A 55,788-nucleotide genomic window follows, 5' to 3' on the forward strand; every position below is an offset into this window, starting at 1 on the left:
GCCGCTGCACGGGGTATGAGAACATCCTCCGGGCGGTGAAAAAGACCATGTACAGGCGGCTGGGCAAGGAGCTGGGCTGACGCGGCGGCATCCGGGATGTCAATAAAACGGGAGGCGTCAGCCTCCCGTTTTCGCGTCTTCCATGCAGCAGCCGTCAAACTCGAATGTCCCAAATTCGGCGGTGTGGTGCCGCTGCTCGGCACTTCACAGCTCCTCGTCCAGGGTTCGGTAGAACCCAAAGGACGCCTCAAATCTCTCCCGGGCATAGCGGTCCACATCGGTCTGATACGCCCGGTATGCCGCCAGCAGCCGCTCCGCCTCCGGGGTCAGCACCGCGCCGCCGCCGTGTCGGCCGCCGGTGGTGGAGCGCAGCATCTTGCAGCCAAAGACCTCCTCGGCTGTGCGGATGATGCGCCATGCCTTGGAGTAGGCCATCTCCATGGACGAGGCCGCTGCCCGCAGGGAGCGGCGCTCCTGCACCCGCTCCAGGAGCGTGGCGATGCCGGGGCCGAAGCAGCGCTGGTTGTCGTCGGTATAGAGACGGATGGTCAGTTTCAGGTGCAGTTCCCTGTCCATGGGTTTTCCTCGCTTCCCTCTTTTTGATATTTCTGTTCTATCGTTAACAGACTTGAAGCGTATCAGACATACGGCTCCGCAGTGGGCCTTTGGCGCGCTGGTTTTCAACTTTGTTCACTATATCACACTTTCCGCAGTTTGCAAACCCGGCAAAGTATGATAAAATCAGTTCAGGAAAAATCTCCGTCCGATACGGAGAAAAAGCAGGAGGAAAGAGATATGGAAAAGATCCGGCTGGGCCGCACGGAGCTGTACGTCACCAAAACGGCCTTTGGCGCGCTGCCGATTCAGCGCATCTCCAAGGCCGACGCGGTGAAGCTGGTCCGCAGGGCCTACGACAGCGGCATCAACTACTTTGACACCGCCAACATGTACACCGACAGCGAGGAAAAACTGGGCGAGGCCCTCCACGATGTGCGGCAGAACGTGGTGATCTCCACCAAGACCGGCGCCGTGGACAAAAAGACGGCCCTGGCCCACATGGAGCAGAGCCTCCGCAGCCTGCGGACAGACTACATCGACCTCATCCAGTTCCACAATCCGGCAAAGCTCCCCGACATTGAAGACCCGGACGGCGCCTTTGCCGCAGCGCTGGAGATGCAGAAGAAGGGCTATGTCCGCCACATCGGCATTACCAACCACCGCCTGGGCGTGGCGCAGGAGGCCATTGTCTCCGGGAATTTTGAGACGCTGCAGTTTCCCTTCTGCTACCTGACCACGGAGAAGGAGCTGGACCTGGTGGCCCAGTGCAAGGCGGCGGACATGGGCTATATCGCCATGAAGGGCCTCTCCGGCGGCCTTTTGAACAACGCGGAGGCGTGCTACTGCTTCATGCGGCAGTTTGAAAACGTGGTGCCCATCTGGGGCATCCAGAGGGAGGAGGAGCTGGATGAGTGGCTGGAGCTGGCGGAGCGGAACCCGGAGATGACCCCGGAGCTCCAGGCGGTCATCGACCGGGACCGGAAGGAGCTGGCGGGAAACTTCTGCCGCAGCTGCGGCTACTGTCTGCCCTGCGCCGCCGGGATCGACATTCCCCAGGCCGCCCGGATGTCGGCGCTGCTGCGCCGCTCCCCCTACCGGCCCTATATGAGCGACGAGTGGCACGCCAAGATGCACAAGATCGAGGAGTGCGTCCACTGTGACGCCTGCAAGAGCCGCTGCCCCTACGGCCTGGACACCCCCGAGCTTTTGAAGATCATGCTGGCGGACTACGACCAGTTCTACGCCGAGCACCACAACGACTGAGGGGGGGATACCATGCTTTTCAAAAACGAGGACGTGAGCCTGGAGCTGCGGGTTATCAACTATGAGTTTCCCGCCGGCGGCGGCGACCCGGACAGCGACGACCGCAACTGGCTTGTCCTGCGCTGTACCTGGATCAACGAGGAGGGAACCATCGTCAAGGACTCCAACAGCTGCCTTCTAACCTACGAGCTGCGGGAGCTGGCCGCCGGATTGAAGGTGATGAACGCCGGCGTCAGGGACAGCTACGCCAGCGACTTCGTGGACCCCTACTTCGAGGTGGCGGCCCAGACGGAGGGAGAGGCGTTCCGGGTAGATGTGTCCTTCTACCTGCCCAACACCATGGACGGCGACGACACCGCCGAGGTGGAGGCCGTGATGACGAAGGCGGAGATGAAGGCCCTCATTGACGAGCTGGACAGCCTGTGCGAGAAATATCCGGACAGGGAGTAAATTTTGCCGAAAAACCGGGCGCAACCGCCAAAAGTTGCGTCCGGTTGGTTGATTTCAGAGACTTTTTCGGGGTATCCTGAATGAAAATCAGGAATGGAGGAACAATCCATGACCTATGGAGAACAGATCAAGCGGGGGAGAGAGGCGAAGGGACTGACCCAGGAGCAGCTGGCGGAATCGCTGGAGGTCAGCCGGCAGGCGGTGAGCAAGTGGGAGATGGACCTCTCCCGCCCCGCCCGCGGGAAGCTGGCGAGGCTGTCGGAGGCGCTGGAGATCCCGGAGGAGGCCTGGACGGCCATCGACGCTGAGATGGAGGCGGCGCGGCGCCCGAAAGACGCCGCCCGGCCCTGGAAGATCGCCGTTGCGGTATTGGCGGCGCTGTGCCTGGCGCTGGGGGGATTCCTGGCGGCGGGGTGGTGGGCGTATGCCAACATCCGTGTGCCCTCGGAGAGCACCCAGGCCCCTGTCCCGGCAGGGAGCTCCGGCGCTCTGGAGGAGGTTTTTCCGGACCTGCTGCCCCTGAGCGGCCATCGGGACTTCGATTTCGGCGATCAGCCTCTGGGGGAGTACGACCCCGCCTGCGTGTCCTTTTTGAACGACCCGCTGCGGCTGGAGGATGAGAGCCTTTGGCAGGGCAGACTGGAGGGCGGCGGCTGGCTCCAGGTGGTAAAGACCGATCCCCGCCACGAAAGGGGGGAGTCCGGCGATATGGTCACCTTTTATAACCTCTATCTGCTCCATGCCCTGGAGGCCGGAGACGGCCCGCTGGAGTGGAGCGTCCTGACGCGCCTTGTGGAGGAGAACGTCTATCTGGACACATTCGCCGCGGAGAGGTTTGCCAACGTCCTGGGCCATGACGGCTGGAAGCTCTCCATTACAGTGGGGGCCTCTGCCGGGGCGCTGAATTTCTACTTCTCCCAGCGTCCGGACGGCACGCCCTGCCTGCTGACCGTGGGCAATAACGCCCTGGAGGCGGACGTGGACGAGGACGGGGAGCTGGAGATCATCTCTGTGGACGATGTTCCCTTTTATGCGGAGATCATAGACACGGAGGAGGACCAGGAGGGGGCCATGGTCTACACACTGGACCCCTATAATGGCGGCTTTGCCAATGTGGGCCTCTCCTTTGCCCCGGAGAAGGGCGGCTTTGTGGCGGCGGACTCCCACAATGCGGTCCTGGCCCGCTATGTGCTTCGGGACCGCGGGCTGGAACGGGTGCCGCTGACGGACTTCACCGTCCTGGACTACCCGGACGCGGCAGGGACGCGGATCGAGTTCCAGACAGACGTGGAGGGCCTCTCCGACGGCCTGGACCCGGACGACGTGCTGTACGGCACCCAGTACCGCATTACCCACCGCCAGCAGGCGTATCTGGCCCTCCAGGAGCTGTATGAATTGACGGGCTTGAAGGTGGACTTCTGTTACTGTACCGCCAACGAGTACGGCGTGCTGTTCTCCCTGCTTCCGGAGGGGTTCAACCAGCGGAGCTTTTTCACCGCGGACTTCGGCGAGAACTACGGCGGCCGGGGGGTTCCCCAGTTCCGTATCGCCTGGCGGGAACTGGACAACGACTGGTCCCCCCTGTCCCTGGCGGAATCGGCTATGCCGGGGTCGTGGGTCCCGCCGGAGACAGTCCTCGGCTGGTACTATGACCGTTTGAGCATCTTCCGCACCGGCGAGGCGGCCGTGGAGACGGATGGGGACTTTTCGGAAGAACGGAAGCTGTACCTGGAGAACGGAGACCTCTTTGTGGGGACGCTTTGGGAGACAGACTGGGGCCCGGCTTTGGTGTGCCTCATCGGTCCCTACCCTGACGGTGAGATCAACCACTGAAAAAAGCGCGTCATTCCCCCAAGGGAATGACGCGCTGAACTGCTAAAAAGGCCTTTTTACAAGCTGACTGCAATTTTCGGAACGTTTTAAGACGCTGAAAACATTTTCCGTTTGCTCAAGACCAGATAGAGATACGGCGTAAAAAGGCCGGGAATCGCCAGTGGCACCGAAACCGTGTCAAAGATGCGGAATAGCAGCTGGTCCACCCAGGTCTTTCCATCTGCCAGGGCGTAGAGCCGGTAGATCCATATGGAATAGCCGTCCATGGCCTGGCTGAGCTGCTCCGCCGCCAGCAAAACGGCGTAGACGATAACCACAATGGTTGCGGAGGCAAAAATCTCCCGCCGGGTCAGTCCCCGGACAAAACGCCAGCCGGCCCACCAGAACAGCAGGAAGGAGAGCACGGCGATGATCTCCGTCACATAGCCGGTGGTGAGGACGAAGGTCCCGTCCGGACCGGGGCCTCGCGCGATCTGTATGCGTCCCCAGACAAGGCCCAGGAGGTACGAGAGCATTCGGCAGAAAATACCGACGCCGCTCAGGACCAGGGGGACCCGCCAGATGGGCCTCTTCCAGCTTTCCATCAGAGAACCTCCTTTTGAGCAATAGAGGGCAGACCCAAGGGTCTGCCCTCTATATGAAGCGATGGTGCGGTGCTTACAGGGTGTTGGCCTCGTCCACTACCTTCTTGATGGCGGCGGCGGCGTCGTCAGGCAGCACGTTGAAGCCGCCCTCGGCCTCTTTCAGGCCCTCCACATAGCTCAGGCGGTCCTGCATCCGGGCCTTCAGCTGAGCCACATAGTCCTTATCGGTCAGGTCGGGTACAAAGCCCTCCCACTCGAAGATCTCGATGTCCTCGAAGGGGCCCCACTTCTTGAACTGGGCCTTGCCCTCCACAACGGCCTCCAGGACGCCCAGGGTGTCCTCCTTCTGGACCTTCTTGCCCATGAAGTCGCCGGTGTTGATGATATAGCAGGCCACGTCCTTCTCCGCCACCAGTTTCTTGAACTTCTCATAGTCGTTCACCAGAGGATAGGTGCGGAAGGGGTTGGCGTAGGGCTCCACCACCAGGGCGTTGGGGTCCACGCCGGCCTTGAGCCGCTCGGCGCTGGAGCGCTTGGTGGCCAGGGTTGCGCCCATGACGGAGGCCAGGGAGGCGCCCTTCAGGCGGACAATGGGGGGAATGGTGGGGTCCTTCATGATCCAGAAAATGGCGTTGACGGGGGAGTCGATCTTGTCCACGCGGTTGGGGGACCACAGCTTGCTCTTGATGGCCCGGCCGTTGCCGTTGCGCACGTCCTCGGTGACCAGAACAATCTTGCCGTCCTCGTCCAGAGTGGCGGAGCAGTTCTGGGCAGTGAGCAGGTACTTGTTGTCCTCAGAGGGCACAGGATAGTCGGCGGTCTTGTCGAAGTAGGTGGGCTCCAGGGCAATGGAGGCGCAGGTGTCGGAGTTGATGATGAAGGCGTCGTCGTGGAGCACCTTGATGGAGGGGTACTTGCCGTCGTGCTTGGCGTGGGTCAGGGTGGACTTGCCGGAGCCGGACAGGCCGAACACCGCCGCCACGTACTTGCTGCCGTCGGACAGCGTGTACTCCTTCTGACCGCCGTGGCAGGAGGCGTAGCCGTTGCGGTTGGCGATGGCCCAGGCCAGGGTCAGGGTGCCCTTCTTGTGCTCACCGAAGTAGCGCATACCGAGAATGGCGGCGCAGTTGGTCTCGGTGTTGAAGTAGCAAAGGCACTTGGGATCGCAGATGTCCTCGCGGCCCGGCGCGCCGGTCCACTGGGGATCGGAGAAGATATAGATGTCGGCCTCCTTGCCGTCTCCCACGGGCTTGGACTTCTTGTACATCTTCACGTACTCGTCGGACTGATACTGGAAGTTCAGCATCCAGTTGTAGAGGAGGTTCTCCTCCCCCTCGGGAATCAGGAGGTGGGCCTTCACCATGAACTCGGGGTCCAGGCCGATGAAGACCTCGGCGTGATACATGGTTTTCCAGCGGGTGTCATAGATGGCGTCCATGACGATCTTATCCAGCTCGGTGGTGTTCACGCCGGGCTTGCCGGTGATCCGGCGGGCGGGGGCGTAGCGGCCGGTGATGGAGCCGTCGTTGAACAGCAGGACCTTGGCGTCCGGCTCCAGGCCGAACTCCTCGCCGCGGTAGACGGGCATGTCGGTGACCACGGTGCCGGGGGAGTTCTTGGCCATGTCATAGGCCTCCCGCAGGGAGTTGATCTTTACCACATTGTTGCCGTAGAACGGCGCTTCGATGATGGAGCGGGTCTTGGAAAAACCGACCTTTCCAGGCCCGATTTCAGTTCTGGGGTAGTAAGCTCTTGTGGACATAAAAAACTCCTCCTGTTGAATTGGTTTTCTATTCTGGAAAATGGCGCCGATTTGGCTATATCATACCGCACTCTTTTGAAAAATGCAAGGGCGAAAACGATTAAATGCGGGGTTTTTCCCGGAGCGCCTCCGCCAGGGCGGCGAAGTCTGAAAGCTTCAGCCGCTCTCCCCGCACGTCCGGCGGCAGGCCGCAGCGCTCGATGGCGGATTGGAGGGCCGGCTTGTCCCATCCCGGCAGGGCGGCGGAGAGGCTGTTGACCAGGGTTTTCCGCCGCAGCAGGAAGGCCCCCCGCAGGACCTTGAAGAAAAACGCCTCGTCGGAGACCTCCACGGCGGGACGGTCCCGCCGGACACACCGCAGCACGGCGGAGTCCACCTTCGGCGCGGGGAGAAATTTGTCCCGGGGCACCTCGAAAAGCGCCTCCACCTCCATGTAATATTGCAGAAATAGGGAGAAGGCGCCGCCCTCCGGAGAGCCTTGAGGGGCGGAGAGCCGCTGGGCAACCTCCTTCTGGATCAGCACCGTGACGGATTGGAAGCAGGGAGTTTCCGCCAGCTTCTGGAGGATGGAGGAGGTGATGTTGTAGGGCAGGTTGGCGCAGACGATGGGCGTCAGCCCCTGAAACTTCTCCGCCGCCAGGGCGGCCAGGTCCAGCCGCAGGGCGTCGCCCTGGAGGATCTCCACGTTGGAAAAGGAGGCCATGGTCTCCGCCAGCACCGGCAGGAGGGTCCTGTCCAGCTCAACGGAGACCACCTTCCCGGCCCGCCGGGCCAGCTCCGCCGTCAGGGGGCCGATACCGGGACCGATCTCCAGCACGCCGCAATTTTCATCCGCGCCGGAGGCCGCGGCGATGTCCGCCGGGATCTGAGGATCGATGAGGAAGTTTTGCCCCATGGACTTGGAGAAGCGGAAGCCGTGCCGCTCCAGCAGGGCGCGGATGGTGTCACGGTCACAGAGGTTCATAAAAACGCCGCCTTTCGGGAGATGTGGTTGTGCGCCTTGATTTTTTCGGAAAACGGCCCGCCGTAATTCCATGTTCAGATTGGCGGCATGCGGAGCCGCGCTGCGGGATATTCGCCTTCAATGGCGCGGTCATTTTTGCGGGGCATGTCTGATGAACAGGAAATCAGCGTTTTCCGGTCTTGATGAACGCGATCAGCTGCTCGGCATCGTCAAAGTCGTCGTAATCTCCAACGATTCCTTCGCGGTGATAGACGACGCCCCTGCCTTCATTTTCTTCAAGGCAGTCCAGCAGTCTGTCCATACCGTAACGCTTGACAAACAGTGTGAAAGCATATGGTTTTATCTTGCTTAATAACCCTTTTTTACAGTCCTTCTCGCAGGCGAAACAATGCGAAAGCCCTTTTTCGGCAGAGCATCTCCTGTTTTCACATTGGGTGATGCCGGGGCAGCTGTCTGAATGGCAGCCGCCGCATTCCGCATTTTCTGAGCACAGGCAGCAGGCAAGCCCGCAGCGGGCGATTCCCAATTCTCGTCTCATCATACCATCCCATTCTCTGTGCCGATTCCGGCTTATCGCTCCAATTCTACCACAGGATCGTGTTCGATTCAATCTGTCTTTTTGAAATCGCCAGAGCTTTCGGATAATGCTGTCATTTGGAAACAGAACCCCGCAAAGCCCGGTTGACCGAAATCCCATGGACTGGTATACTGGATACAAAAGTGCGGAACGGAGGCGGCAGATGATACGGGTATTTCAAACGGGAGACCTGGAGCGGGTGGCGGAGATCTGGCTGGAGGCCAACGCCCAGGCCCACAATTTCATCTCCAGGCAGTACTGGGAGGGACAGCTGGAGACGGTGAGGGCCCTGCTTCCCCGGGCGGAGCTCTATGTCTGGCAGGACGGGGACGGCGCGGTTCATGGGTTCATCGGTCTGAGCGGGGAGCATATCGAGGGGATTTTCGTCTGGCCGCCGGCCCAGTCCCGGGGCATTGGAAAGGCGCTGCTGGACCGGGCCAAGGCCGCCCATGGCCGCCTGAGTCTGAACGTGTACCGGAAAAATGACCGGGCCGCCGCCTTTTACCGCCGGGAGGGCTTCCGGGTGCGGGAAGAGGGCGTGGACGAAAACACCGGGGAGCCGGAGCGCCGGATGGTTTGGGAGGCGGACGGAATATGCTGAAAACAGTCTTTTTGGATCTGGACGACACCATTTTGGATTTTGCCCGGGCGGAGGCCGCGGCCCTGCGGCGGGCGCTGACGGAGGCGGATGTGCCGGTGGACGGCGCCGTTCTGGCCCGCTACCATGCCATCAACGCCGCCCAGTGGGAGCTGCTGGAGGAGGGGGCGCTGACCCGGGAGCAGGTGCTGCTGGGCAGGTTCGACATCCTCTTCGGAGAGCTGGGGCTGGTCCGGCCCGCCGGAGAGATCTGCCGGCGGTACGAGGAGTATCTGGGGGAGGGGCATTGGTTCATCCCCGGGGCGGAGGCCCTGCTGGAAGCCCTGGCGCCCCGGTACGACCTGTATCTGGCCTCCAACGGCACCGCCGAGGTGCAGTACCGGCGGCTGGAGAGCGCGGGGATCAGGCGGTATTTCCGTGGGATCTTCATTTCCCGAGAGCTGGGGGCGGACAAGCCCAGTTCGGTCTTTTTTGAGCGGTGCTTTGCCGCTGTCCCCGGCTTTTCCAGGGCGTGCGCCGTCATGGTGGGGGACAGCCTGACCTCCGACATCCGGGGCGGCAGAGACGCGGGGCTCCGCACCTGCTGGTTCAACCCCCACGGGAAGCCGACCCGGGCGGACATCGTCCCGGACTATGAGGTCTCCGCACTGGAGCAGCTCCCGGCCCTGCTGGAGACGCTGTAAGCCCTTTTTTCGGACGCTGCAAACGCGATGCCGCACGCCCCGGCGCACTTTTGTGCGCCGGGGCGTGTGCTTGCCGCCGGTTTTCAAACAGACTCTAGGGCCTCTGTGAGCAGGTCCCAGGGGCCGCGCGGTTCAAATCGGGGATTTCCAAAACCCGTGAAGAACGCTGAAAACCCGCGGCAGCACGCCGAAAGCCCTCTCAACACGCCGCCGCCCCGGAGACCGCGGTCTCCGGGGCGTTTTGTGCGCAGATCCATTCAATTTCCCGGCAGACCTCCGGCGGCCGGCGGCGCGCACCGCTCCCGCTGAGCGGCGATGGTCTCCAGCGTATCTCCCAGCTGGGTCAGGATCGCCGCCGTCAGTCCCAGGTCCGCATCGTTCAGCCGGGAGGCGATGGCCACCGCCAGGGTGTTGACGGAGGTGGTCAGGGCCAGGGGATCACAGCCGCTGTTATTCATAGTATCACCCATGACAGGATATGAGAGAACGGGCCGAAAGGTGCAGGGGACAGTCACGGCGTTCTCTTGTTCATAGGAAATACCGTCAGCTTCTCGTTTCCGTCCCACACCGCCAGAAAGACCTCCTCCTCGTTCTGATACCCCTGGCGGATGAGGGAGCGATGGACCCAGGCCTCCTCCTTTCCCGCCTGGCGGATGTTGTCCCGCAGCAGCTGCCCGTCCATGATAAAGGGCGTTTGCAGATTGGACTGTTTGGGGGACAGGTCCAGGTCCGTGGGCGTGGCGGGACGGTCCTTCTCCTTGGGCAGGAAGCTGACAGAGCCGTTGTGTTCCAGCACCGCCGTCTGGAGCTGGCTCAGGTCGAACCAGCCGCCGATGCGGCAGTAGGTCAAAAACTCGTTCAGGTCCAGCTTGGCCTTTTTCAGATTTTTTCGGTAGATAACGCCGTCCTCCAGCAGCACCAGGGGCTTTCCTGTGATCCAGGCCCGAAGCTTCAGGGATTTGCAGGTGATGATGGAGATCAGCACGGCCACCAGCCCGTAGACCACCATGGCGGTGAGGGGCTTGACCGGCTCCTCCAGCTCCGTGGCCAGTTCCGCCGCGATGGAGCCCACGGTGATGCCGGTGACGTAGTCGAACATGGTCATCTGGGACACCTGTTTGGTGCCCATCAGCTTGGTCAAAAGGAACATCACCACAATAGACAGCAGCGCCGTCAGCGCGGTGAGCCCCGCCTGGGGCAGGATCTCTGACATAAAAAAACCTCCCGTGGCATGTTTGGGATAGTGTGCCGCGGGAAGTGCCATTTTATTTCCAAATCAAAGATTTTCCCCGCGGCTTTTTGAGGCGGCGGACCGTACGCGCTTTTTCAGTGGAGCCGTTTGCGTAAGACAGACGTGCGGATTTGTGGGCGATTTTTCACCGTGCCGGCGGAGGGAAATGCCAGGGCAAATCAGAGCAGCTCCCCAAATACTGAGAAAAGTTCAGCAGTCCGGGAATTGCATGACTGCGTCGCTGTCCTCGATTCCTTTTTTCTCATTATCTTCGGGAACTGCTCCAAAAGAAGGTTATGCAGCCCGGGGCTGGAGCACGGACGGCGCCGTTCAAAGGCTCCCCGCCGAGGGAGAACGTGGGGGCTTTTCAAAATCAGAGGCGGGGGCCTTGCAGAAATGTGTACATTTCCGCAAGGCCCCCGCCTCTATCAGTTTATTATTGATGATAGCACAAAAGTTCCGAAATTTCAACACTTTGACGGAGAATTTTTCCTTCCGCACCCGCCTTGCGGAAATGTACACATTATTGCGGGCGTCCGTTTTTCAGATAGGACCGGGAGGTGTTGGAATCATGGGGCGAAAGAGCCTGCCCAGCCAGTCTGCGGTCCAGAACCGGGTCTTTTCCGGTCAGGCGGAGGCCGTGGGCGAGAAGAGCGGGGGCCACAGCCGAAAGAAGATCGACCTGACCGGCCAGCGGTACGGAAAGCTGACCGTGCTGGCGCCGGCGGAGAACGTGGGCAGCCGGACCGCATGGCTGTGCCGGTGCGACTGCGGGCAGGAGACAGTGGTCCGCACCAACCGTCTGCGCAGCGGACACACCGCCAGCTGCGGCTGTCTTGCCGCCGGCAGGGCGGAAGGGCTGCCGGGGCTGACCTATGTGGACGGCACCTGTGTGGAGATGCTGGCGGCCAAGACCGTCCGGAGGAACAACACCAGCGGCGTGCCCGGCGTGGACTGGCTGGCCGCCAAGCAGCGCTGGCGGGCCATGATCTGCTTTAAGGGAAAGCGGCACTATCTGGGCAGTTACGCCCGTTTTGAGGACGCCGTGAAGGCCCGGAAGCGGGCCGAGGAGGCGCTGCACGACGAATTTCTGCGGGAGTTCGGCAAGGGAACGGAGAAGGACGGATAGCGGGCGTGTGGAGGTGTTGGCTGTGGCGGAGGAGATTTTGACGCCGGAAGTCATTGAGGAATTTCTGACCAGCCAAAAGCGTCGGGGGATCGGCCCCGCGTCCCTGGAGGCATACCGGCGGAATTTGAAAAAGCTTTATGACTGCCTTCCGGAGGAGAAGCGGCTCACCCCGGAGACGGGCCGGATGTGGAAGGAGCGGATGGAGGCCCAGGGGGTCTCCCCCCGGAGCGTCAACAGCCGGCTGTCGACATTGAACAGCCTGTGCGACTTTTTGGGCCGCCGGGAGTTTCAAATCTACGACTTTCTGAAAGAGCAGGAGATTGTCCAGCCGGAGCTGACCAGGACGGAGTATCTCCGCCTGCTCCAGGCGGCGAAGACGCAGGAGAAAGAAAAGGTTTACCTGTTGGTCAAGGTGCTGGGCGGCGCGGGCCTGCGCATTCAGGAGCTGCCTCAGCTGACGGCGGAGGCGGTGCGGGCAGGCGCCGTGGAGTTGCGCTACCACAACGACCGCTGCCGCCGCGTCCTGCGCATTCCCGCAGAGCTCCAAAGAGAGCTGCTGGCTTACATCCGGCGGGAGGACATCGCTGACGGTCCCGTCTTTCGGACGGCGGCGGGCTCGCCGATTGCCCGGACTTACGCCGTGAAGCTGCTGCGGAGCGTCAGCGGCGCGGCGCATGTGGAGGCGGAGAAGGCCACGCCCCGGTGCCTTTGGAATATGTACTGCGCCACGCGGGAGACGATTCTCGGCAGCATCTCCGTTTTGGCGGACCAGGTCTATGACCGGATGCTGGAGCAGGAGCAGCGGACAACCGGCTGGAATACCTGACACGCGCTGTCCGGGGCTGTGGGGCGATGAGGACAGGGGCGCGTCTCCGCGTTGAAAGCCGGCTTTGCGGGCGGCATGTTGCGCCAAAGGAGGAGCGTTCTCTTCGCAGATTTTATGCAGGGGCCGGGCTCTGTCCCGGCCTGTCCGCCGGAAATCCGGCGTTTTCGGAAAAACGGGCGGGGACAGAGCCCCGCCTCTACAGAGCCGCATCCGAAACCAAAATCGCGAATGATTAGGCCATGTTTGAAAAGAGTCAAAAGGCCCAAACGGTGGATCTTGATCCGCCACTCTGCGTTAAATGTTCTTGCCGGGCGTCAGCCCGCCTGCAAAAATTTGCCTTGATTGGCGAAAACATCTCTCGCCGTTGGGCATTCCGCCTTTTTTCAAACAAGGCCTAAATGCGCGGCCGGATACTTCCCGCCAAAGGGTTTACCTTGACTTTCTCTGGAGGATATGGTATACTTTTCCCTGTTGAAAATCCGCGGTTCCAGCGGAACGGCGGGAAAATCGAGAAGATGGGAGAATCACCATGGAGAGAATCAAGACCCTTGAGACCCGCAGCCTGTGCGAGAGCGCCAAAAAGGGCGGCTGCGGCGAGTGCCAGACCTCCTGCCAGTCCGCCTGCAAGACCAGCTGCGGCGTGGCCAATCAGAAGTGTGAGAATCAGTGAATGCTGAGTGAAAAACGCCGCCAGGAGGCGGCGTTTTTCTTCGTCGGTCTGTGAGCGGGGATGGCCTTCGCGGAGGGCCGCCTCCCCTGGACAGTTTGGGAGGGGACGCCGGCCTGCAAAGTGGAATTGACTGCCGGCGGGACCATAGCGGTTTATTGTGGGGGCCGCCCCCTTTTTCTCCCCCTCCCGCGCTCCCATCTGATCTACATCTGACAGGAGGTCAACATGGTACATCAATATCAGCTGAACGGATACAGCATTGTTCTGGACACCTGCTCCGGGGCCATTCACGTGGTGGACGAGGTGGCCTATGACGTCATCGCCCTGTTTGAGACCCGCAGTCCCGACGAGATCACGGCGGAGCTGACGGAAAAGTACGCCGCCCGCCCGGACGTGACAGAGGCGGAGCTGCGGCAGTGCATCGCGGATGTCCAGGCGCTGAAGGATGCCGGCAAGCTCTTCACGCCGGACACCTTCGCTCCCCTGGCGGGTACCTTTAAGGAGCGTTCCGGGGACGTGGTGAAGGCCCTGTGCCTCCACGTGGCCCACACCTGCAACCTCAACTGTGCCTACTGCTTTGCCAGCCAGGGCAAATACAACGGGGACCGGGCCCTCATGAGCTTTGAGACCGGCAGGCGGGCCCTGGACTTCCTCATGGACCACTCGGGAAGCCGGCGCAATCTGGAGGTGGACTTCTTCGGCGGCGAGCCGCTGATGAACTGGGATGTGGTGAAGGAGCTGGTGGCCTACGCCCGGGGCGTGGAGGAGGAGCGGGGCAAGCACTTCCGCTTCACCCTGACCACCAACGGAGTGCTGATTGACGATGATGTGATCGAATTTGCCAACCGGGAGATGGACAACGTGGTCCTCTCTCTGGACGGGCGGCGGGAGATCCACGACGCCCTTCGGGTGGACTATGCCGGAAACGGCAGCTATGAGCGCATCGTGCCCAAATTCCAGAAGCTGGTGGAGGCCCGGGGCGGGAAGAACTACTACATCCGGGGCACCTTCACCCACCGGAATCCGGACTTCACCCGGGACATCTTTCACATGGCGGACGATTTGGGATTCACCGAGCTGAGCATGGAGCCGGTGGTCTGCGCCTCCGGCGAAAGCCCTGCCGGCAGGGACCCGGCGGCCCTGACGGCGGAGGATCTGGAGGTTGTGAAGGAGCAGTACGAGATTCTGGCAAAGGACATGCTCCGACGGAAAAAAGAGGGACGGCCTATTACCTTCTACCACTACATGCTGGACCTGGAAAACGGGCCCTGCGTCTATAAGCGGATCTCCGGCTGCGGCTCCGGCACGGAGTACATGGCCGTCACCCCCTGGGGGGACCTGTACCCCTGCCACCAGTTCGTGGGGGAGGAGTCCTGCAGGCTGGGGAACATCTGGGAGGGCGTGACGAATACGGCTTTGCGGGAGGAGTTCCGGGCCTGCAACGCCTACGCCCGCCCGGAGTGCGCGGACTGCTGGGCCCGGCTCTACTGCTCCGGCGGCTGTGCCGCCAACGCCTTCCACGCCTCCGGCTCCATCCGGGGAGTGTATGAGGCGGGATGCCAGTTGTTCCGCAAGCGCATTGAGTGCGCTATCATGATGAAGGCGGCGGAGGCGGACCTGTGATGGACACGCCGGTCTGGGACTTTGTGCAAAGCTACCGGCAGGCGGGGCCGCGCCGCTTTCACATGCCGGGCCACAAGGGGACCGGCCCTCTGGGGTGCGAGATGTGGGACATCACCGAGGTCCAGGGAGCGGATTCCCTCTATGAGGCCTCCGGAATCATCGCGGAGAGCGAGCGGAACGCCGCCGCCCTCTTCGGCTCCGGCGCCACGTTTTATTCCACTGGGGGCTCCAGTCAGTGCGTCGGGGCCATGCTGTACCTGTGCCTGACAAACCGGCCCGCCGGAGCGGCTCCGGCGGTGCTGGCGGCGCGGAACGTCCACAAGTCCTTTGTCCACGCCGCCGCCCTGCTGGATTTTGAGCCATTGTGGCTGTGGCCGGAGGGGGAGAGCAGGTCCCTGTGTGCCTGCCCCGTCACGGCGGAGGGGCTGGAGAAGACGCTGAACGCCCTGCCCGTCCCGCCCGCCGCCGTCTATGTCACCAGCCCGGACTACCTGGGAAACATGGCGGACATTCCGGCCCTGGCGGCGGTCTGCCACCGGCATGGAACGGTTCTGGCGGTGGACAACGCCCACGGTGCGTACCTGCGGTTTCTTGCCCCCTCCCTGCACCCGCTGGACCAGGGGGCGGACTTGGTCTGCGATTCCGCCCACAAAACACTACCGGTTCTCACCGGGGGGGCGTATCTGCACATTGGGCGGGCGGCCCCGGCGGCGTTCCGGGAAGGCGCCAGGGCCGCCCTGGCCCTTTTCGGATCCACCAGCCCCTCGTATTTGACCCTGGCGTCACTGGACTTGTGCAACCGGTATTTGGCGGAGGAGGGGCCGGAGCGCATCCGGGCCGCCGCCGGGAGGCTGTCCGCTCTGAGAGGAGACCTTGCCGGATGGGGCTGGGCCTCTGCGGGGACGGAGCCGCTCAAGCTCACCCTGGACGCCGCCGCCTGCGGCTGGACGGGTTTTCAGGCGGCGGAATATCTCCGCGCGGAGGGCGTGGAGCCGGAGTATGAGGATCGGGACTATGTGGTGCTGATGGCCTCCGGCTCTACGGGCGAGGAGGCGTTTGAGCGTGCGGCGGACGCCCTTCAAAGCGCTGTCTCAAGGCGGCCTGTTTCCCGTCCGGCCCTGCCCCCGGCCAGGGGGGAGCGGGCGCTGTCCGTTCGGGAGGCCCTGTTCGCCCCCCGGGAGGCCGTTGTGGCGGAGGAGAGCCTGGGACGGATCTGCGGCGCGCCCACAGTGAGCTGTCCCCCGGCGATTCCTGTCGCCGTGTCGGGGGAGCGTATCGGGCCTGAGGCCCTGGCGCTGTTCCGGCACTACGGGGTGGAGACCGTGGATGTGGTGAGGGAGGAACGCCTTTCCGTTTCCTGATGAAAAATGGTTTTTGTGTGGCGCGCCCCGGGGACTTTTCAGAAAAAGTCCCCGGGGCGTGTTTTTCGATTTATAGTCAGCACACTTGAAAAGAATCAGAATGATTCTATTCACCTGGCGGCAGTTTTACTGCTGCCAGGGACCGTGTAAACGGTCGAGTGTTTAGCCCGTCCGGCGGGTCAAAGACCCGCTGGTTGAAAATCCGCGATTTACGGATTTTCAAGCGTTTCAACTATATGGCAGCGTCTGGCGGAAAATTCATAAGGGGGCCTGAGCGCCGCTGCGGCAAGAGATCAAAAGAGAACATTGCCGAATTGACAGCCGCTTCATTATGCCGTTCATTGTTGCTTTGAGCCTGTCGGTGGGATTCCTTTTGTTCGATCTGCTGGTGTGGCACGTGATACGGCGCAGGAACAGAAAAGGGAAATCGGCATGCAGATGAAGACCGTAGCCGTCTCTCTGCTGCCCCTTCCGCTGATACGATGCGGCAGGAGGACCGTCAGACAAGGGGCGGGCGCAGGAAGCCGATGAGGGCCAGCAGGGCGAAGTGGGCGGGATAGAAGGCATACATGAAACGCTGGAAGCCCCGCCCGGCGTCCCCCTTCTCCCCATTATAGGCCAGGGAAACCAGCATTCCCAGGTAGTTGCCGCCCACGTTCAAAAGGCAGTTGCGGATGGGGCCGGCGGTGAAGTCCTCCAGCATCCACTGGACCAGCCCCCAGCGGGAGAGGATTACCGCCGGAATAAACCACAGCGCCCGCTGCCAGCGGGGGCGGTTTCGGGTCAGGTAGAAGGTGAAAATCAGCAGGATGTACCCCTTGCCGCCCTCCATGTGGAGGAGAAAGGCGAGAAGAGTGGCGGCGGCGCACACCGGCGCCCAGGCGAGGGGATGGCCCCGCTCCGCCAGACGCCGGTACACCGCCAGGGCCGCAAGGCCCAGGGCCAGGGTGAAGCAGATGTTCAGACCCACCTCCCGCCAGGCCCACGCCTCCGTCATGCCATACAGGCGGCGCTCCGCCAGATCAAAGAGGGCGTAGGGGACCTGGGCAGCGAGGGCTGTCAGCAGGATTCGCCTGAAATAGCCCTTCGCGTCATGGGTGCGGAGGAGGCCCTGGGCGATGCAGAAGAGGAAGATGGGCGCGGCCAGGCGGCCAATCAGCATCAGCCAGGATGTCAGGCCATCCAGAAGCCAGTCGGCTGCGGCGTCATGGCCGCTGGACCAGAGCCAGTCCGCCAGGGGGACGAACATCCGGTACAGGGGGAAGATGCGGACCACATGGTCGAAGACCATGCAGAGGACTGCGAGGATTTTCAGTTGCTTGTAATTCATGGGGAACCCTCCTTCTGTGAGGAGAATAGCACCCGATTCTTACAAATTACTCGACAAAAATCTTACAAAATTCTTACGATTTTTCCCGCTGGGATGGAGGTCTCAGCTCCGGTTCCCGGAGCTGGTGGTATCCTTCAAAAGCACGTCATGGGCCCCGCCCTCCACGATGGAGACGGAGCTCACCAGGGTCAGCTTGGCCTTCTCCCGCAGCTCCGGGATGGTCAGCGCGCCGCAGTTGCACATGGTGGAGCGCACCTTGGCCAGCGTGGTGGCCATGCCGTCGGACAGCGCTCCGGCGTAGGGGACGTAGGAGTCTACACCCTCCTCAAAGCTGAGCTTGGACGCGCCGCCCAGGTCGTAGCGCTGCCAGTTCCTGGCCCGGGCGCTGCCCTCGCCCCAGTACTCCTTCATGTAGCTGCCGCCGATGAGGATCTTGCTGGTGGGGCTCTCGTCGAACCGGGAGAAGTACCGGCCCAGCATGCAGAAGTCCGCTCCCATGGCAAGAGCCAGGGTGATGTGGTAGTCCTGGACAATGCCGCCGTCGGCGCAGATGGGGACGTAGATGCCGGTCTCTTCAAAGTATTTGTCCCGGGCCTCCGCCACGTCGATCACCGCCGTGGCCTGGCCCCGGCCGATGCCCTTGGTCTCCCGGGTGATGCAGATGGAGCCGCCGCCGATGCCGATCTTCACAAAGTCCGCCCCGGCCTGGGCCAGGAAGCGGAAGCCCTCGCCGTCCACCACGTTGCCCGCGCCCACCTTCACGGTGTCGCCGTAGCGGTCCCGAATCCATTTCAGCGTCCGGGCCTGCCACTCGCTGTAGCCCTCGGAGGAGTCGATGACCAGCACGTCCGCGCCGGCCTCCACCAGGGCGGGAACCCGCTGCTCGTAGTCCCGGGTGTTGATGCCCGCGCCCACCACGTAGCGCTTCTGGCTGTCCAGCAGCTCCAGGGGGTTGCCCTTGTGGGAGTCGTAGTCCTTGCGGAAGACGAAGCTCACCAGCCGCCGGTTTGCCGAGACGATGGGCAGGGCGTTGAGCTTGCGGTCCCAGATGATGTCGTTGGCCTCCTTGAGGCTGGTGCCCTCGGGGGCGTAAATGAGCTTATCAAAGGGGGTCATGAAGTCCGTCACCGGCGTGGAGGGGTCCATACGGCTGACGCGGTAGTCCCGGCTGGTGACTAGGCCCAGCAGCTTTCCCTCGGCCGTGCCGTCCTCCGTGACGGCCATGGTGGAGTGGCCGGTGCGCTCTTTTAGGGCAAGTACGTCCGCCAGGGTGTCGGCGGGGCGGAGGTTGGAGTCGCTGGAGACGAAGCCCGCCTTGTAGTTTTTCACCCGGCGGACCATCTCCGCCTGCTGTTCCACGGGCTGGGAGACATAGATGAAGGCAATGCCGCCCTCCCTGGCCAGGGCGATGCCCATCTTCTCGCCGGAGACAGCCTGCATCACGGCGGAGACCATGGGCACATTCATAGTCAGGGGGCACTCCTCCCCCTTTTTGAACTTTACCACCGGAGTTTTCAGAGAGACGTTGGCGGGGACGCACTCCGAGGAGGAGTAGCCGGGGACCAGCAGGTACTCGGAGAAGGTGCGGGAGGGCTCAGAGAAGAAATAGGCCATAGTACACCTCGTTCTTTCAATAAAATTCAAAGCGGTTTATGGGGATGGGGCTCTTCCGTGCAGGGGCCGCCCAGAGGGCGGCCCCTGCAGCCGATTAAGAGACAGCGCGGGGGTCCCGCAGACGGTGGGGAGATTTACAGGTCCAGCTGCAGATAGATGGTGGATGCCAGGGGGCTGTCGTTGTAGCGGGGAATGTCGTAAAACCCAAAGCGGCGGTAGAGACGGAGAGCGCTGCTCAGGGAGGGAAGCGTGTCCAGCAGAACGGCCCGGCAGCCCATGGCGCGGGCGTCCTCCAGCAGGCGGCGCAGCAGAGCCTCCCCGATCCGGCGGCCCCGGAAGGCGGGGCGGACGTAAAGACGTTTTAATTCACACCGTCGGCTGTCCAAGCTTCGCAGGGCGCCGCAGCCCGCCGCCGCGCCGTCCCACCGGGCCAGGTAGAGACGGCCCTCCGGCAGGCCGTACTTGCGCTCCGGGTGGGCGGTCTCCTGGTCGTAGTGCTGGAGGTCCAGGTACTGACGGAAGGCGGGCTCGTTTGCCAGCAGCAATTCCGTGTACTCCTGGAAGAGGGACCGGATTTCCTCCGGCTCCTCATAGGCGTATGTGAGTTCCAGGCACATGGCGGCGCCTCCTCACAGGCTGAAATAGCCCCTGGCGGCCTCGAAGAGGTTCAGGCCGTACTCCCCGGGGACGTTTTTGTACAGGTTCGGGCCGACGCGCTCGCTGTGGCCCATCTTGCCCAGAACCCGCCCGTCAGGGGAGGTGATGCCCTCCACAGCCCACGCGGAGCCGTTGGGGTTGTAGTCCGGGTCCATCGCAGGCAGGCCGGAGAGATCCGCGTACTGGGTGGCGATCTGGCCGTTTTCCGCCAGCGTTTGCAAAAGCTTTGGCGGGCACAGGAAGCGGCCCTCGCCGTGGGAGATGGGGACGCTGACCACATCGCCCACGTTTGCCCTGGTCAGCCAGGGGGAGCGGTTGGAGGCGATCCGGGTGCGGACGATTTTGGACTGGTGCCGTCCGATAACGTTATAGCTCAGGGTGGGACAGGTTTCGTCCGTGTCCCGGATCTCGCCGAAGGGGACCAGGCCCAGCTTGATGAGGGCCTGGAAGCCGTTGCAGATGCCCAGCATCAGGCCGTCCCGGTTCTGGAGCAGGTCGTGAATGGCGTCCGTCAGCCGGGGATTGCGCAGGAGGGAGACGATGAACTTGGCGGAGCCGTCGGGCTCGTCGCCGCCGGAGAAGCCGCCGGGCAGGAACACGATCTGAGTGCGGCGGATGGCTTCCTCCAGCTCCCGGGCGGAGGACAAAAGCGCCTCCGGCGTCACATTTCGGATGACCACGGTCTCCGCCTCCAGCCCCGCCCGGACCACGGCCCGGGCGCTGTCGTACTCGCAGTTGGTGCCGGGGAAGACGGGGATCAGAACCTTGGGCTTCGCCACGCCGACCTTGGGAGCCGCGCGCTGAAACGCCGGGGCCTCCAGCACCGGGGCCTCCAGCACCGGGGCTTCGCCTGCCGCCGGGGCCCGTGTGGGGTACACATCCGCCAGGGCGGCCTCGTTTAGTGATAACAGTTCGTCGATTGGGGCGGAATCATTACCAATTGTAATTACCGGCTCGGCGGTGGTCACACCGACGCGCCAGACGCTGATGCCATCAGCCACATCCTCGTCCACGGTCAGTTCCGCCAGAATCGCGCCGCCCCACGGCCCGGTGCTGTTCCAGTAGGCGCTTTCTCCCACCCGTTCAGCCGTAAAGCCGATGCGGTTACCGAAGGACATCTTCATCACGCCCTCGGCCAAGCTGTGCTCCACCGCCCAGGCGGCCTTCACTTTGCCCGCCTGGCACAAGGCGTGGAAGGCGTCCCAGGTATTTCCCCGTTCCTCCGCGGAGCCGTCCATAGAGCTGTCAAAGAGGTATACCGGATGCTCCGGTCCCTTGAACTCCGGGGAAATGACTTCGCCGGCCCTGATGGGGGCGATGGCGAAAGAAATCAGAGTAGGAGGTACGTCCATGTCCAGGAAGGACCCGGACATGGAGTCCTTGCCGCCAATCGCGGCCGTGCCGTAGTCCAACTGGGCGTCCAGCGCCCCCAGAAGGGCGGCGAAGGGTTTGCCCCAGCGGGCGGGGTCCTGGCGGAGCTTTTCAAAATACTCCTGCAGGGTCAGGTAGGCGGCTTTATAATCCGCGCCGGAGGCCGCCAGCTTTGCCAGGGAGACGGTCACGGCGTCGTAGGCTCCCCTGTAAGGGTTTGCGCTCATGGCCTCCGGGTCGCAGCCCCAGGCCATCACGCTGGCCTGTTCCGTCTCCTGTCCCGGCAGGACCGGGAGGAGGGCCGCCATGGACTGGGCGGGGGTGGTCTGGGTCTTGCCGCCGAAGGGCATGAGCACAGACCCCGCGCCGATGGAGCCGTCGAACCGCTCCACCAGCCCCCGGCGGCTGGCGCACTTCAGGCTGGCCGCCATTTCCCGCAGAGGGGAGGGTCCGCCGTCCGCCGCGAAACGTTCCCCCCTCGCGCCCACGCGGACACCGGCCCGCTTCACCGCGCCGTTGGAGTTCAGAAACTCCCGGCTCAAGCTGACAATGGTTTTCCCTTGCCAGCGCATGACCATGCGGGGCTCCGCCGTCACCACCGCCACGGGATAGGCCTCCAGATTCTCCCGCTCCGCGGCGGCGATGAACTTGTCCGCGTCCTGGGGGGCCACCACCACCGCCATGCGCTCCTGGCTCTCGGAGATGGCCAGCTCCGTGCCGTCCAGGCCGTCGTACTTCTTCCGTACGGCGTCCAGGTCGATCTCCAGCCCGTCGGCCAGCTCGCCGATGGCCACGGACACGCCGCCGGCGCCGAAGTCGTTGCACCGCTTGATGAGCCGGGTTACGTCTCCGTTCCGGAAGAGGCGCTGAATTTTCCGCTCCTCCGGGGCGTTGCCCTTCTGGACCTCACTGGCCATGGTCCGGAGGGACTTTTTGTTGTGGCTCTTGGAGGAGCCAGTGGCCCCGCCGATGCCGTCCCGGCCGGTGCGGCCTCCCAGAAGGATCACCACGTCCCCGGGCGCGGGCCGCTCCCGCCGCACGTTTGCCGCCGGGGCGGCGGCCACCACCGCGCCGCACTCCAGCCGCTTGGCGGTGTAGCCGGGGTGATAGAGCTCCGCCACGTGGCCGGTGGCAAGGCCAATCTGGTTGCCGTAGGAGGAGTAGCCCGCCGCCGCCGTCTGGCACAGCTTGCGCTGGGGGAGCTTGCCCTCCAGAGTCTCGGTGAAGGGGGTCCGGGGGTCCGCCGCGCCGGTGACGCGCATGGCCTGGTGGACGTAGGCCCGGCCGGAGAGGGGGTCCCGGATGCACCCGCCGATGCAGGTGGCGGCCCCGCCGAAGGGCTCGATCTCCGTGGGGTGGTTGTGGGTCTCGTTTTTGAACATCAAGAGCCAGTCCTGCTCCTCGCCGTCCACCACTGCGGGGACGTGAATGGAGCAGGCGTTGATCTCCTCGCTCTCGTCCAGCTCAGGCAGGAGGCCCCGTTTTCTCAGGACCTTCGTACCGATGGTGGCCATATCCATCAGCGTCTGGGGACGCTCTGCCGCCCGCTCCTCGCCGTAGACCTCCGCCCGGGCGGCCAGGTAGCGCTCATAGGCCGCCCTCACGGCTGGGTCGGCGATGTCGATCTCGTCCAGATGAGTGGAGAAGGTGGTGTGGCGGCAGTGGTCGGACCAGTAGGTGTCCACCACCCGCACCTCGGTGATGGTGGGGTCCCGTTTCTCAGTGTCCTGGAAGTAAGCCTGCAGGAATTTCAGGTCGTCCAGGTCCATGGCAAGGCTCAGTCGGTCCAGCAGGGCGGACAGAGCGTTTTCATCCATAGCGGCGAAGCCCTGAATGGTCTCCACGTGGTCCGGGATTTCATGTGTCCGGGCCAGGGTCTCCGGCTTCTCCAGCGCGGCCTCCCGGCATTCCACGGGGTTGATGAGGTAGCCCCGAATCTTTGCCAGCTGGTCCGCCGTCAGGTCTCCCGACAGCAGGTAGATTTTCGCACAGGCGATCAGGGGCCGCTCCCCGCCGGCCATCAGCTGGACGCACTGGGCGGCGGAGTCCGCCCGCTGGTCAAACTGCCCCGGCAGGGGCTCCACTGCCAGGACGGTCCAGTCCCCCCGGGGCAGGGATTCCGCGGTGTCGTCCACCTGAGGCTCGGAGAACACCGTGTCCGCGGCCCGGCGGAAGACGGCCTCGTCCAGGCCCTCCGCGTCGTAGCGGTTGATGAGCCGCAGGTCCTCCAGGGCGGCGACGCCCAGCGCCGTCCGTAGCTCGGTGAGGAGCCCCGCGGCCTCCTGCCGCAGGGCGGGTTTTTTCTCTACATAAATTCGCCGTACCATATTATCCCTCCAGGGCGGCCAGCGCCCGTTTTCCGATGTCAGTCCGCAGGTATCTGCCGGCGAATTTCACCGCTCCGGCGGCCTCGTAGGCGTCTTCCAGGGCCTCTTTCAGGGTGGAGGCCGACGCGGTGACGCCCAGCACCCGTCCGCCGCTGGTCACAAGCCTTCCGTCCTCTGTCAGCTTGTCCCCGGCGTGATAAAGGGTGACGTTGGGTGGAAGCCGCTCCGGCAGGGTGATGGGGATGCCCTTTTTATACTGCTCCGGGTAGCCGCCGGAGGCCAGAATGACACAGGCGGCGGCCCCGTCGGACCACTCCACGTTCAGGTCCCCCAGGGTCTCGTTTTCCACCGCCTGCATGATGGAGAGAAGGTCTGTCCTCAGCAGAGGCAGCACCACCTGGGTCTCCGGGTCGCCGAAGCGGCAGTTGTACTCGATGACCCGGGGCCCCTCCGGCGTCAGCATCAGTCCGAAGTAGAGACAGCCCTTGAAGGGGCAGCCCTCGGAGCGCATGGCGGCGAGCGTCGGCAGGAAGATGGTCTCCATGCACTCCGCCGCGATTTCCGGCGTGTAGCAGGGGTTGGGGGCCACGGTGCCCATGCCGCCGGTGTTGAGGCCGGTGTCGCCGTCCCCGGCGCGCTTGTGGTCCATGGAGGAAACCATGGGAGCGATGCTCCGGCCGTCGGTAAAGGCCAGGACGCTGACCTCCGGCCCGGTCAAAAATTCCTCAATGACGATCCGGCTGCCGGAGTCGCCGAAGGCCCCCTCCTCCATGATGGCCCGGACGGAGAGCTCCGCCTCCCGGAGGCTCTGGGGAATCAGCACACCCTTGCCCAGGGCCAGTCCGTCGGCCTTGACCACAATGGGGAAGGACACGCCGGGGCCGCGGAGGTAGTCCAGGGCCGCGCCGGGGTCGTCAAAGACCTCGTACCGGGCGGTGGGGATGCCGTACTTTTTCATCAGGTTCTTGGAAAATACCTTGCTGGCCTCGATGCGGGCGGCCTTGGCGTCCGGCCCGAAGCAGGGAATGCCGGCCTTGTGGAGCCGGTCCACGCACCCCAGGGCCAGGGGGTCGTCCGGAGCCACTACGGCGAAATCAACGGCGTGGGATATGGCGAAGTCCACGATTTTGTCAATGTCCTTGGCTCCGATCTCCGGCACACACACGGCGTCGGCGGCAATGCCGCCGTTGCCGGGCAGGGCGTAGATCGTTTCAACCGTGGAATTTTCCCGGAGTTTTTTGATGATCGCGTGCTCTCTTCCTCCGCCGCCTACAACGAGAAGGTTCATAAAAACATCCTTTCTCTCTCAACTCAGCGTTATAACGCTTCCCAATCAATACAGTCCGGACAGTCCTGGGTGTGAAAGAAGGCCAGGGCGCACTTCATGGCATCGTCTGCGGAGATGACCTGATAGGCGGCAGTTTCATACTGTCCGCCGCAAAAGCTCACAACACCGGCCGCCCCCTCGTCTCCCAGGGAGGCGGCCATGTCGCCGCCCTCCTCCGCGAACCAGTTCACCACGGCCTGCCTGCCGTCAGCGAGAATGGAGAGGCAGGGATACCCGCCCGCCTCCAGGGCGCACCAGATTTCACTGCCGGCCTCGGAAGCAAAGCAGGCTTTCAGGCAGGACTCGTATTCCTCAAAGGAAGGACAGGAATAGGAACCGGCGCTGCTGCTGATCTTCATAGAAAGCATCTCCTCAGTGGTGGAACAGCCGCATTCCCGTAAAGCACATGGTCATGCCGTACTTGTCGGCCGTCTCAATCACATTGTCATCCCGAATCGACCCGCCGGGCTGCACGATATACCGCACGCCGCTCCGCCGGGCCCGTTCCACGTTGTCTCCGAAGGGGAAGAAGGCGTCCGACCCGCAGGTGACACCGGTCATCTGTGCGAGCCACTCTTTTTTCTCCTCTGCCGTCAGGGGCTCGGGCCGCTCCCTGAACGTGGTCTGCCAGTTCCCCTCCGCCAGCAGCCACACGCTCTCCTCGTCCGAGAGGTAGCAGTCAATGGCGTTGTCCCGGTCCGGGCGGCGGATACCGCCGATGAAGGGCAGGGAGAGCACCTTGGGGTGCTGGCGCAGATACCAGCTGTCGGCCTTCGTGCCGGCCAGACGGGTGCAGTGGATGCGGCTCTGCTGGCCGGCTCCCACGCCGATGGCCTGCCCGTCCCGCACGTAGCACACGGAGTTGGACTGGGTGTATTTCAGCGTGATGAGGGCCACGATCATATCAATTTTCGCCGCCTGGGGCAGGTCGCGGTTTTGGGTGACAATATTGCCCAGGAGGCTCTCGTCAATTTTGTACTCGTTGCGCCCCTGCTGGAAGGTGACGCCGTACACGTCCTTGTACTCCACGGGGTCGGGCACATAGGCGGGGTCGATCTGCACCACGTTGTAATTGCCCTTCTTCTTGGTTTTCAGGATCTCCAGGGCCTCGGCGGTGTAGCCCGGGGCGATGATGCCGTCGGAGACCTCCGCCTTGAGGTAGGCGGCGGTGGCGGCGTCGCACACGTCGGACAGGGCCGCCCAGTCGCCGTAGGAGCACAGCCGGTCCGCCCCCCGAGCCCGGATGTAAGCGCAGGCGATGGGGGAGAGGTCTTTGTCCGTCTCCACAAAGTAAATTTTTCGCTCGGTCTCGCTTAGAGGCAGGCCCACAGCGGCCCCGGCTGGGGAGACGTGCTTGAAGCTGGCGGCGGCGGGGAGGCCTGTGGCCTCCTTCAATTCCCGGGCCAGCTGCCAGGAGTTCAGGGCGTCCAGAAAGTTGATGTAGCCCGGCCTGCCGTTGAGCACAGTGACAGGCAGATCACCGCCCTGGCGCATGAAGACGCGGGAGGGCTTCTGGTTGGGGTTGCAGCCGTATTTCAGTTCCAGTTCCGTCATAGTTCGCGCTCCTTATTGCAGGAACAGCTGTTCCGCATATGTTTTTAGGTTTTCTGCCGCCGGCTTTGAAATCTCCAGCAGGGCGGCCCGGTCTCCGCCGCCGTCCAGGTCCATGGAAAAGGACAGGTAGTCCAGGGCGATGACGGGACAGCGGTCCTCGTCGGGCATATTGGACAGGTCAAGGCAGTAAAGGGCGTCGCCGCCCTCCTCGTTCTCTCCCCAGCCCAGGGGAACGAGCCCCGCCTGAAACAGGGCGGGCTCGGCCAGAGTGCTCCGAAATACCGCCAGAGGGTCGTCGGGCCGTACGTCGAAGAAGCCGGGGGTGTTCAAAAAGTGGCAGTCCGTGGAGAGAAACGCCCGCAGCAGAGGCGGCAGGGATACGCCCCATTTCCGCTCCAGGGCGTCCAGGTCCTCTGCCCGGGTGGGGGCCGGGATCAGCTTCCACTGAAACCAGCCCCGCCCGTCGGTGAGGCCGGTGCGCATCTCCGGCGGGACGCCGGGGAGGAATGCCCCGGCGGACTGGGCCTGCTTTTCATAGGCCGTCTCATAACAGCGGCGGACAAAGGCGGCCTGTTCAGCCTGCGTCATGCCTTGCCCTCCTACGCCAGTCCCCGGCACACCAGCTCCGCCGCCTGGGGCAGGAGAATCCACTCCGCCTGCTCCATCACCCGGCGCTGCAGGGTCTCCGCCGTGTCCTCCGGCAGGACCTCCACCGCCTTTTGCAGCAGGATCCGCCCGCCGTCGGGGATCTCGTTCACCAGGTGCACCGTGGCCCCGGTGACCTTCACGCCCCGGGCCAAAGCCGCCTCGTGGACCCGGAGGCCGTACATCCCCTTCCCGCAGAAGGCGGGGATCAGGGAGGGGTGGACGTTCAAAATGCGGTCCGGCCAGCGGCTGACAAACTCCTCCGATAAAATGGAGAGGAAGCCCGCCAGGATGATGACGTCCACCCGGTAGGCCGCCAGCTTGATGTTCAGCGCCGTCTCAAAGGCGGACTGGCTCATGGCCTTTCGGGCCACCGCGGTGGCGGGAACGCCGTGGTTCCGGGCCCTCTCCAGGGCGTAGGCCCCCTCGTTGCTGGCGCACACCAGCACAATCTCCCCGTGGGGGATCTGCCCCGCCTCCTGGGCGTTCAGCAGGGCCTCCAGATTCGTTCCGCCGCCGGAGACCAGGACGGCGATTCTCGCCTTGCTCATACGCCGTCAAACGCCACGCCCCGGGGGTCCTTCGTCACGCTGCCGACGCAGACGGCGTCCCGCTCCCCCGCCGCCGCCAGCAGCTCCAGGGCCAGCTTCCCCTGTTCCAGGGGTACCGCCAGGACCATGCCGAGGCCCATGTTGAAGGTGTTGTACATGTCGTGGTCCGAGATGTTCCCCCGCTTTTGAATCAGGTCGAAAATGGGCTGCCTGGGAATGACGTTGGGCACAATCCGCACGCCCAGGCCCTTGGGCAGCATCCGGGGGAGGTTTTCAAAGAACCCGCCGCCGGTGATGTGGCTGGCTCCCCGGAGGTCAACGCCACCCTCCAGCAGGGCCTGCACGGCCTTGACGTAGATTTTGGTGGGAGCCAGAAGCGTCTCCCCCAAGGGCTTCCCGTCCAGCTCGTCCATGGGAGTGGTCAGATCGGCGTTTTCAATGTCGAAGACCTTCCGAACCAGGGAGAAGCCGTTGGAGTGGACGCCGGAGGAGGTGAGGCCGATGAGGGCGTCTCCCTCCTGAATCCTGCTGCCGTCGATGATTTTGGACTTGTCCACCACACCCACGGCGAAGCCTGCGATGTCGTAGTCCTCTGGGGCCATGACGCCGGGGTGCTCGGCGGTCTCGCCGCCGATGAGGGCGCAGCCGGAGCGGACGCAGCCCTCCGCCACGCCGGAGACGATGGAGGCCGCCTTCTCCGGCTCGTTTTTGCCGATGGCGATGTAGTCCAGGAAGAAGAGGGGCTTTGCCCCGCAGCAGATGATGTCGTTGACGCACATGGCCACGCAGTCGATGCCGATGGTGTCGTGCCTGTCCAGCAGCTGGGCCAGGCGCAGCTTGGTGCCCACGCCGTCGGTGCCGGAGACGAGAACGGGTTCCTTCATCCCGGCCAGGTCCGGGGCAAAGAGACCGCCGAAGCCTCCGATGCCGGAGACTACGCCGGGGATCATGGTCCGGGCCGCGTGCTGCTTCATCAGCTGCACGCCCTTGTACCCGGCCTCGATGTCCACGCCGGCGGCGGCGTAGGCGGCGGAATAGGAGTTTTCCATGGTAAACCTCCGTTTTGAATTTGGAAATATTTCATGCGGGGACCGCCGCTCCCGGCGGCCTCCGCGTCATTCCTTACCGGTCCAGCAGTAAGTGCAGATTTTCTCCCGGTCAATGCCGATGGACTCCAGCAGCCCCTCCAGGGACTGGTAGCCCAGGGTGTCGAAGCCCAGCTTCTCGCAGATGCGCTTGAGCAGGCACTGGCCCCGGCCGGTGGATGCGTCGGCGTACTCCTCCAAGTGCTCCTGGCCCTCGTCCCCCTCCAGCTCCTGAACGATGCGCCGGGCCAGCAGGTCCATGTCCGAGTTGCCCCGGGAGAAGTTCAGGTATTTGCAGCTGTACATGATGGGGGGGCAGGCGGAGCGCATGTGGACCTCTTTGGCCCCGGATTCGTAGAGGAACTCCACCGTCTCCCGCAGCTGGGTGCCCCGGACAATGGAGTCGTCCACGAATAAGAGGCGCTTGCCCTGGATCAGCTCCGGCACGGGGATCTGCTTCATCTTGGCCACCTGGTTGCGCACGTCCTGGTTGGCGGGCATGAAGGACCGGGGCCAGGTGGGGGTGTACTTCACGAAGGGGCGGGCGAACTCCATGCGGCTCTCGTTGGCGTAGCCGATGGCGTGGGGCACGCCGGAGTCCGGCACGCCGGCCACGTAGTCCACTGCCGGCAGGGTCCCCCGGCGGCGCTCCTCCCGGGCCATGATGGCGCCGTTGCGGCAGCGCATCACCTCCACGTTGACCCCCTCGTAGTTACTGTTGGGGTAGCCGTAGTAAGTCCAGAGGAAGGCGCAGATTTTCATCTTCTCGGCGGCGGGGGAGAGGGTCTCGTACCCGTCGGGGCGGATGCGGACGATCTCCCGGGGACCCAGCTCGTAGTCCACCTCGTAGCCGATCTTGTGGCAGGCGAAGGACTCAAAGGACACGCAGTGCCCCTGGTGGTTTTTGCCGATCAGCACCGGCAGCCGGCCCATCCGGTCCCGGGCGGCGATGATCTCGCCCTCCTCGGTGAGGATCAGCAGGGTGAGGGAGCCGTCGATCACCTCCTGGGCGTGGAGGATGCCAGAGACCAGGTCGTCCTTCTGGTTGATGAGGGCGGCGGCCAGCTCGGTGGAGTTGACCTTGCCGGAGCTCATCGCCATGAACTGGTGGCCGTGGTCGGAGAAACAGCGATCCACCAGGACCTCGGCGTTGTTGATGATGCCCACGGTGGTGATGGCGTACAGCCCCAGGTGGGACCGCACCAGCAGAGGCTGGGGGTCCGTGTCGCTGATGCAGCCGATGCCTCCGCACCCGTGGAACTCCGCCAGGTCCCGCTCGAACTTGGTGCGGAAGGGGGTGTTTTCGATGGAGTGGATCTGCCTCTGAAAGCCGTCCTTTGGGTCGAGGAGAATCATGCCGCCCCGGCGGGTGCCCAGGTGGGAGTGATAGTCCACGCCGAAAAAGATGTCCAGCGTCACGTCCCGCTGCGAGACGGCGCCGAAAAAGCCCCCCATCAGAGGGCCTCCGTCATGCGGCGCATGACCTCGGCGTATGCGTCCTCCACGCCGCCCAGATCCCGGCGGAAGCGGTCCTTGTCCAGCTTCTCGTGGGTCCTGCTGTCCCACAGGCGGCAGGTGTCGGGGCTGATCTCGTCCGCCAGGACGAGGCTGCCGTCGCTCAGGCGGCCGAACTCCAGCTTGAAGTCCACCAGCGTCACGCCGCAGGAGGACCAGAAGTCTTTGAGGAAGTCGTTGACGGCGAAGGCGTACTTTTTGATGGTCTCGATCTCCTCCGGCGCGGCCAGCTTCAGCGCCAGGGCGTGGTATGTATTGATTAGGGGGTCGTCCAGCTCGTCGCACTTGTAGGAGAACTCGATGGTGGGGGCGTCAAAGACGATGCCCTCCTCCACGCCGTAGCGCTTGGCGAAGGAGCCGGCGGAGATGTTGCGGATGATGACCTCCAGGGGCACAATGGAGACCTTCTTCACCACGGTCTCCCGCTCGCTCAGCTCCTCCACAAAATGGGTGGGGATGCCGGCCTTCTCCAGCTTTGCCATGAAGCGGTTGGTCATCTGGTTGTTGATGACGCCCTTGCCGGTGATGGTGCCCTTCTTGGCGCCGTTGAAGGCGGTGGCGTCGTCCTTGTAATCGACAATGACCAGATTGGGGTCTTCGGTGGCGAAGACCTTCTTGGCCTTGCCCTCGTAGAGCTGCTCCAGTTTCTGCATGGTAATAACCTCCGGTTTTGATTTTGGGATCGGGGATTTCCGCCGCCGTCAATTGCCCAGCTCCTCCTGGAGCTTGGCGTCCTTGGCGGCGATCTGGTCCGCCATGTCCGCCCGGGCGGCCTCCAGCCTTTCCGCCAGGGCCTCGTCGGAGACGGCCAGGATCTGGGCCGCCAGCACGGCGGCGTTTTTGGCGCCGTTGATGGCCACAGCGGCCACGGGGATGCCGCTTGGCATCTGCACGGTGGCCAAAAGCGCGTCCAGCCCGTCCATGGCGCCCCCCTTCATGGGGATGCCGATGACGGGCAGGACGGTGTTGGCGGCAAAAGCCCCCGCCAGATGGGCCGCCATGCCGGCGGCGCAGATGATGACGCCGAAGCCGCTCTTACGGGCGCCCCAGGCGAACTCCGCGGCGGCGGAGGGGGTGCGGTGGGCGCTGAGGATGTGGGCCTCAAAGGGGATCTCCAGCTCCCTGAGCTGGTCGCAGGCGCCCTTGACAACGGGCCAGTCGGAATCGGACCCCATAATGACCGCGACTTTTTTCTGCATAGACAAAACCTCCATATTTAATATGCGCAGGGCGGGTGTGAATGGTCCGCCTTTTTGTGAATACCGGATTTTCAATCAGGGAATCGGCAAAAGACCGGATCTTCCGCGGGGCGGGCGGCTGACAGCCGCCCCTGCGGGGAAGATCACAGCTTCTTCCGCATGACCGCGTGACGGAAGTAGCCGTCCACAAAGTACTCCATGGAGCAGAACACCGGGTTTCCGTCGATGTCGTAATCCACCTCGTCCATGTTCAGCAGGGGTGTCCCAACGGGGATCTGAAAAATTTCCGCCAGAGTTTCATCCGCGGCTACGGCACGGATGTCCGCCAGGTCCAAATAGGGGTACACGCCGCAGAACTCCTGGAGGAAGTGGAAGATGGGCTGTTTGAGGTCGCTCTCCGTGTACGCCGCCTGTACCAGGGACTTGTCCACCACATCCTCGCAGTAGATGGCGGGGACGCCGTCGGCGGTGCACAGCCGGGCCGCCCGCAGAACGGGAGCCCCCTGGGCAATGCGCAGCTGGGCGGCGGTTTTGGCGTCCGCCGCGCCCTCGGACACCCGGACGTAGGCGATGGCCGGCTGATGGCCGTTGCGGCGGATCATGTCCAGGAACTCCACCTCGATGTCCATGCGGGTGTGGACATTGAGCACATGGCGGTTGATGATGGTGCCCACGCCGTGGCGGCGGGTAATGTAGCCCTCCCGCTCCAGGGAGGCCAGGATGTCCCGCAACTGGGTGCGGCTGATGCCAAGGGTCTCTGCCAGCACGCTCTCCCGGGGCAGCCGCTCGCAGGCGGCGTAAAGCCCGTCCCGCATATCGGACAGCAGCTGGGTGCGGATGGTTCTGTTCTGGGTCGGCTGGGTGCTCATTCCGCTCACCTCGATGTCAGATTGAAAATAGGTAATACCCTCCGAAAAGGTCGTACCTATTGTATCGAATTTCCCGCCGCCCCGCAATAGACAAAACTGACAGTTTCCAGCCTCCTTTTTCCAAAAGAGTTGTCATGCCCCACCAGAGGCGGCGGCATTTTTGGTGGTTGTATTCCCGCACGGTTTGTGTTAAACTGTGAAAGATTATAATAGTATCATTATGTGCGGAGCCGTCTGCTCCGGATGGAAAGGATGAGTGACGGTGAAGATCGTTGTGCTGGCGGGGGGGCTCTCTGCGGAGCGGGCTGTCTCCCTGGTGACGGGCTGCGGCGTGTGCCGCGCCCTGCGGGAGAGGGGACACCGGGCCATTCTGGTGGATCTGTTTCTGGGCATGGAGGACGTGCCGGCGGATCCGGAGACGCTGTTTGACGCCCCGGACGGCCTGTGCCCCCAGGCGGAGATCAAGGCGCAGGCCCCGGATCTGGAGGCCGTCCGCCGGAGCAGGCGGGACCAGGGCCCCAGCCGCATCGGTCCCCATGTGATCGAGCTGTGCCAATTGGCGGACATCGTGTTTATCGGCCTCCACGGCGAGGACGGCGAGGACGGCCGGGTGCAGGCCATGCTGGACCTTTTGGGCGTGCCCTACACCGGCAGCGGATATTTGAGCTCCGGCATCGCCATGGACAAGGCCGCGGCCAAGCGGATGATGGAGCCTGCCGGGGTCCCCACCCCAAAGTGGCGTCTGCTGGAATACGCAGAGGAGGAGGCGGGGGAGCTGGCGGAGACTCTGCCCGTGCCCTGCGTCGTCAAGGCCACGGCCGGCGGGTCCTCCCTGGGGGTGTTCCTGCCGGAGGACCGGGAGGCGCTGCGAAAGGCGCTGCAGGAGGTACGGCGCTTCGGCGGCCGGGTGATGTGGGAGGAGCGGATTTTCGGCCGGGAACTGACTGTAGCCGTCCTGGGAGACCGGGCCCTCCCCCCCATTGAGATTCTGCCGGCGGAGAAGGACTTCGACTACGCCGCCAAGTATCAGGCCGGGGGCGCCCGGGAGCTGTGCCCCGCCCCGGTGACGGAGGAGGAGGCGAAGCTGGTCCAAAACCTTGCCCTGCGCCTGCATAGGGCCCTGGGCCTGGAGGTCTACTCCCGGGCGGACTTCATTTTGGACGGGGAGGGCCGGGCCTGGTGCCTGGAGGTGAACTCCCTGCCGGGCATGACCCCCGGCAGCCTGATCCCCAAGGCCGCCGCCGCTGTGGGGATGGATTACCCCGCGCTGTGCCAGGAGATCGTGCAGCGCTCCCACCACTTGAAGAGGAGAGGTTGAGCCTATGCAGCCCATGACCGTGCAGGAGATCGCCGCCGCCGCGGGAGGCGTGTGGCAGACCCCCCGGGCGGATGCGCCCGCCGTCTCCGCGGTGTCCACGGACAGCCGGAAGATCCAGCCCGGCTGCCTGTTTGTCCCCTGGGTGGGGGAGCGGTTTGACGGACACGACTACATCGACCAGGCCCTGGAGGGCGGCGCGGCGGGGTGCCTCTGCGCCCGATTGCCGGAGACGCTGCGCCCCGACAAGTTCTACATCCAAGTGCCGGATACCCGCCTTGCCCTGCGGGCCCTGGCCTCCGCTTACCGGGACCGGTTCCCCATCCCCTTTGTCCAGATCACCGGCAGCGTGGGGAAGACCACCACCAAGGAGATGATTTCCGCGGTGCTGGGGGCCCGTCTGCGGGTCTACAAGACGCCGGGGAACTTCAACAACGACATCGGCACGCCCCTGACGCTGCTGGGCCTTGCCCCGGAGCATCAGGCGGCGGTGATCGAGACGGGCATGAACCACTTCGGGGAGATCCGCTACCTGGGGGAGATGGTGCGGCCGGACATCGCCGTCATCAGCAACATCGGAGACGCCCACGTGGAGTTTCTGGGGAGCCGGGAGGGCATCCTCCAGGCCAAGTGCGAGATATTGGAGAACCTGAAGCCGGAGGGGCTGCTGGTCCTCAACGGGGACGACGCCCTGCTGGACACGGTCCAGACCCGCTTCCGCACCGTGCGCTGCGGGCAGTCGGAGCACTGCCAGGCCCGGATCACGGAGCTCATTGACCGCGGCGTGGAGGGCATCACCTGCACCGTGACCACGGAGAAGGATGTCTACCGCCTGTCCATCCCCGCTCCGGGGGAGCACATGGCCTACTCCGCCTCCATGGCGGTGGCCGTGGGCGAGGAGCTGGGATTGAGCCGGGGGGAGATCGTCCGGGGCGTGGGGGCCTACGAGCCCGCCGGGTCCCGCATGCGGGTGGTGCGCCTGCCGGACAGGCGGCTGATTCTGGACGACTGCTACAACGCCAATCCCCAGTCCGTCACGGCGGCGCTGGAGGTGCTGGCCAAGACCGAGTGCGGCCGCAAGGTGGCCGTGCTGGGGGATATGGGAGAGCTGGGCGGTCTGACGGATCAGGCCCACTACAACGTGGGCGCCCTGGCGGCCATGCTGGGGGTGGATTTTGTCGCCGCCATCGGCGAGAAGGCCGCCCGCATCGCCGACGGCGCCGCGGAGAGCGGCGGGTCCGTCCTGCATTTTTCAACGATGGAGGAAGCTGCCGCCGAGCTGAGAGAGCAGCTGGGACCGGATACCGCCATGCTGGTAAAGGCGTCCCACGCCATGCACTTTGAGAGGATCGTGGAGCAATTGAAAGAGGCTTATGATTGAGATACAGGTAAACGCCCTGGTCAAATCCTTTGAGGTGGGACACAACGTTTTGGACGGCCTCACCTTCCAGATCGACCAGGGGGAGCGGGTGGGTCTGCTGGGCAAAAACGGCGCGGGCAAGACCACGCTCTTTAAGATATTGACCGGGGAGCTGGACCACGACGAGGGCGCCGTCACCGTTGGCCAGGGCCGGCGGGTGGGGCTCATCTCCCAGATCCCTGTGTACCCGCCGGGCCACACCGTGGAGGACGTGCTCCGCTCCGCCTTCGCCCGGCTTACGAAGCTGGCGGAGGAGATGGAGACCCTGACAGAGCGGATGGCGGCGGGGGAGAGTGACCTGGCCCTGCTGCGGCGCTACGGGGCGCTGAGCGAGCGGTTCGAGGTGTTCGGCGGATACGACACCGATGTGGCCGTGAACAAGATCGCAAACGGCCTCTCCATCTCCCCGGAGATGCGGAGCCAGCTCTTCGACAGTCTCTCCGGCGGGGAGAAGACCCGGGTGAACCTGGGCCGCCTCATCCTGGAGGACACGGACATCCTGCTGCTGGACGAGCCCACCAACCACCTGGACCTCCATGCCACGGAGTGGCTGGAGGAGTATATCCGTTCCTTCCGGGGCACGGTGGTAGCCATCTCCCACGACCGGTACTTCCTTGACCGGGTGGTGACCCGGGTTATCGAGATTCAGGACGGGAAGGCGGAGTTTTACAGCGGGAATTACAGCTTCTACGCCGTGGAGAAGGAGCGACGCTACCAGGAGCGCATGAAGCAGTACCAGAAGGAGCAGGCCAAGATCCAGCAGTTGGAGAGGGCGGCGGAGCAGCTGCGCCTCTGGGCCTTCATGGGCATGGACAAGACCTACCGCCGGGCCGTCAACATCGAGCGGCGCATTGAGCGGATGCGCACCACATCAAAGCCCACCAAGGCCAAAAAGATGGACGCCCGCTTTACAGCTGCGGAGTTCCACGGCGACGAGGTGCTGAGCATCCGGAGCCTTGCCAAGTCCTACGGGGACAAGCGCCTCTTTGAGGGCATCACATTGAAGGTGGAGGGGGGTGAGCGCATTGCCCTCATCGGCGACAACGGCACCGGAAAGTCCACCCTCATTAAAATGATCGTAGGGGAGCTGTACCCCGATGACGGGCGCATCCGGACAGGTCCCCAGGTGAAGCTGGCCTACCTGCCCCAGATCATCCATTTCGACCATCCGGATTGGAATCTGGTGGAGACCATGATGGGGGCAAAGCGGGGCATCTCGGCCCAGTCCGCCCGGAACCGCCTGGCGGCCTATGACTTCCAGGGGGAGGATGTGTTCAAGCCGGTGTCCGTGCTCTCCGGCGGGGAGCAGAGCCGTCTGCGGCTTTGTATGCTGATGGACGACGAGATCAACCTTTTGATTCTGGACGAGCCCACCAACCACCTGGACATCGCCTCCCGGGAGTGGATCGAGGAGGCGGTGGAGGCCTACGACGGGACGCTGCTGTTTGTCAGCCACGACCGGTACTTCATCAACCGCTTCGCCACCCGGATCTGGGAGCTGGCGGAGGGGACGATTACAGATTATCCCATGGGCTTTGCCCAGTACCGCCAGGAGAAGGCCCGGGAGGCGGCGGAGCGGGCGGAACCCGTAAAGCCCGCGCCGGAGAAGAAGGCGGCGGAGCGCCCCGTCCGGGGCAACCGGGCCCAGCAGAACGCCAAGCGGCAGATGACCATCTGCGAGCGGGACATCGCCAAGGCGGAGGAGCGGATTGCCGCGCTGGAGCGGGAGATGGAGACCGCCGCCTGCGATTATGAGAGGCTGACGGAGCTGACGGCGGAGCAGGAGGCCGCCCAGGCGGAGCTGGACGCGCTGTATGAGAAGTGGGAGCGGCTCAGCGAAGAGGCCGGAGAGTAAAGTTAAAATGTTTCGGTCAAGCCTTTTCAAAGGCTTGCGGGGTCCAGGGGCAGAGCCCCTGGAAGCGTTGGGGCGAACCCGATGCCTCTCCCGGAGCGCCAAAATAGAAGAACCAACAAAAGGCTGTAAATAGAAAAAACATGAAGAAAAAACCACAATATATTTTCATCGCGGTCCTGGCCCTTCTGGGGCTGGTCCTGATTACCATTCCCAACGGAATGCGCTTCACCGGCTTCGTCTTCCTGGGCGCCGCCGCCCTCTGGGCCGCCGGCCTTCTCCTGTACCGCTGGAGGAAGAAGTCCCGCGGAGCCCTCTGGCTCTATCGGCTCTTCCTCGCCGGCACGGCCCTGATGCTGACCCTTCTGCTCTCCATTGAGGGCGTCGTGGTCTTTCACGGCGAGGCGGACAACTCCGCCGTCCCCGTGGACGCGGTCATCGTCCTGGGGGCCGGGGTCAACGGCGAGACGCCCTCGGCGGCGCTGTGGAGCCGCATCACGGCGGCGGCGGACTATCTGGAACAGCACCCGGATGTGCCGGTGGTGCTCTCCGGCGGCCAGGGCCCCGGGGAATATATCTCCGAGGCGGAGGCCATGCGCCGGGCACTGTGGACCAACAGCGAATCGTGGAACGAGCGGTATCTTCTGGAGGACCGCTCCACCAGCACGGCGGAGAACTTCAAGTACTCCAAGGAGCTTCTGGAGGAGTACGGCCTGGACACGGACACGGCGGTGATCGCTGTGGTGACCAACGACTTCCACTGCTTCCGCACGCACCTGATCGCCCAGAGGCAGGGGCTCCATATCGTGGACGTCCCGGCGGAGCTGCCCTGGTGGTGGCTGACGGCGAATTACTATGTCCGGGAAGCCTTCGCGGTGGTGAAGACGGCGCTTTTCGACAGATAGCCCTCCTTTTTTGCGGGACAGATTCTCCCTGCGGAGCAGGCATCCCTTTGGGGGAATGGCCTGTGCCGCTGCCGCTAAGATAAGACCAATTTCCAATAATGGGACCTCGAAATGTTCTTTGATTGCAGCAAAGCGGGTAGAATCCAAAACATTTCCGCACCCTACTATTTGGCGATTTCCTCAGCTGAATGACATTGCGCCCTGTACGGAGAATTTTCCCGGATGAGGAGACATTTTAGATTAGGAGAAAAAGCATGGCCTGGAACAACGTATTATGTATGTATTATTCCCGCACAGGCAATACCAAGCGAGCCATGGAGGAGATCGCCAAGGCCCTGAATGCGGAGCTGGCGGAGATTCAGGACGGCGTGGACCGCAGCGGCGCCAAGGGATGGCTGCGCAGCGGGCTGGACGCCGTGCGGCGCAGCAGTCCCAAGGTGAAGTTCAAGACCAAGTGGCCTTTGTCGGACTATCGGCTGGTGATCGTAGGCACACCGGTGTGGGCCGGGCGGTGCAGCGCCCCGGTGCGGGGATTTTTGAAGCAGAACGGCAGGGACATCCGCAACGCCTCCTATGTCGTCACCCGGGGCAGCGAGGACAAGAATGAGGAGGTCTTTCAGCAGATGGATCTCTACGCCCCCTGCGGTCACCGGACGGCGGTGTCCCTGCGCGTCGGGTCCGTGGGCTACGATTTCTGGCAGGAGGAGTTTCTCCGCCAGACCCAGGAGTTTTTGAAGGAGGGCCGGTGGCGGCCTGAGAATTGAGAGGAGAGGGGGGACGCCTGTGCTGGAAAAACTGAAAGGGCTGGCTTTGCGGTATGAGGACCTGGAGGCCCAGCTGGCGGACCCTGCCGTCTACGGCGACGCCGGGCGGCTCCGGGACGTGAACCGGGAGCTGAAGGAGCTGGCTCCCATCGCGGAGGTGTGGCGGGACTGGGAGGCCGCAGAGCGGCGGCGGGCCGACGCGGAGTCGTCCCTCCGGGACCCGGATCTCCGGGAGCTGGCCCAGGAGGAGTTGTCTGAGGCGAAGGCGGAGCAGCGGCGGCTGGAGGAGCGGTTCAAGGCGCTGCTGCTGCCCGGCGACCCCGACGGCGGCCGGGACGTGGTGCTGGAGCTGCGGGCCGGCGTCGGCGGCGAGGAGGCGGCCCTCTTCGCCGGGACGCTGCTGCGGATGTACACCCTGTACGCCCAGAGCCGGGGCTGGAAGCTGGACGTGGTCAGCATGAGTGAAACGGAGCTGGGAGGCGTGAAGGAGTGCAGCGTCCTCATCGAGGGGGCGGGGGCCTTCTCCCGGCTGAAATACGAGAGCGGCGTCCATCAGGTCAAGCGGGTGCCGGAGACGGAGTCCAGCGGGCGCATCCAGACCAGCACCGCCACGGTGGCGGTGCTCCGCTCGGCGGAGGAGGTGGATGTGGAGATCGACCCCAGAGATCTCCAGATCGACACCTACCGCTCCTCCGGCGCGGGGGGACAGCATGTGAACAAGACAGAGTCCGCCATCCGCCTCACCCACCTGCCCACGGGGCTGGTGGTGACCTGCCAGGACGAGCGTAGCCAGCATAAAAACAAGGACAAGGCCATGAAGGTCCTGCGGTCCCGGCTCTACGAGATGGAGCGGGAGCGGCAGGAGGCCGGCACGGCTATGGAGCGGCGCAGCCAGGTGGGCGGCGCGTGGCGAAGCGAGAAGATCCGGACGTACCAGTTTCTCCAGGGCCGGGTGACGGACCACCGGGTGGGCCTGACCCTGTACAAGCTGGACGCGGTGCTGAGCGGCGGGCTGGACGAGTTCATCGACGCCCTGGCGGCGGCGGATCAGGCCGAAAAGCTCAAAGGCGGTGGAGGATGATGCTGCGGAAGCTGGGGCTGGGAGCGCTCGGGGCCCTGACGGCGTGCCTGACCGTGCTGGAGGCCCTGCTGGCCTGGACCTGGCTGCGGGGGATGCGGTATGTGGCGGAATACGGCGCGGAGGAGAATCCGTACGCCGCCGAGGATATGGAGATTGCGGGGATCTGTGCCCTGATCCTTCTGCCGCTGTTTCTGGCGGCGCTGGCCTGGGCTGTTTGCCGGATCATTCTGTGGAGTAAAAAGCGGGCGGGAGCCCGATCAGAGAGATAGGGGCGAAGCGTATGCATACCTTATATTTTGACCTGCGGGACACCAAGGGACAGCAGAAGACCATTGAAGACAACATCTCCGCCGCCGCCCGGCTGCTGCGGGACGGGGCTCTGGTGGCCATTCCCACGGAGACGGTGTACGGCCTGGGAGCCAACGGCCTGGACGAGGCCGCCGTCCGGCGGATCTTTGAGGCCAAGGGGCGGCCCCAGGACAACCCTCTCATTCTCCATCTCACCGGGCCCCAGTGGCTGCCCCGGTACTGCCGGGACATCCCCCCCATGGCCTATGTGCTGGCCCGGAAGTTCTGGCCCGGCCCGCTGACCATCATCCTCAAGCGCGGCGAGCTGGTGCCGGACGTGACCACCGCGGGACTGGACACCGTGGCGGTCCGCTGTCCGAACCACCCGGTTACATTGGCTATTCTCCGGGAGGCGGGAGTGCCGGTGGCGGCTCCCAGCGCAAACCTCTCCGGCCGGCCCAGCTGCACCAGCGCACAGGATGTGCTGGAGGATATGGACGGCAGGATCGAGGGCGTGGTGGACGGCGGTCCCTGCGTGGTGGGGGTGGAGTCCACCATCCTGGACATGACCTGCGAGCCTCCCCGGCTGCTGCGCCCCGGCGGGCTGCCGGTGGAGGAGCTGGAGCGGCTCATCGGCCCCATCGCCGTGGACAGGGCCGTCACAGGAACAATGCCCGAGGGGGAGCGCCCCCGGGCTCCGGGCATGAAGTACCGCCATTACGCCCCCAAGGCCCCTGTCACGGTGGTCACCGGCGCGCCGGCCAAGTCCGCCCAGGAGATCAAGCGCCGGGTGGGCCCCACCTCCGGCGTGATCTGCTTTGACGAGTATGCCCGCATGTTCCCGGACCAGGTGGTCCACCCCATCGGCCCGGTAGACGACAAGCTGATCCAGGCCCAGCGGGTATTTGAGGCCCTGCGGGCCTTTGACGCCACCAAGGTGACAGAGATCTACACCCAGTGTCCCGACGGCCAGGGCCTGGGTCTGGCGGTGGGGAACCGGCTGAAAAAGGCGGCGGGCTTCCGCGAGGTGGAGGCCGACAGCGAGAAGATCGTCTTAGGTCTCACCGGCGGCACCGGCGCGGGCAAGAGCAGCGCCTTGGCGGTGCTGCGGGAACTGGGCGCCGTGGTGCTGGACTGCGACAAGGTCTACCACAAGATGCTGGCCGGGGACGAGGAGATGCAAAAGGCCATCTCCAAGGCATTTCCCGGCGTGTTCCGGCCGGACGGCACCCTGAACCGGCAGAAGCTGGGCCAGGAGGTCTTCATGAAAAAAGAGCAGCTGGAAAAGCTCAACGCCATCGTCTACCACTTTCTGGTGCCGGAGATCCAGCGGCGGCTGGACGAGGCGGGGGACAGCATCTGCGCCATTGACGCCATCAATTTGCTGGAGAGCGGGCTGGACATCGTCTGCGACCGGACCATTGCCATTACTTCCCCCACGGAGCTGCGGGTGCGGCGGATCATGGCCCGGGACAAGATCACAGAGCAGTACGCCCGGATGCGGATCACCGCCCAGAAGCCGGACGAGTACTACCGCAGTAAGTGCAGCTGCGAGCTGAACAACGACGCCGACACTGCGGAGGAGTTCCAGCGGATCGCCCGGCGGTTTTTCAGCCGGATGATCCGGGCCGTCCGGGAGGAGAAGCAGAATAAAAAGATCTGAGGACCTGCCCCGGCTGAGAATAGACCTGCCGGCGGACCGGGAAAATAAGAACCATCATACCAAAAGGAGTGCCGAACATGGATAACAAAGAATTCAAAGAGCTGAAAAAGCGGCTCCTGTCCACCAAAAAGAACGGCTATGACCGCCCCCTGGACGAGGCGGCCATGGAGGCCTACTGCGAGGGATACAAGGCCTTTCTGGACGTGAGCAAGACGGAGCGGCTCTGCGCCGCGGAGGTGGTCCGCCTGGCGGAGGAGCAGGGCTACCGGCCCTATGTCCGGGGCATGGCGCTAAAGGCCGGGGACAAGGTGTATCTTGGCAACCGGGGCAAGGCGGTGCTTCTGGCCCGCATCGGAGAGCGGTCTTTGGCGGAGGGCGTGCAGATCGCCGCCGCCCACATCGATTCCCCCCGGCTGGATTTGAAGCCCAATCCCCTGTATGAGGAGGCGGAGCTGGCCTATTTCAAGACCCACTACTACGGCGGTATCCGCAAGTACCAGTGGGTGACCATTCCCCTGGAGCTCCACGGCGTGGCGGCCCTGCGGGACGGGACCAATGTGCAGGTGAACATCGGCGGCGATTCCGGTGATCCCCGGCTGGTGATTACAGACCTGCTGCCCCACCTGGGAGCGGAGCAGGCCAAGAAGCCCCTGGCCACCGCCATTCCCGCCGAGACGCTGAACCTGCTGCTGGGCAGCCGTCCCATCGGCGGCGAGGAGGACAGCGGCCGTGTAAAGCTGGCGGTGATGAAGCTGCTGAACGAAAAGTACGGCATCACAGAGGACGACTTCACCTCCGCAGAGCTGGAGGCCGTTCCGGCGGGGAACGCCTGCGACATCGGCCTGGACCGCAGCATGATCGGCGCCTACGGCCACGACGACCGGGTCTGCGCCTACGCCGCGCTCAAGGCTCTGCTGGACCTAGAGAAGACCCCGGGCCGCACCGCCGTGTGCGTGCTGGCGGACAAGGAGGAGATCGGCTCCGACGGCGTGACGGGGATGCAGTCCGCCGCCTTCGACACCTTTATGGAGGATCTGTGCGAATCCCAGGGCGTGCCGGTGCGGGCCTGCTTTGAGAAGTCCTTCTGCCTCAGCGCCGACGTCACGGCGGCCTACGACCCGGACTACGCCGACGTGTATGAAAAGCGCAACGCCGCCTACCTCAACTACGGCGTAGGTCTTTGCAAGTACACCGGGGCCCGGGGCAAGTCCGGCGCCTCCGACGCCGACGCCGAGACCGTGGCCTACGTCCGCCGGATTTTTGACGACGCGGGCGTTGCATGGCAGATCGCGGAGCTGGGCAAGGTGGACGCTGGCGGCGGCGGCACCGTGGCCATGTATATGGCCAACCGGAACATCACCACCCTGGACGCCGGCGTGCCGGTGCTGAGCATGCACGCCCCCTTTGAGACGGTGGCGAAGCTGGACTGCTGGGAGACCTACCGGGGAATGAAGGCTCTGTACGAGGCTGAGAAGTGAGATCTGAGAACTGATAAACGCCGCGGGCCCAATGGCCCGCGGCGTTCACTTCGCGTTCAGGGGTTATTTGCAAGAGCGAATGCACAGTTTGTAAGGTCGATATTGATTTTCGCCGTACCGCTGCCGTCTGTGAAGCTGTAAGTGGAACTGCCGTTGCGGCACACAGGCCAGCCGCGCGGAAAGGCGACAGCGCTGGAAGTAAACGCTGCGCTGACAGAGAAATCCGTCGCGCCGTTCATCGCCAATGAGCCTGAGCCGGAATTCCCGGTATAATTTACGGTTTTGGTAAAGTTTGCCGGGAGTTTTACGGACAGCGCGCCCGCATGATTTGCTGCGTTGATGTTGGCGTTGACCTGCGGCAGACTTAACCCGCCCTTTTCCAAACGCCAGTAATGAGAGCGTAGTCCTGATTTGGAATGCGGACGGTCACACGGTTGTCCCAGCCCGATGTGACGCCCGGTTTGGCGGCCACCTTGATTTCAAAGGTCGAGCCGTTTGCGGCGGCGGTCACGGTGTATGCGTCTTTGTCATAGTCATAGTCATAGCCGTACTGTCCGTCGGCGGCCAGCTGAACGTCCACATTGGCGTTTTCGGCGGTAATTTTCAAATTGCCCGGCGTCTGTACCGCTTCAAGAATGAATTTGCCGGAGGCGGCGACGGTCACGGTTTTATCTGGATGAGAGCCGTTGGAGCCGGTTATGGCGCTTCCCGCTGTTGTAAAGCTGCCGCGGCCGAAATGGTTGACAATTCTGGAGCCGCCGGTTTTTGTGACGGTACCGTTCAGCGTAAAGGCTTCCTCGGCAGGCAGTCCCAAAACCACCGTCCCGGAGGCGCTGCTGACAAAGAGGTCTCCGCTGAGGTAGCTGAGAGTGATTGCCATGTGTGTGGATTGGCCGCTGTTTTTGATGCTTCCGCTGACGGCGCTGTTGGAAACCGTAATTTTTCCGCTGAAATCAACATCCAATGCGGCTGAGGTATCCGTAATAATAAGTGTTCCGGCGCGGGGACAAGAGGCCTTGATCGTTTTTGCGGCCACATGGCCCACCCGGATCTGTCCCAGGGCGCAGGAGAGATCGTACGCGGCGCCGCCTGTCATGCGATACAGGCTGATCGAACCGCCGCCGCTGTGTACAGATACGGTTCCGGCATAGCTTTCCGGCAGCAGCAAAACCGTATGCGAATTGCAGGCGTGGCCGCTTGGACGGCTTCCCTGTGTGAAGTTCAGCTTGCCGCCGCTCAGCGCCGCCGCCGCGTAATAGCCGGCGTTGTCCTCGGTCAAATACTCATTTAAGGTGATTTTGCCGTCAGCCGCCGGCTCAATGGTGATAAACTCGCCTTTGGCGTAGTTCAGTTCAATTTTCGTCACGTCCGACGCGGACCACGAACGACTGCTCATGAGCGGCGGTCTGTCTGCCGCTTCGGCGGAGGGCTCCTCTGCGATGCCCTCCAAACCGGCCTGCGCCGCAGAGGCTGACGCCATCATAAATACCATGCAGCAAACAACTGCAATTACCCTTGTCAGCACTTACATCGTCATCGCCCTATTTGATTTGATTGCCCGCTTTGCCGCACCTATTATAGACCTTTCCCTGACGGAATGCAAGTCCCCTGGAGAGGGTCTGCCCTGTCTCCGACTCCTGGCAATCTGCCCACTGTAAGCGGACATTTTGGGAGAACTTTCCCCGTTTCCCACAAAGGAGTTTTGCCGGTTTTGGTTGCTTTGACGGGGAAAGTGTGATACGATAGACAGGATAAACGGACAAATGACCGTAGGAGGCGGACGGAATGGGCAAGACCATCAAATACTACATCGTGGCCGCGGACGCGCTGCCGGAGATTTTTGTCAAGGTGGCGGAGGCCAAGCGGATGATGCAGGCCGGAGAGGCGGACACTGTGGGCGAGGCCACCCGCCTGGCGGGCATCAGCCGCAGCGCGTTCTACAAGTACAAGGACGCGGTGCGGCCCTTCAACGACATGAAGTCGGAGCACATCATCACCTTCCAGGCCATGCTGAAGGACGCCACCGGCGTGCTCTCCCGGGTGCTGGCGGTGTTCGCCGCCTCGGGAGCCAATATCCTCACCATCAACCAGAGCATCCCAACCAACGGCTGCGCCGCCGTGACCATCTCCGCCGAGACCAGCGAGATGGCGGAGACGTTGGAGCAGCTGGTGGCGGACGCGGGGAATCTGGACGGCGTGGTGAAGTTTGAGATTCTGGCGGGCTGAGATTCTGGCGGGCATAAGAAGCGGATTCTGCCGGAGGCTGACTGGATGGGAATCCGTCCGGCGCAAAGCGGTCCCGCATATTCCCGCGGGGCTGCCGGGCGCTGTCTCTTCGGCGCAGTGCCCAAAGGAAAAATTACCGGGAATACCCTTGTATCTCAAGGGATTTTAGCGCGGCATAGCGGGAGAATATCCGCCGGTTGGGCATTTGCCATTTTTCAAACATGGCCTAATTTGTGGAAAGAGGGAGAACATGATACAGATTGCGATTCTGGGCTTTGGCACCGTGGGCACGGGCGTCGCCAAAGTGATTACGGAGAACGCCCGGCAGATTGAGCGCAAGCTGGGGGAGCCCCTCCAGGTGAAGTCCATCCTGGTGCGGCATTTTATGGACGGTCCCTTCCGCCAGCTGATGACGGATAATTTTCAAACCATTGAGGAGGACGGGGACATCCGGGTGGTGGTGGAGGCCATCGGCGGCGTGGAGGCGGCCTATGACTACACAAAGCGGGCGCTGAACGCCGGCAAGCACGTGGTCACCGCCAACAAGCAGCTGGTGGCGGAGCGGGGCTGCGAGCTGCTGGCCCTGGCGAAGAGAAAGAATGTCAGTTACCTCTTTGAGGCCAGCGTGGGCGGCGGCATCCCCATCCTGCACCCTTTGACCCAGTGCATGGCCGCCAACCGCATCGACGAGGTGTACGGCATCTTGAACGGCACCACCAACTATATCCTCACCCGCATGGTCCGCTCCGGGGCCTCCTTCTCCGAGGCCCTGGGCGAGGCCCAGGCCAAGGGCTATGCCGAGGCGGACCCCACCGCCGACGTGGAGGGCATCGACGCCGGGCGGAAGATCTGCATCCTGGCGGATCTGGCCTTTGGCAGGCAGGTGGACCCGGAGAATGTGCCCATGGAGGGGATCTCCAAAATCTCCCTGCGGGATGTAAAGGTGGCCCGGCGTGCGGGTTACCGGGTGAAGCTCCTGGGCCGGGCGGTACGGGTGCCCGGCGGCGGGCGCACCGCCTATGTGGCCCCCCACCTGATCCCGGAGGAGAATCCCCTGGCCGGGGTGGAGGACGTATTCAACGCCGTGGTGCTCCGGGGCAACGCCACCGGAGAGGTCATGTTCTACGGCCGGGGGGCCGGGGAAATGCCCACCGCCTCCGCCTGCGTGGCGGACGTGATGGAAGCGCTCCAGTCCAGCCCCCGCCGGGAGGAGATCGGCTGGTCGCCGGAGGGCGATGGCTTTACGGACCCGCTGGAGCTCCGGGGCCGGCACTACTTCCGCGTGGAGGGCAGTCTCTCCGGCGCGGCCGCGGCCTTCGGCCAGGTGGAGGTCCTCAGCGAGGACGGCGAGACCGCCTTTTTGACGGACGCCATGACCGGCCGGGAGGCCCTGGAGCGGTCCGGCGGCCTGGAGGTGCTGTCCCATATGCGGGTGCTGGAGTGACTGCCAGAAACCGGGCCGGACGCGTATAATAGAACAGGCGGGGCGTCATCCGCGCCCCGCGTACATCCCCAATTTGAGGTAAAGAAGGAAACGCGAGTATGAGTTTAATTGTGCAGAAATTCGGCGGCAGCTCCGTCCGGGACGCCCAGCGGCTGCGGAACGTGGCGGGCATCATTGCGGAGACGTATCTGGAGGGCAACGACGTGATCGTGGTCCTCTCCGCCCAGGGGGATACCACCGACGATCTGATTGCCAAGGCGGAGGAGATCAACCCCCGGGCCTCCAAGCGGGAGATGGATATGCTGCTCTCCACCGGAGAGCAGATCTCCGTGGCCCTGTGCGCCATGGCGCTGGAGAGCATGGGCCTTCCCTGCGTATCCCTGACGGCGTGGCAGGTGGGCATCCAGTCCACCACCGTCCATGCCGACGCCCGCATCAAGAAGATTGACCCCGAGCGCATCCAGTCGGAGCTGGACCAGCACCGGATTGTGATTGTCACCGGCTTCCAGGGCGTGGACCGCAACGGCGACGTCACCACCCTGGGCCGGGGCGGGTCCGACACCAGCGCCGTGGCTCTGGCGGCGGCCTTCCGGGCGGATTTGTGCCAGATCTACACCGACGTGGACGGCGTGTACACCACAGACCCGCGGGTGGTCCCCAACGCCAGGAAGCTGGCGGAGATCACCTACGACGAGATGCTGGAGCTGGCCAGCCAGGGCGCCCAGGTGCTCCACAACCGCAGCGTGGAGCTGGCCAAGAAGTTCAGAGTGAATTTGGAAGTGTTGTCGAGCCTGGAGCGCAAGCCCGGCACAAAAGTTAAGGAGGTCGCAAAAGTGGAGAAAACCAACATCGCCGGCGTGGCGAAGGACACCAGCATCGCCCGCATTGCCCTGATCGGCCTGGAGCACAACCCCGGCGTCGCCTTCCAGGTGTTTGATCTTCTGAGCAAGCATAACATCAACGTGGACGTGATTCTCCAGTCCATCGGCCGGGAGGAGACCAAGGACATCACCTTCACCCTCCACCGCAAGGACCTGGAGGAGGCGGAGGAGGTGCTCAACGAGCACAAGGCCGCGCTGCGGTTTGACCACATTGAGACGGATGCCGGCATCGGCAAGGTGTCCATCGTGGGCGTGGGCCTCATCAGCAACTGCGGCGTGGCCGCGAAGATGTTTGAAGCCCTCTACGAGGCGGGGATCAACATTCAGATGATTAACACCTCGGAGATCCGGGTGTCCGTCCTTCTGGATGAGGAGGATGTGAACCGGGCTGTAAAGGCGGTTCACGCCAAGTTCTTCGACGAGATTTGATTCATACGGCCCGCCCTCGGTGAACGGAACGGGGGAGCTGATTCCCTCAGAATCCGCCCTGAGAGGATGCCCCGTCTCCGCGCCCGCGGCGGGCCGGCCCATTTTTCCACCGGTGTGGAGATTACAAAGGAGGACAATCTATGAACGCCATCGTCACTGTCGTCGGCCGGGACCGCGTGGGCATCATCGCCGCCATCTGCAGCCGTCTGGCAGACCATAACGTCAACATTCTGGACATCTCCCAGACCATCCTGCAGGGCTCCTTCACCATGGTCATGGCCGTGGACCTCGGCGCCGCCGCCGCGCCCTTCGGCGAGCTCTCCGCCTCCCTGGCGGAGTTGGGAAAAGAGATGGGTCTTTCCATCCGCATCCAGCGGGAGGAGATCTTCAACGCCATGCATACTGTTTAAGGAGGAGAGGCCATGCTCAGTCAAAAGGAGATCCTCTCCACCATTGAAATGATCGACCAGCAGCATCTGGATATCCGCACCGTCACCATGGGAATCTCCCTGCTCTCCTGCTGCGACCCGGACCCGGTACGGGCCTGTGATAAGATTTACGGGAAAATCTGCCGCTGCGCCGAGAAGCTGGTCCGGACCGGGCAGGACATTGAGGAGGAGTTCGGCATCCCCATTGTCAACAAGCGCATCTCCGTCACCCCCATGGCCCTGGTGGCAGGGGCGTCGGAGACGGAGGACTATGTTCCCTTCGCCCTGGCCCTGGACCGGGCCGCCAAGACCTGCGGCGTGGACTTCATCGGCGGCTACTCCGCCCTGGTGCAGAAGGGCTTCACCGAGGCAGACCGGAGGCTGATCCGCTCCATCCCCGAGGCCCTGGCCCGGACGGAGCTGGTGTGTGCCTCCGTCAACGTGGGCTCCACCCGGGCGGGGATCAATATGGACGCCGTGGCCCTCATGGGCCGGATCGTGAAGGACACCGCCGCCGCCACCGCGGACCGGGACGGCCTGGGCTGCGCGAAGCTGGTGGTGTTCTGCAACGCCGTGGAGGACAACCCCTTCATGGCCGGGGCCTTCCACGGCGCGGGGGAGGCGGAGAAGGTCATCAATGTGGGCGTCTCCGGCCCCGGCGTCGTATACCATGCCCTCCAGGCGGTTAGGGGCAAGCCCTTCGACGTGGTGGCGGAGACGGTGAAGAAGACCGCCTTCCGGGTCACCCGCATGGGCCAGCTGGTGGCCCAGGAGGCCAGCCGCCGGCTGGACACCCCCTTCGGCATCGTGGATCTGAGCCTGGCGCCCACCCCCGCCATCGGGGACAGCGTGGCCCGGATTCTGGAGGAGATGGGCCTGGAGACCTGCGGCACCCACGGCACCACGGCGGCGCTGGCACTGCTGAACGACGCGGTGAAAAAGGGCGGCGTCATGGCGTCCTCCAGCGTGGGGGGTCTCTCCGGGGCATTCATCCCCGTCAGCGAGGACGAGGGCATGATCGCCGCCGCCCGGGGCGGGACGCTGTGCCTGGATAAGCTGGAGGCCATGACCTGTGTGTGCTCCGTGGGGCTGGATATGATTGCCGTCCCCGGGGATACCCCGGCGGAGACTGTGGCGGCCATCATCGCCGACGAGGCGGCCATCGGCATGGTGAACAACAAGACCACCGCCGTGCGGCTGCTGGTGACCCCCGGCAAGACGGTGGGGGACACCATCGAGATGGGGGGCCTGCTGGGCAGCGCGCCGGTGATGCCGGTACACCGGGAGTCCAGCGCGGACTTCATCGCCCGGGGCGGGCGGATTCCCGCGCCGCTGCACAGCCTGAAAAACTGAGCGATAAAAGTTTAGGGCCGCCCTTTTCAAAGGGCGGTGGGGGTGCGGGGGCAAAGCCCCTGTGGGTTTGGGTGAAGCCCAGCAGCGCTCTTTTCGTCTGCGCTTACAATAAAAAGAAATTTTGCCCGGATTGTACAACAGGGCCCGGGAGGCATTGCCTCCCGGGCCCTTGCTGCTTTATTTTGCGGCTTCCGCGTTTTTCACGCTGATGTGCTCCGCCATGTAGATCAAAACGTCTTTGTCCAGCGGGGCCAGAAGGCGGAAGGTGATAGCGGTAGCCATACTCACAACCTGTAAATGCCGGAACTTCTCCCGCCTGGATTGCTTTTGTCATTTCGGCGAAATACTCTCCGCCATACGGATCATCGTGTCCCGATCAAAGGGGGCCTCCAGGCAGAAGTGGATCTCCGTCTCCGGGTCCGTCCAGAGAAGGGGCCCCAGCTGATCCGCGGAGGTGCTGACCGCGGTCACCGTCCCGCTGACGGAGGCGGTGTTGCTCCGGGCATCGAGATCCCCCGGCCAGTATTGGGCCTGGACGCCGTTGACCTTCACGCTCTCCGGCTGTGTGCTCCTGGGGCCAAACAGCGCCTCCCGGGAGTAGGTCCAGTAGAACATGTCGGTGCTCGTGGGCGGGCCCTGGGTCTTCTTGGCCCAGGTCTCCTCCACGATGGCGGGCATGGTCAGGCCGCCCTCCGTGTCCAGAGTGAACCCCTCCGGTATCCAGCCAAACGTTAGGGCGGGGAGGGGGTCGTCCTTCACATCCCTCACGCTCTCCGCGATCCTCTCGCAGGTGGCCTGGTCCTGGGTGCCCTGGAGCCAGAAGAGGTTTCCGGCGGCATCCTCCCAGACGAGGATGTTGCAGGTGCCGTCGTCATAGATCTGGTAGAAGTCTGCGGGACGGCCCTGGACTCTTGCATCACACCGCAGCACCGCGGTATCGAGTCCGACCCCGAAATTAGAGCCCCGGGAACGGTTGGTAGGACGGTAGCAGGTGAACGTGATCTTGCTTCCGGACGTCTCGTCTTTCACATAGCTCCAGGTGACGGAATCGTTGCGTACGCCCCCTCTTCCAACGCCGGCGCCCAGAAGCAGATAGCCCTCCGGCAGCCAGGTGGGCCGAAGCGTGGGGGGAGCGTCGTAGTCCCGCACCTCCTTGGGGCTGGGCCGGGTGTAGTGGATACCGCCGTCTTCCCCGCCCAGCTCCCGCCGCCACTGGCGGCCGGAGACGGTCTCCGCCGTGGACGCCGGTTCTGCCGTTTTCCCCGCCGGCTGGCCGCCCAGGAGGATGGTCTTTGTGGCGGAGTCGTAGCCAATCTCCACCCCCAGCAGCTCACTGACGGCCCGGATGGGCAGGTAGTTGGTCTTGCCGCCCGCAGCATCGGTGAAGAGGATGGTGCCGGGGACCTTCTGCCCATTGGCGGCGGTGATGTCCGCTCCGGCGGCATTCTTCGTTTCCCCGTCCAGAGCGACATTGGCGAAGTTGTAGCTCACCTTGCCGCCGGCCGCCAGGGCCGTGGCGCTCAGGGCCAGCAGCAGTACTGCCGTGAGAAAGCCCGCGGAAAAAGATGTGATTCGTTTTTTCATAGCGCTCTTCCTTTCTGTTCTGGCGGGAAAGTCCTCCCGCCTCGTTCTGTCAGGTAAACGGAGGGGGAGGGCGGAGTGTTCCGTTTTTACAAATGTTCAGGGGGATTTTCTTGTCACGCTCTCCGCCGTCCGGAGGAGTTCCTCTTTTTCCGCGATCCCGCTGATGCGAAAGGCGGTGTTGGTCTCCGGATCCTCCCAGGTAAGAACAGCGGCTTCCTCAGTGTCCCAATTCATAAACGAATTGGGATCATCGGAGCATTCCTCCGCGACCCTGGCGTCCCACTCCTCTCTGGAGAAGATGCTGGGCCAGAACAGCCCTGGCAGGCCGTTGACGGTGACCTCCTCCGGCATCCGGCCGGGCGGCACTCTGAAGGGACAGATGGGATCGTTTACATAATAGAGCTCCAATAGGGTGTGGTTCCTGACCCAGTACCACGTTCCCACGCCGCTGGAAAATAGAGCCGCTGGATCTGTGTATCCCTCCAGCGCCCAGCCGACCTCATATTCCGCCGGAGTTCCGGTCCAGGGCGCCGCGCTCTCCGCGGCCTGTTCCAACAGGGCGCTGCCGTCCGGGGCGGAGACATACAGCAGAGTTCCATCCGCCGCCTCCCAGACCAGCTCATCGGAAAACGCTCCCTCGTAGCGGTCCGCGGGGCGGCCCTGGACCTCGGTCCGGCCCTTGAGGGTAAGGCTCGAGTCTGAGGTAGTAAAGAACATGCCCCAGGAGTCGGAACTGATGTAATCAAATGAGAGTACCTCGGACCAGCCATCGTCTTCGGTTATATAGAAAAATCAGTGCCCGCCGTTTTCGTCGATGTGGGGGCCCTCCATGGTCCAGCCCTCCGGCAGTCCACTGATCCGCCAGGGGAGCGTGAGAGCGGTCTCATTGGGATCGCTGGGAGAGTATTGAATTTCTACGGATTGACTGTTCCGAGTGATCTGCCGCAGCCATGTGTTCACCGCCGCCCGCACCGTGGGGCTGGCCGCCATCAGCGCCCCGAAGGCCAGCGTGCAGGCCAGCAGCACACAGGCCGCGGTGCGGCCCACCCGCTTCCACACGGGCTGTGCCCGCCGCCTCATCCAGGTCCGGGGGTTGGCCAGAAGACGCTTCCGCCCCCGGCGGTATTTGGGCGAGAAGTCCGGATTCCAGCCGGGGAGATTGTCCAGCTCCGACGTGTACTCAATCAGGTTGGCCTCCATCAGCCCCTGGCGGAGAAGATCATCAAACGCTTGCATAGTGGTATCCCTCCTTCTCTAGGCGCTCTTTCAGCATGTTCCGGCCCCGCAGAACCCGGCTGGCCACCGTGGACTTGTTCATTCCCAGCAGCTGGGCGATCTCCCGGCTGCTCCAACCCTCCACCAGCTTCAGCTCCAGAATCCGCCGGTAGTCCTCCGGCAGGGAGCGGATCAGGGAGACCAGATAGGCGTACTCGTCCTCCCGCTCCTCCCGGGCGGGCGGGTCCCAGTCCTCGGGAAAGGCCACGGTCCTCCGCTCCGTCCGCAGAATGTCCAGGGCGCAGTTCTTGGCGGCGGTGACGGCGTATCCCTCGGTCTCGTCCCAGGGCAGGGCGGACACCCGCTCCCAGCGGCGCAGCAGCTGGAACCAGGTCTGCTGGGCGGCGTCCTCCGCCCTGGACTGGTCCCCCAGCACCCGCAGGGCCACCGCGTATACTGTTTTCTCGTATGCCTCGTAGAGCCGGATGAACCGCCGCTGGTCCGCCTCCGTCTCCAATATGGCAAGGCAGGCTGCAAGCATGGAAGCGCTCCTCCTCTGTGCCGGCGTTTCCGCTGTTTCTGCTCAGTAAACGGTGGAGAAGGGCAATAGTATTCCAATATTTCAAGAAAATTTTTTCTTTTTTCATCATGCCACAGACCGGTTCCCGGCGCAAAATACGGCCCCAACGGGGCTGATTGACCTCCGGCGCGGGGAAAATGCCGGTCTGCTCCCTTCTTTTCGACAAATTTTGACAAAAATCAACACTTTTCTCTTGAAAAATCTGAAAACTTTTTGTAAACTTATGTAATAAAACACAAGGCCGTCGGCGCGCGTCCCGCGGCAGCGCGGAACAGGGGGGGGGGTGAATCGCCCCCTGTTTTGCCGTGCGTTGCCCGTTCCTCCGCCGGCTGGAGAGACCGCGCGGCGCTCATATTTGTGATGGAGAGGATGTTTGATTTGGCATTCAACACCGCCTCGTTTTTGTTCTTCCTGTTTCCGCCGCTGTTCTTGCTGTATGTCCTCGTTCCGGGGCGGCGGGGGAAGAACGCCTTCCTGCTCATCGCCAGCCTGATCTTCTACGCCGCGGGACAGTGGCAGGGCCTGCCCTTTCTGCTCTTGACCGCCGTGCTGAGCTGGGGGGCGGGGGCGCTGATTCCCCGGGTGCGGGCCAGGCGGGCCCTGCTGGCCCTGGTGCTGGCCCTGGAGCTCTCCATGCTGGGCGTGTTCAAGTATCTGAATTTCCTCACCGGCATCGTAAACGGCCTGACGGGGCTCTCTCTGCCGGAGGCGGACCTCCTCCTGCCGGTGGGCATCTCCTTCTTTACGTTCAAAGCCATAGCCTACGCCGTCGACGTCTGCCGCAACGAGTACGCCGCCGCCCGCCGGTTCTCCGACGTGCTGCTCTACATCTCCTTTTTCCCCCAGGTCACCTCCGGACCCATCTCCCGCTTTGCCGCCTTCTCCGCCCAGCTGGAGGAGCGGACGCCCCTCAGCGCCGCCCAGTCGGCCCGTGGCCTGCGGCGGTTCACCGTGGGCTTTGCCAAAAAGACCCTGATCGCGGGTCTGGCCGCCCCGCTGGCGGATGCCGCCTTCTCCCTGGGAGCGGGGCTGGACTGCCGCTTGGCCTGGCTGGGGGCCGCCGCCTACACCATTCAGATCTACTTCGACTTCTCCGGGTACAGCGACATGGCCATCGGCCTGGGACAGATGCTGGGCTTTCACACGCCGGAGAACTTCCAGTACCCCTACGTCTCCGCCTCCATCACCGAGTTCTGGCGCAGGTGGCACATCTCGCTGTCCTCCTGGTTCCGGGACTACCTGTACATCCCCCTGGGGGGCGGCCGGTGGGGCACGGCCCGGAAGTGCCTGAACAAGGCGGTGGTGTTTTTGCTCTGCGGCCTCTGGCACGGGGCCAGCTGGACCTTCGTCCTCTGGGGGGCGTGGCACGGCCTCCTCTCCGCCGTGGAGAGCGCCCTGCCCCTGCGGCGGTGGCAGCGGCACTGGCCGGTGCGGCTGCTGGGCCATGTCTATACGCTGCTGGCGGTATCCTTAGGCTTTGTGATGTTCCGGGCCGCCACGGTGGGCGAGGCCGTTACGGTGTTCCGGGCCATGTTTACCGGCGGCGTGACTGCCGCCTCCACCCTGGCCCTGGAGCGGATCAGCCCCGCGGCGTGGTGCGCCCTGGCGGCGGGAGGGGTGTGCAGCACGCCCCTGGGTTCCTGGCTGTGGCAGAAGCTCTCCGGCAGGACCTGGGCCGCGGCCTTGTCGTACCTGGCGGCGGCGGGGCTGTTCGCACTGTGCCTGCTGGCCATGGCGGGCGGCGGGTTCCAGCCCTTCATCTACTTCCAGTTTTGAGGTGGCGTCATGGGAAAGAAAGCTGCGTGCGCCCTGTTCACGGCGCTGATCCTGCTGGCCTGTCTGGTGCCCTCGGCGGGGATGCTCCTGCCCCGGGAGGAGAGCGCCGGCGGCAACGAGACCCTGGCGGCCCTGCCCGGCCTCTATGACCGGCAGGGCAGGTTGAACACCCAGTACCTCTCCCAGCTCCAGCGCTACGCCGAGGACAACCACTGCCTGCGCCAGAGGATGATTACCCTCTGGTCGGAGCTGAATGTCCGGTATCTGGGCGCCTCCATCGCGGAGGATGTGGTATTGGGGAAGGACGGCTGGCTCTACTTCGGCGACACTCTGCCGGATTACGCCGGGACGGCCCCCATGACGGACCGGGAGATCTTCTCCGCTGCCCGGAATCTGGCGCTGATTCAGGAGTACTGCGGGAGCCGGGGGGCGGAGTTCCTCTTCACCGTCGCTCCCAATAAAAATTCCCTCTACCCGGAGCATATGCCCGAAATCACCCCGGCTGCCGGCACCGGAAACGCAGAGCGTCTGGCGGCGGAGCTGGAGCGGCAGGGCGTGAACTATCTGGACCTCTTCGCCCTTTTCCGGAGGCGGGAAGAGACGCTGTACTTCGCCTCGGACTCCCACTGGAACGCCCGGGGCGCGGCCCTGGCGGCGGACGCGGTGAACGGCGCGCTGGGACGGTCCTCCCGGTACTTTGAGGGGGCCTTTGAACCGGCGTCCCACAGGGGGGACCTCTATGATATGCTCTATCCGGCCGGGACGGCGGAGGAGGGCGACTTCGCCTGCCCGGACCTTCGCTTCACCTACGACGCCCCCATCCGCTCGGCGGAGAATCTCACCATCATGACCTCCGGCCAGGGGGAGGGGTCTTTGCTGATGTTCCGGGACTCCTTTGGGAACAACCTCTACCCTTATCTGGCGGACAGCTTTGCCTCCGCCCTATTCTC

54 protein-coding genes (2 of these 54 only partly in view) are annotated in these 55,788 nt (G+C 63.7%); 27 read left to right on the forward strand and 27 right to left on the reverse strand.

From position 1 onward, the window contains the following. On the forward strand, positions 1 to 80 hold the 3' end of the coding sequence (xdhC, locus tag C816_RS04615; protein ID WP_016321257.1) for a xanthine dehydrogenase subunit XdhC. Its footprint begins 424 nt before the window's first position; only the last 80 of its 504 coding nucleotides appear in the window; its start codon lies off the left edge, out of view; its stop codon occupies positions 78 to 80. Positions 81 to 204: 124 nt separating this feature from the next. Here xdhC and C816_RS04620 read toward each other — a convergent pair whose 3' ends face one another. After that, positions 205 to 576, reverse strand: coding sequence for a winged helix-turn-helix domain-containing protein (locus tag C816_RS04620; protein WP_016321258.1), 372 nt, complete (start codon positions 574 to 576; stop codon positions 205 to 207). Positions 577 to 795: 219 nt separating this feature from the next. Between C816_RS04620 and C816_RS04625 the strand changes: the two genes are divergently transcribed. The 3 genes from C816_RS04625 to C816_RS04635 all read left to right on the forward strand — a co-directional run bounded on the left by C816_RS04625 (position 796) and on the right by C816_RS04635 (position 4,104). Then, positions 796 to 1,821 carry an aldo/keto reductase gene (locus tag C816_RS04625; RefSeq protein WP_016321259.1) on the forward strand — a complete coding sequence of 342 codons (1,026 nt, stop codon included), beginning with the start codon at positions 796 to 798 and terminating at the stop codon, positions 1,819 to 1,821. Between the two features lie 12 nt (positions 1,822 to 1,833). Continuing rightward, positions 1,834 to 2,271: a WapI family immunity protein gene (locus tag C816_RS04630; RefSeq protein ID WP_016321260.1), complete on the forward strand. Its 438-nt coding sequence runs from the start codon at positions 1,834 to 1,836 to the stop codon at positions 2,269 to 2,271. A gap of 108 nt (positions 2,272 to 2,379) precedes the next feature. Continuing rightward, positions 2,380 to 4,104, forward strand: a complete 1,725-nt coding sequence (locus tag C816_RS04635; RefSeq protein WP_016321261.1) for a helix-turn-helix domain-containing protein — start codon at positions 2,380 to 2,382, stop codon at positions 4,102 to 4,104. A gap of 86 nt (positions 4,105 to 4,190) precedes the next feature. On the opposite strand, the gene C816_RS04640 is transcribed toward C816_RS04635, so the two are convergent. From C816_RS04640 to C816_RS22420, 4 genes are all read right to left on the reverse strand, one after another. Beyond that, the gene (locus C816_RS04640) at positions 4,191 to 4,688 is read right to left on the reverse strand and encodes a hypothetical protein (protein ID WP_016321262.1); all 498 of its coding nucleotides are present in this window, start codon (positions 4,686 to 4,688) and stop codon (positions 4,191 to 4,193) included. A 73-nt stretch (positions 4,689 to 4,761) separates the two neighbouring features. After that, positions 4,762 to 6,450, reverse strand: a complete 1,689-nt coding sequence (locus C816_RS04645) for a phosphoenolpyruvate carboxykinase (ATP) (RefSeq protein ID WP_016321263.1) — start codon at positions 6,448 to 6,450, stop codon at positions 4,762 to 4,764. Positions 6,451 to 6,550: 100 nt separating this feature from the next. Beyond that, positions 6,551 to 7,414: a 16S rRNA (adenine(1518)-N(6)/adenine(1519)-N(6))-dimethyltransferase RsmA gene (gene rsmA / locus C816_RS04650; RefSeq protein WP_016321264.1), complete on the reverse strand. Its 864-nt coding sequence runs from the start codon at positions 7,412 to 7,414 to the stop codon at positions 6,551 to 6,553. Between the two features lie 163 nt (positions 7,415 to 7,577). After that, on the reverse strand, positions 7,578 to 7,955 hold the full coding sequence (locus C816_RS22420; RefSeq protein ID WP_371254352.1) for a DUF3795 domain-containing protein: 378 nt from the start codon (positions 7,953 to 7,955) through the stop codon (positions 7,578 to 7,580). Between the two features lie 154 nt (positions 7,956 to 8,109). On the opposite strand from C816_RS22420, the gene C816_RS04660 reads away from it, so the two are divergent. Continuing rightward, a complete protein-coding gene (locus C816_RS04660) occupies positions 8,110 to 8,592 on the forward strand; it encodes a GNAT family N-acetyltransferase (RefSeq protein WP_371254353.1) in 483 nt (160 codons plus the stop codon). Next, on the forward strand, positions 8,586 to 9,272 hold the full coding sequence (locus C816_RS04665; RefSeq protein ID WP_016321267.1) for a YjjG family noncanonical pyrimidine nucleotidase: 687 nt from the start codon (positions 8,586 to 8,588) through the stop codon (positions 9,270 to 9,272). Before C816_RS04660 ends, C816_RS04665 begins: the two co-directional genes overlap by 7 nt. 257 nt (positions 9,273 to 9,529) lie before the next feature. On the opposite strand, the gene C816_RS04670 is transcribed toward C816_RS04665, so the two are convergent. Together C816_RS04670 and C816_RS04675 are read right to left on the reverse strand one after the other, a co-directional pair. Next, entirely contained in the window at positions 9,530 to 9,742 is a 213-nt protein-coding gene (locus C816_RS04670) for a DUF6774 domain-containing protein (RefSeq protein WP_242832110.1), read from the reverse strand. 41 nt (positions 9,743 to 9,783) lie between these two features. Then, positions 9,784 to 10,485: a DUF421 domain-containing protein gene (locus C816_RS04675; protein WP_016321269.1), complete on the reverse strand. Its 702-nt coding sequence runs from the start codon at positions 10,483 to 10,485 to the stop codon at positions 9,784 to 9,786. 589 nt (positions 10,486 to 11,074) lie between these two features. Between C816_RS04675 and C816_RS04680 the strand changes: the two genes are divergently transcribed. The 5 genes from C816_RS04680 (at position 11,075) to C816_RS04700 (ending at position 16,112) form a co-directional block, all read left to right on the forward strand. After that, entirely contained in the window at positions 11,075 to 11,632 is a 558-nt protein-coding gene (locus tag C816_RS04680; protein WP_016321270.1) for an AP2 domain-containing protein, read from the forward strand. Between the two features lie 22 nt (positions 11,633 to 11,654). Further along, positions 11,655 to 12,458, forward strand: a complete 804-nt coding sequence (locus tag C816_RS04685; RefSeq protein WP_040654618.1) for a tyrosine-type recombinase/integrase — start codon at positions 11,655 to 11,657, stop codon at positions 12,456 to 12,458. Between the two features lie 529 nt (positions 12,459 to 12,987). Further along, on the forward strand, positions 12,988 to 13,128 hold the full coding sequence (scfA, locus tag C816_RS04690; RefSeq protein ID WP_016321272.1) for a six-cysteine ranthipeptide SCIFF: 141 nt from the start codon (positions 12,988 to 12,990) through the stop codon (positions 13,126 to 13,128). 225 nt (positions 13,129 to 13,353) lie between these two features. Further along, positions 13,354 to 14,751 (forward strand): thioether cross-link-forming SCIFF peptide maturase, encoded by a 1,398-nt coding sequence (scfB, locus tag C816_RS04695; protein WP_016321273.1) that lies wholly within the window; start codon positions 13,354 to 13,356, stop codon positions 14,749 to 14,751. After that, positions 14,751 to 16,112, forward strand: coding sequence for an aminotransferase class I/II-fold pyridoxal phosphate-dependent enzyme (locus C816_RS04700; protein WP_016321274.1), 1,362 nt, complete (start codon positions 14,751 to 14,753; stop codon positions 16,110 to 16,112). The genes scfB and C816_RS04700 overlap by 1 nt, the downstream gene beginning before the upstream one ends. Before the next feature lie 499 nt (positions 16,113 to 16,611). Here the strand turns inward: C816_RS04700 and C816_RS04705 are convergent, their stop codons facing one another. From C816_RS04705 to C816_RS04770, 14 genes are all read right to left on the reverse strand, one after another. After that, on the reverse strand, positions 16,612 to 17,442 hold the full coding sequence (locus C816_RS04705) for a TraX family protein (RefSeq protein ID WP_016321275.1): 831 nt from the start codon (positions 17,440 to 17,442) through the stop codon (positions 16,612 to 16,614). A 102-nt stretch (positions 17,443 to 17,544) separates the two neighbouring features. Continuing rightward, on the reverse strand, positions 17,545 to 19,056 hold the full coding sequence (locus C816_RS04710) for an IMP dehydrogenase (protein WP_016321276.1): 1,512 nt from the start codon (positions 19,054 to 19,056) through the stop codon (positions 17,545 to 17,547). 134 nt (positions 19,057 to 19,190) lie between these two features. Beyond that, entirely contained in the window at positions 19,191 to 19,673 is a 483-nt protein-coding gene (locus tag C816_RS04715) for a GNAT family N-acetyltransferase (RefSeq protein WP_016321277.1), read from the reverse strand. 12 nt (positions 19,674 to 19,685) lie between these two features. After that, positions 19,686 to 23,411, reverse strand: coding sequence for a phosphoribosylformylglycinamidine synthase (locus tag C816_RS04720; protein WP_016321278.1), 3,726 nt, complete (start codon positions 23,409 to 23,411; stop codon positions 19,686 to 19,688). Position 23,412: 1 nt separating this feature from the next. Continuing rightward, positions 23,413 to 24,699, reverse strand: a complete 1,287-nt coding sequence (gene purD / locus C816_RS04725) for a phosphoribosylamine--glycine ligase (protein WP_016321279.1) — start codon at positions 24,697 to 24,699, stop codon at positions 23,413 to 23,415. A 29-nt stretch (positions 24,700 to 24,728) separates the two neighbouring features. Further along, positions 24,729 to 25,097 (reverse strand): Imm1 family immunity protein, encoded by a 369-nt coding sequence (locus C816_RS04730; RefSeq protein WP_016321280.1) that lies wholly within the window; start codon positions 25,095 to 25,097, stop codon positions 24,729 to 24,731. Positions 25,098 to 25,110: 13 nt separating this feature from the next. Further along, complete coding sequence (locus tag C816_RS04735) at positions 25,111 to 26,292, reverse strand: phosphoribosylaminoimidazolecarboxamide formyltransferase (protein WP_016321281.1); 1,182 nt, start codon at positions 26,290 to 26,292, stop codon at positions 25,111 to 25,113. Between the two features lie 12 nt (positions 26,293 to 26,304). Beyond that, positions 26,305 to 26,880 carry an SMI1/KNR4 family protein gene (locus C816_RS04740; protein ID WP_016321282.1) on the reverse strand — a complete coding sequence of 192 codons (576 nt, stop codon included), beginning with the start codon at positions 26,878 to 26,880 and terminating at the stop codon, positions 26,305 to 26,307. Between the two features lie 11 nt (positions 26,881 to 26,891). Continuing rightward, positions 26,892 to 27,488 carry a phosphoribosylglycinamide formyltransferase gene (gene purN, locus C816_RS04745; protein WP_016321283.1) on the reverse strand — a complete coding sequence of 199 codons (597 nt, stop codon included), beginning with the start codon at positions 27,486 to 27,488 and terminating at the stop codon, positions 26,892 to 26,894. Then, complete coding sequence (gene purM / locus C816_RS04750) at positions 27,485 to 28,537, reverse strand: phosphoribosylformylglycinamidine cyclo-ligase (protein ID WP_016321284.1); 1,053 nt, start codon at positions 28,535 to 28,537, stop codon at positions 27,485 to 27,487. The genes purN and purM overlap by 4 nt, the downstream gene beginning before the upstream one ends. 66 nt (positions 28,538 to 28,603) lie before the next feature. Then, positions 28,604 to 30,028: an amidophosphoribosyltransferase gene (locus C816_RS04755; protein ID WP_016321285.1), complete on the reverse strand. Its 1,425-nt coding sequence runs from the start codon at positions 30,026 to 30,028 to the stop codon at positions 28,604 to 28,606. Next, positions 30,028 to 30,741 (reverse strand): phosphoribosylaminoimidazolesuccinocarboxamide synthase, encoded by a 714-nt coding sequence (gene purC / locus C816_RS04760; protein ID WP_016321286.1) that lies wholly within the window; start codon positions 30,739 to 30,741, stop codon positions 30,028 to 30,030. Before purC ends, C816_RS04755 begins: the two co-directional genes overlap by 1 nt. 48 nt (positions 30,742 to 30,789) lie before the next feature. Next, positions 30,790 to 31,287 (reverse strand): 5-(carboxyamino)imidazole ribonucleotide mutase, encoded by a 498-nt coding sequence (gene purE / locus C816_RS04765; protein WP_016321287.1) that lies wholly within the window; start codon positions 31,285 to 31,287, stop codon positions 30,790 to 30,792. Positions 31,288 to 31,430: 143 nt separating this feature from the next. Further along, positions 31,431 to 32,156: a GntR family transcriptional regulator gene (locus C816_RS04770; RefSeq protein ID WP_016321288.1), complete on the reverse strand. Its 726-nt coding sequence runs from the start codon at positions 32,154 to 32,156 to the stop codon at positions 31,431 to 31,433. Between the two features lie 262 nt (positions 32,157 to 32,418). On the opposite strand from C816_RS04770, the gene C816_RS04775 reads away from it, so the two are divergent. From C816_RS04775 to C816_RS04815, 9 genes are all read left to right on the forward strand, one after another. Then, positions 32,419 to 33,474: a D-alanine--D-alanine ligase family protein gene (locus tag C816_RS04775; RefSeq protein ID WP_016321289.1), complete on the forward strand. Its 1,056-nt coding sequence runs from the start codon at positions 32,419 to 32,421 to the stop codon at positions 33,472 to 33,474. A gap of 4 nt (positions 33,475 to 33,478) precedes the next feature. Next, positions 33,479 to 34,852, forward strand: a complete 1,374-nt coding sequence (murF, locus tag C816_RS04780; RefSeq protein ID WP_016321290.1) for a UDP-N-acetylmuramoyl-tripeptide--D-alanyl-D-alanine ligase — start codon at positions 33,479 to 33,481, stop codon at positions 34,850 to 34,852. After that, positions 34,845 to 36,746: a ribosomal protection-like ABC-F family protein gene (gene abc-f / locus C816_RS04785; protein WP_016321291.1), complete on the forward strand. Its 1,902-nt coding sequence runs from the start codon at positions 34,845 to 34,847 to the stop codon at positions 36,744 to 36,746. Before murF ends, abc-f begins: the two co-directional genes overlap by 8 nt. Positions 36,747 to 36,886: 140 nt before the next feature. Then, positions 36,887 to 37,648: a YdcF family protein gene (locus tag C816_RS04790; protein WP_016321292.1), complete on the forward strand. Its 762-nt coding sequence runs from the start codon at positions 36,887 to 36,889 to the stop codon at positions 37,646 to 37,648. Between the two features lie 254 nt (positions 37,649 to 37,902). Further along, complete coding sequence (locus C816_RS04795; protein ID WP_016321293.1) at positions 37,903 to 38,412, forward strand: flavodoxin family protein; 510 nt, start codon at positions 37,903 to 37,905, stop codon at positions 38,410 to 38,412. 19 nt (positions 38,413 to 38,431) lie between these two features. Then, entirely contained in the window at positions 38,432 to 39,493 is a 1,062-nt protein-coding gene (gene prfA, locus C816_RS04800; protein WP_016321294.1) for a peptide chain release factor 1, read from the forward strand. Beyond that, positions 39,490 to 39,762 (forward strand): hypothetical protein, encoded by a 273-nt coding sequence (locus C816_RS04805; RefSeq protein WP_040654622.1) that lies wholly within the window; start codon positions 39,490 to 39,492, stop codon positions 39,760 to 39,762. The genes prfA and C816_RS04805 overlap by 4 nt, the downstream gene beginning before the upstream one ends. 11 nt (positions 39,763 to 39,773) lie before the next feature. Further along, positions 39,774 to 41,444, forward strand: coding sequence for an L-threonylcarbamoyladenylate synthase (locus C816_RS21575; protein ID WP_016321296.1), 1,671 nt, complete (start codon positions 39,774 to 39,776; stop codon positions 41,442 to 41,444). Between the two features lie 77 nt (positions 41,445 to 41,521). Further along, positions 41,522 to 42,922 carry an aminopeptidase gene (locus C816_RS04815; protein WP_016321297.1) on the forward strand — a complete coding sequence of 467 codons (1,401 nt, stop codon included), beginning with the start codon at positions 41,522 to 41,524 and terminating at the stop codon, positions 42,920 to 42,922. 56 nt (positions 42,923 to 42,978) lie between these two features. Here the strand turns inward: C816_RS04815 and C816_RS23445 are convergent, their stop codons facing one another. Both C816_RS23445 and C816_RS04820 read right to left on the reverse strand, forming a co-directional pair. Beyond that, the gene (locus tag C816_RS23445) at positions 42,979 to 43,305 is read right to left on the reverse strand and encodes a hypothetical protein (RefSeq protein WP_155978886.1); all 327 of its coding nucleotides are present in this window, start codon (positions 43,303 to 43,305) and stop codon (positions 42,979 to 42,981) included. Continuing rightward, positions 43,287 to 44,405 (reverse strand): DUF4097 family beta strand repeat-containing protein, encoded by a 1,119-nt coding sequence (locus C816_RS04820; RefSeq protein ID WP_196803612.1) that lies wholly within the window; start codon positions 44,403 to 44,405, stop codon positions 43,287 to 43,289. Before C816_RS04820 ends, C816_RS23445 begins: the two co-directional genes overlap by 19 nt. Positions 44,406 to 44,707: 302 nt before the next feature. Between C816_RS04820 and C816_RS04830 the strand changes: the two genes are divergently transcribed. The 5 genes from C816_RS04830 to C816_RS04850 all read left to right on the forward strand — a co-directional run bounded on the left by C816_RS04830 (position 44,708) and on the right by C816_RS04850 (position 49,683). Then, positions 44,708 to 45,148 carry an ACT domain-containing protein gene (locus C816_RS04830; protein WP_016321299.1) on the forward strand — a complete coding sequence of 147 codons (441 nt, stop codon included), beginning with the start codon at positions 44,708 to 44,710 and terminating at the stop codon, positions 45,146 to 45,148. Between the two features lie 250 nt (positions 45,149 to 45,398). Further along, positions 45,399 to 46,592 (forward strand): homoserine dehydrogenase, encoded by a 1,194-nt coding sequence (locus C816_RS04835; protein WP_016321300.1) that lies wholly within the window; start codon positions 45,399 to 45,401, stop codon positions 46,590 to 46,592. 98 nt (positions 46,593 to 46,690) lie between these two features. After that, on the forward strand, positions 46,691 to 47,902 hold the full coding sequence (locus C816_RS04840) for an aspartate kinase (RefSeq protein ID WP_016321301.1): 1,212 nt from the start codon (positions 46,691 to 46,693) through the stop codon (positions 47,900 to 47,902). A gap of 140 nt (positions 47,903 to 48,042) precedes the next feature. Then, positions 48,043 to 48,312, forward strand: a complete 270-nt coding sequence (locus C816_RS04845; protein WP_016321302.1) for an ACT domain-containing protein — start codon at positions 48,043 to 48,045, stop codon at positions 48,310 to 48,312. Between the two features lie 12 nt (positions 48,313 to 48,324). After that, positions 48,325 to 49,683: a PFL family protein gene (locus tag C816_RS04850; protein WP_016321303.1), complete on the forward strand. Its 1,359-nt coding sequence runs from the start codon at positions 48,325 to 48,327 to the stop codon at positions 49,681 to 49,683. 330 nt (positions 49,684 to 50,013) lie between these two features. Here C816_RS04850 and C816_RS04855 read toward each other — a convergent pair whose 3' ends face one another. From C816_RS04855 to C816_RS04870, 4 genes are all read right to left on the reverse strand, one after another. Continuing rightward, positions 50,014 to 51,267, reverse strand: coding sequence for a hypothetical protein (locus C816_RS04855; protein WP_016321304.1), 1,254 nt, complete (start codon positions 51,265 to 51,267; stop codon positions 50,014 to 50,016). Between the two features lie 96 nt (positions 51,268 to 51,363). Next, complete coding sequence (locus tag C816_RS04860) at positions 51,364 to 51,984, reverse strand: hypothetical protein (RefSeq protein ID WP_016321305.1); 621 nt, start codon at positions 51,982 to 51,984, stop codon at positions 51,364 to 51,366. 75 nt (positions 51,985 to 52,059) lie between these two features. Further along, positions 52,060 to 52,503, reverse strand: a complete 444-nt coding sequence (locus tag C816_RS04865) for a hypothetical protein (RefSeq protein ID WP_016321306.1) — start codon at positions 52,501 to 52,503, stop codon at positions 52,060 to 52,062. Next, complete coding sequence (locus tag C816_RS04870) at positions 52,490 to 53,023, reverse strand: RNA polymerase sigma factor (RefSeq protein WP_016321307.1); 534 nt, start codon at positions 53,021 to 53,023, stop codon at positions 52,490 to 52,492. The genes C816_RS04865 and C816_RS04870 overlap by 14 nt, the downstream gene beginning before the upstream one ends. A 417-nt stretch (positions 53,024 to 53,440) precedes the next feature. Between C816_RS04870 and C816_RS04875 the strand changes: the two genes are divergently transcribed. Together C816_RS04875 and C816_RS04880 are read left to right on the forward strand one after the other, a co-directional pair. Then, the gene (locus C816_RS04875) at positions 53,441 to 54,838 is read left to right on the forward strand and encodes an MBOAT family O-acyltransferase (protein ID WP_016321308.1); all 1,398 of its coding nucleotides are present in this window, start codon (positions 53,441 to 53,443) and stop codon (positions 54,836 to 54,838) included. Between the two features lie 9 nt (positions 54,839 to 54,847). Further along, a protein-coding gene (locus tag C816_RS04880) for an alginate O-acetyltransferase AlgX-related protein (protein WP_016321309.1) crosses the window boundary here: on the forward strand, positions 54,848 to 55,788 show its 5' portion. 439 nt of this gene lie beyond the right edge of the window; only the first 941 of its 1,380 coding nucleotides appear in the window; the start codon lies at positions 54,848 to 54,850; its stop codon lies beyond the right edge, outside the window.

Source organism: Oscillibacter sp. 1-3, from assembly GCF_000403435.2.
Taxonomy (GTDB): domain Bacteria; phylum Bacillota; class Clostridia; order Oscillospirales; family Oscillospiraceae; genus Oscillibacter.

What these genes read in the sequence shown, in the direction of transcription:
- C816_RS04790 (WP_016321292.1), top strand. Translation starts at nt 36,887, where the DNA reads ATGAAGAAAAAACCACAATATATTTTCATCGCGGTCCTGGCCCTTCTG.
- purM (WP_016321284.1), bottom strand. Translation starts at nt 28,537, where the DNA reads ATGGAAAACTCCTATTCCGCCGCCTACGCCGCCGCCGGCGTGGACATC.
- C816_RS04770 (WP_016321288.1), bottom strand. Translation starts at nt 32,156, where the DNA reads ATGAGCACCCAGCCGACCCAGAACAGAACCATCCGCACCCAGCTGCTG.
- C816_RS04620 (WP_016321258.1), bottom strand. Translation starts at nt 576, where the DNA reads ATGGACAGGGAACTGCACCTGAAACTGACCATCCGTCTCTATACCGAC.
- purD (WP_016321279.1), bottom strand. Translation starts at nt 24,699, where the DNA reads ATGAACCTTCTCGTTGTAGGCGGCGGAGGAAGAGAGCACGCGATCATC.
- C816_RS04670 (WP_242832110.1), bottom strand. Translation starts at nt 9,742, where the DNA reads ATGGGTGATACTATGAATAACAGCGGCTGTGATCCCCTGGCCCTGACC.
- C816_RS04740 (WP_016321282.1), bottom strand. Translation starts at nt 26,880, where the DNA reads ATGACGCAGGCTGAACAGGCCGCCTTTGTCCGCCGCTGTTATGAGACG.
- C816_RS04820 (WP_196803612.1), bottom strand. Translation starts at nt 44,405, where the DNA reads ATGATGGCGTCAGCCTCTGCGGCGCAGGCCGGTTTGGAGGGCATCGCA.
- C816_RS04675 (WP_016321269.1), bottom strand. Translation starts at nt 10,485, where the DNA reads ATGTCAGAGATCCTGCCCCAGGCGGGGCTCACCGCGCTGACGGCGCTG.
- C816_RS04680 (WP_016321270.1), top strand. Translation starts at nt 11,075, where the DNA reads ATGGGGCGAAAGAGCCTGCCCAGCCAGTCTGCGGTCCAGAACCGGGTC.
- C816_RS04705 (WP_016321275.1), bottom strand. Translation starts at nt 17,442, where the DNA reads ATGAATTACAAGCAACTGAAAATCCTCGCAGTCCTCTGCATGGTCTTC.
- C816_RS04720 (WP_016321278.1), bottom strand. Translation starts at nt 23,411, where the DNA reads ATGGTACGGCGAATTTATGTAGAGAAAAAACCCGCCCTGCGGCAGGAG.
- C816_RS04845 (WP_016321302.1), top strand. Translation starts at nt 48,043, where the DNA reads ATGAACGCCATCGTCACTGTCGTCGGCCGGGACCGCGTGGGCATCATC.
- C816_RS04635 (WP_016321261.1), top strand. Translation starts at nt 2,380, where the DNA reads ATGACCTATGGAGAACAGATCAAGCGGGGGAGAGAGGCGAAGGGACTG.
- C816_RS04830 (WP_016321299.1), top strand. Translation starts at nt 44,708, where the DNA reads ATGGGCAAGACCATCAAATACTACATCGTGGCCGCGGACGCGCTGCCG.
- C816_RS04630 (WP_016321260.1), top strand. Translation starts at nt 1,834, where the DNA reads ATGCTTTTCAAAAACGAGGACGTGAGCCTGGAGCTGCGGGTTATCAAC.
- C816_RS04795 (WP_016321293.1), top strand. Translation starts at nt 37,903, where the DNA reads ATGGCCTGGAACAACGTATTATGTATGTATTATTCCCGCACAGGCAAT.
- C816_RS04625 (WP_016321259.1), top strand. Translation starts at nt 796, where the DNA reads ATGGAAAAGATCCGGCTGGGCCGCACGGAGCTGTACGTCACCAAAACG.
- C816_RS04730 (WP_016321280.1), bottom strand. Translation starts at nt 25,097, where the DNA reads ATGAAGATCAGCAGCAGCGCCGGTTCCTATTCCTGTCCTTCCTTTGAG.
- C816_RS04865 (WP_016321306.1), bottom strand. Translation starts at nt 52,503, where the DNA reads ATGCAAGCGTTTGATGATCTTCTCCGCCAGGGGCTGATGGAGGCCAAC.
- C816_RS04815 (WP_016321297.1), top strand. Translation starts at nt 41,522, where the DNA reads ATGGATAACAAAGAATTCAAAGAGCTGAAAAAGCGGCTCCTGTCCACC.
- C816_RS04870 (WP_016321307.1), bottom strand. Translation starts at nt 53,023, where the DNA reads ATGCTTGCAGCCTGCCTTGCCATATTGGAGACGGAGGCGGACCAGCGG.
- rsmA (WP_016321264.1), bottom strand. Translation starts at nt 7,414, where the DNA reads ATGAACCTCTGTGACCGTGACACCATCCGCGCCCTGCTGGAGCGGCAC.
- C816_RS04665 (WP_016321267.1), top strand. Translation starts at nt 8,586, where the DNA reads ATGCTGAAAACAGTCTTTTTGGATCTGGACGACACCATTTTGGATTTT.
- C816_RS04850 (WP_016321303.1), top strand. Translation starts at nt 48,325, where the DNA reads ATGCTCAGTCAAAAGGAGATCCTCTCCACCATTGAAATGATCGACCAG.
- purN (WP_016321283.1), bottom strand. Translation starts at nt 27,488, where the DNA reads ATGAGCAAGGCGAGAATCGCCGTCCTGGTCTCCGGCGGCGGAACGAAT.
- C816_RS04755 (WP_016321285.1), bottom strand. Translation starts at nt 30,028, where the DNA reads ATGGGGGGCTTTTTCGGCGCCGTCTCGCAGCGGGACGTGACGCTGGAC.
- C816_RS04710 (WP_016321276.1), bottom strand. Translation starts at nt 19,056, where the DNA reads ATGGCCTATTTCTTCTCTGAGCCCTCCCGCACCTTCTCCGAGTACCTG.
- C816_RS04840 (WP_016321301.1), top strand. Translation starts at nt 46,691, where the DNA reads ATGAGTTTAATTGTGCAGAAATTCGGCGGCAGCTCCGTCCGGGACGCC.
- C816_RS04805 (WP_040654622.1), top strand. Translation starts at nt 39,490, where the DNA reads ATGATGCTGCGGAAGCTGGGGCTGGGAGCGCTCGGGGCCCTGACGGCG.
- abc-f (WP_016321291.1), top strand. Translation starts at nt 34,845, where the DNA reads ATGATTGAGATACAGGTAAACGCCCTGGTCAAATCCTTTGAGGTGGGA.
- C816_RS22420 (WP_371254352.1), bottom strand. Translation starts at nt 7,955, where the DNA reads ATGATGAGACGAGAATTGGGAATCGCCCGCTGCGGGCTTGCCTGCTGC.
- C816_RS21575 (WP_016321296.1), top strand. Translation starts at nt 39,774, where the DNA reads ATGCATACCTTATATTTTGACCTGCGGGACACCAAGGGACAGCAGAAG.
- C816_RS04640 (WP_016321262.1), bottom strand. Translation starts at nt 4,688, where the DNA reads ATGGAAAGCTGGAAGAGGCCCATCTGGCGGGTCCCCCTGGTCCTGAGC.
- C816_RS04735 (WP_016321281.1), bottom strand. Translation starts at nt 26,292, where the DNA reads ATGACGGAACTGGAACTGAAATACGGCTGCAACCCCAACCAGAAGCCC.
- C816_RS04860 (WP_016321305.1), bottom strand. Translation starts at nt 51,984, where the DNA reads ATGTTCTTTACTACCTCAGACTCGAGCCTTACCCTCAAGGGCCGGACC.
- murF (WP_016321290.1), top strand. Translation starts at nt 33,479, where the DNA reads ATGCAGCCCATGACCGTGCAGGAGATCGCCGCCGCCGCGGGAGGCGTG.
- purC (WP_016321286.1), bottom strand. Translation starts at nt 30,741, where the DNA reads ATGCAGAAACTGGAGCAGCTCTACGAGGGCAAGGCCAAGAAGGTCTTC.
- purE (WP_016321287.1), bottom strand. Translation starts at nt 31,287, where the DNA reads ATGCAGAAAAAAGTCGCGGTCATTATGGGGTCCGATTCCGACTGGCCC.
- scfB (WP_016321273.1), top strand. Translation starts at nt 13,354, where the DNA reads ATGGTACATCAATATCAGCTGAACGGATACAGCATTGTTCTGGACACC.
- scfA (WP_016321272.1), top strand. Translation starts at nt 12,988, where the DNA reads ATGGAGAGAATCAAGACCCTTGAGACCCGCAGCCTGTGCGAGAGCGCC.
- C816_RS04855 (WP_016321304.1), bottom strand. Translation starts at nt 51,267, where the DNA reads ATGAAAAAACGAATCACATCTTTTTCCGCGGGCTTTCTCACGGCAGTA.
- C816_RS04715 (WP_016321277.1), bottom strand. Translation starts at nt 19,673, where the DNA reads ATGTGCCTGGAACTCACATACGCCTATGAGGAGCCGGAGGAAATCCGG.
- C816_RS04660 (WP_371254353.1), top strand. Translation starts at nt 8,110, where the DNA reads ATGGACTGGTATACTGGATACAAAAGTGCGGAACGGAGGCGGCAGATG.
- C816_RS04700 (WP_016321274.1), top strand. Translation starts at nt 14,751, where the DNA reads ATGGACACGCCGGTCTGGGACTTTGTGCAAAGCTACCGGCAGGCGGGG.
- C816_RS04835 (WP_016321300.1), top strand. Translation starts at nt 45,399, where the DNA reads ATGATACAGATTGCGATTCTGGGCTTTGGCACCGTGGGCACGGGCGTC.
- C816_RS04645 (WP_016321263.1), bottom strand. Translation starts at nt 6,450, where the DNA reads ATGTCCACAAGAGCTTACTACCCCAGAACTGAAATCGGGCCTGGAAAG.